The sequence below is a fragment of the Brevundimonas sp. genome (assembly GCF_035561115.1).
Taxonomy (GTDB): domain Bacteria; phylum Pseudomonadota; class Alphaproteobacteria; order Caulobacterales; family Caulobacteraceae; genus Brevundimonas.
On the sequence record NZ_DATMYH010000073.1, the window covers coordinates 1 to 40,420 of the forward strand.

34 protein-coding genes and 1 tRNA gene are annotated in these 40,420 nt (G+C 64.9%); 14 read left to right on the forward strand and 21 right to left on the reverse strand.

Translation table 11 applies throughout. The annotated features are described in order from the left end of the window. Positions 1-277: 277 nt before the first annotated feature. Together VN378_RS09400 and VN378_RS09405 are read right to left on the reverse strand one after the other, a co-directional pair. Positions 278-775, reverse strand: coding sequence for a Mov34/MPN/PAD-1 family protein (locus VN378_RS09400; protein ID WP_325743194.1), 498 nt, complete (start codon positions 773-775; stop codon positions 278-280). Next, positions 772-2,583 carry a ThiF family adenylyltransferase gene (locus tag VN378_RS09405; RefSeq protein WP_325743196.1) on the reverse strand — a complete coding sequence of 604 codons (1,812 nt, stop codon included), beginning with the start codon at positions 2,581-2,583 and terminating at the stop codon, positions 772-774. Before VN378_RS09405 ends, VN378_RS09400 begins: the two co-directional genes overlap by 4 nt. Positions 2,584-2,913: 330 nt before the next feature. Here VN378_RS09405 and VN378_RS09410 point away from each other — a divergent pair, with 330 nt between their 5' ends. The 3 genes from VN378_RS09410 to VN378_RS09420 are packed head-to-tail and all read left to right on the forward strand — an operon-like array spanning position 2,914 to position 5,220. After that, positions 2,914-3,258 (forward strand): helix-turn-helix transcriptional regulator, encoded by a 345-nt coding sequence (locus VN378_RS09410; RefSeq protein ID WP_325743197.1) that lies wholly within the window; start codon positions 2,914-2,916, stop codon positions 3,256-3,258. Next, entirely contained in the window at positions 3,255-3,779 is a 525-nt protein-coding gene (locus VN378_RS09415) for an ImmA/IrrE family metallo-endopeptidase (protein WP_325743199.1), read from the forward strand. Before VN378_RS09410 ends, VN378_RS09415 begins: the two co-directional genes overlap by 4 nt. Before the next feature lie 10 nt (positions 3,780-3,789). Continuing rightward, positions 3,790-5,220 (forward strand): exonuclease domain-containing protein, encoded by a 1,431-nt coding sequence (locus VN378_RS09420; protein WP_325743201.1) that lies wholly within the window; start codon positions 3,790-3,792, stop codon positions 5,218-5,220. 181 nt (positions 5,221-5,401) lie between these two features. Here the strand turns inward: VN378_RS09420 and VN378_RS09425 are convergent, their stop codons facing one another. The 3 genes from VN378_RS09425 to VN378_RS09435 form a co-directional block, all read right to left on the reverse strand. Then, positions 5,402-6,826 (reverse strand): phospholipase effector Tle1 domain-containing protein, encoded by a 1,425-nt coding sequence (locus tag VN378_RS09425; RefSeq protein WP_325743202.1) that lies wholly within the window; start codon positions 6,824-6,826, stop codon positions 5,402-5,404. 285 nt (positions 6,827-7,111) lie between these two features. Continuing rightward, a complete protein-coding gene (locus tag VN378_RS09430; protein ID WP_325743203.1) occupies positions 7,112-7,372 on the reverse strand; it encodes a hypothetical protein in 261 nt (86 codons plus the stop codon). Positions 7,373-7,430: 58 nt separating this feature from the next. Next, complete coding sequence (locus tag VN378_RS09435; RefSeq protein WP_325743205.1) at positions 7,431-7,652, reverse strand: DUF2188 domain-containing protein; 222 nt, start codon at positions 7,650-7,652, stop codon at positions 7,431-7,433. Between the two features lie 129 nt (positions 7,653-7,781). On the opposite strand from VN378_RS09435, the gene VN378_RS09440 reads away from it, so the two are divergent. Continuing rightward, on the forward strand, positions 7,782-8,093 hold the full coding sequence (locus tag VN378_RS09440; protein WP_325743207.1) for a helix-turn-helix domain-containing protein: 312 nt from the start codon (positions 7,782-7,784) through the stop codon (positions 8,091-8,093). After that, positions 8,090-8,959, forward strand: coding sequence for an ImmA/IrrE family metallo-endopeptidase (locus tag VN378_RS09445; protein ID WP_325743209.1), 870 nt, complete (start codon positions 8,090-8,092; stop codon positions 8,957-8,959). Before VN378_RS09440 ends, VN378_RS09445 begins: the two co-directional genes overlap by 4 nt. A 121-nt stretch (positions 8,960-9,080) precedes the next feature. On the opposite strand, the gene VN378_RS09450 is transcribed toward VN378_RS09445, so the two are convergent. The 5 genes from VN378_RS09450 to VN378_RS09470 form a co-directional block, all read right to left on the reverse strand. Beyond that, positions 9,081-12,596: an AAA family ATPase gene (locus VN378_RS09450; protein WP_325743211.1), complete on the reverse strand. Its 3,516-nt coding sequence runs from the start codon at positions 12,594-12,596 to the stop codon at positions 9,081-9,083. Continuing rightward, complete coding sequence (locus tag VN378_RS09455) at positions 12,593-13,837, reverse strand: DNA repair exonuclease (protein WP_325743213.1); 1,245 nt, start codon at positions 13,835-13,837, stop codon at positions 12,593-12,595. The genes VN378_RS09450 and VN378_RS09455 overlap by 4 nt, the downstream gene beginning before the upstream one ends. Positions 13,838-14,135: 298 nt before the next feature. After that, positions 14,136-14,897 (reverse strand): potassium channel family protein, encoded by a 762-nt coding sequence (locus tag VN378_RS09460; RefSeq protein WP_325743215.1) that lies wholly within the window; start codon positions 14,895-14,897, stop codon positions 14,136-14,138. Beyond that, positions 14,890-20,739: a DUF3320 domain-containing protein gene (locus VN378_RS09465; RefSeq protein ID WP_325743217.1), complete on the reverse strand. Its 5,850-nt coding sequence runs from the start codon at positions 20,737-20,739 to the stop codon at positions 14,890-14,892. Before VN378_RS09465 ends, VN378_RS09460 begins: the two co-directional genes overlap by 8 nt. A 453-nt stretch (positions 20,740-21,192) precedes the next feature. Continuing rightward, positions 21,193-22,620, reverse strand: a complete 1,428-nt coding sequence (locus VN378_RS09470) for a recombinase family protein (RefSeq protein ID WP_325743219.1) — start codon at positions 22,618-22,620, stop codon at positions 21,193-21,195. Positions 22,621-22,754: 134 nt separating this feature from the next. Between VN378_RS09470 and VN378_RS09475 the strand changes: the two genes are divergently transcribed. Then, positions 22,755-22,839: transfer RNA gene (locus tag VN378_RS09475), tRNA-Leu, on the forward strand. 30 nt (positions 22,840-22,869) lie between these two features. On the opposite strand, the gene VN378_RS16880 is transcribed toward VN378_RS09475, so the two are convergent. The 5 genes from VN378_RS16880 to VN378_RS09495 form a co-directional block, all read right to left on the reverse strand. Next, positions 22,870-23,076: a sigma factor-like helix-turn-helix DNA-binding protein gene (locus VN378_RS16880; protein WP_414642234.1), complete on the reverse strand. Its 207-nt coding sequence runs from the start codon at positions 23,074-23,076 to the stop codon at positions 22,870-22,872. 254 nt (positions 23,077-23,330) lie between these two features. Beyond that, positions 23,331-23,855, reverse strand: a complete 525-nt coding sequence (locus tag VN378_RS09480) for a hypothetical protein (protein WP_325743221.1) — start codon at positions 23,853-23,855, stop codon at positions 23,331-23,333. Positions 23,856-23,969: 114 nt separating this feature from the next. Continuing rightward, positions 23,970-25,562 (reverse strand): type IV secretory system conjugative DNA transfer family protein, encoded by a 1,593-nt coding sequence (locus VN378_RS09485; protein ID WP_325743223.1) that lies wholly within the window; start codon positions 25,560-25,562, stop codon positions 23,970-23,972. After that, positions 25,562-25,777 (reverse strand): conjugal transfer protein TraD, encoded by a 216-nt coding sequence (locus VN378_RS09490; protein ID WP_292026303.1) that lies wholly within the window; start codon positions 25,775-25,777, stop codon positions 25,562-25,564. The genes VN378_RS09485 and VN378_RS09490 overlap by 1 nt, the downstream gene beginning before the upstream one ends. Before the next feature lie 37 nt (positions 25,778-25,814). Beyond that, a complete protein-coding gene (locus VN378_RS09495; RefSeq protein ID WP_292026302.1) occupies positions 25,815-26,120 on the reverse strand; it encodes a conjugal transfer protein TraD in 306 nt (101 codons plus the stop codon). Positions 26,121-26,287: 167 nt separating this feature from the next. Between VN378_RS09495 and traA the strand changes: the two genes are divergently transcribed. The 3 genes from traA to VN378_RS09510 all read left to right on the forward strand — a co-directional run bounded on the left by traA (position 26,288) and on the right by VN378_RS09510 (position 29,491). Beyond that, a complete protein-coding gene (traA, locus tag VN378_RS09500) occupies positions 26,288-28,636 on the forward strand; it encodes a Ti-type conjugative transfer relaxase TraA (protein ID WP_325743228.1) in 2,349 nt (782 codons plus the stop codon). A 301-nt stretch (positions 28,637-28,937) separates the two neighbouring features. Beyond that, a complete protein-coding gene (locus VN378_RS09505) occupies positions 28,938-29,174 on the forward strand; it encodes a hypothetical protein (protein WP_325743230.1) in 237 nt (78 codons plus the stop codon). Continuing rightward, positions 29,171-29,491, forward strand: a complete 321-nt coding sequence (locus VN378_RS09510; protein WP_325743232.1) for a hypothetical protein — start codon at positions 29,171-29,173, stop codon at positions 29,489-29,491. Before VN378_RS09505 ends, VN378_RS09510 begins: the two co-directional genes overlap by 4 nt. Before the next feature lie 36 nt (positions 29,492-29,527). On the opposite strand, the gene VN378_RS09515 is transcribed toward VN378_RS09510, so the two are convergent. From VN378_RS09515 to VN378_RS09535, 5 genes are all read right to left on the reverse strand, one after another. Next, on the reverse strand, positions 29,528-30,751 hold the full coding sequence (locus VN378_RS09515; RefSeq protein ID WP_325743234.1) for a Fic family protein: 1,224 nt from the start codon (positions 30,749-30,751) through the stop codon (positions 29,528-29,530). Between the two features lie 288 nt (positions 30,752-31,039). After that, positions 31,040-31,591 carry a hypothetical protein gene (locus VN378_RS09520; RefSeq protein ID WP_325743236.1) on the reverse strand — a complete coding sequence of 184 codons (552 nt, stop codon included), beginning with the start codon at positions 31,589-31,591 and terminating at the stop codon, positions 31,040-31,042. 61 nt (positions 31,592-31,652) lie between these two features. Beyond that, positions 31,653-32,066, reverse strand: a complete 414-nt coding sequence (arsC, locus tag VN378_RS09525; protein WP_325743238.1) for an arsenate reductase (glutaredoxin) — start codon at positions 32,064-32,066, stop codon at positions 31,653-31,655. Between the two features lies 1 nt (position 32,067). Then, positions 32,068-33,123: an ACR3 family arsenite efflux transporter gene (arsB, locus tag VN378_RS09530; RefSeq protein WP_325743240.1), complete on the reverse strand. Its 1,056-nt coding sequence runs from the start codon at positions 33,121-33,123 to the stop codon at positions 32,068-32,070. A gap of 2 nt (positions 33,124-33,125) precedes the next feature. Next, the gene (locus VN378_RS09535; RefSeq protein ID WP_325743242.1) at positions 33,126-33,476 is read right to left on the reverse strand and encodes a metalloregulator ArsR/SmtB family transcription factor; all 351 of its coding nucleotides are present in this window, start codon (positions 33,474-33,476) and stop codon (positions 33,126-33,128) included. A gap of 22 nt (positions 33,477-33,498) precedes the next feature. Between VN378_RS09535 and arsH the strand changes: the two genes are divergently transcribed. From arsH to VN378_RS09560, 5 genes are all read left to right on the forward strand, one after another. Continuing rightward, a complete protein-coding gene (arsH, locus tag VN378_RS09540; RefSeq protein ID WP_325743244.1) occupies positions 33,499-34,224 on the forward strand; it encodes an arsenical resistance protein ArsH in 726 nt (241 codons plus the stop codon). 81 nt (positions 34,225-34,305) lie between these two features. After that, positions 34,306-35,562, forward strand: a complete 1,257-nt coding sequence (locus VN378_RS09545) for a multidrug effflux MFS transporter (RefSeq protein ID WP_325743246.1) — start codon at positions 34,306-34,308, stop codon at positions 35,560-35,562. 94 nt (positions 35,563-35,656) lie between these two features. Then, positions 35,657-37,618: a M1 family metallopeptidase gene (locus VN378_RS09550; RefSeq protein WP_325743248.1), complete on the forward strand. Its 1,962-nt coding sequence runs from the start codon at positions 35,657-35,659 to the stop codon at positions 37,616-37,618. Positions 37,619-37,753: 135 nt separating this feature from the next. Further along, on the forward strand, positions 37,754-38,857 hold the full coding sequence (gene hppD, locus VN378_RS09555) for a 4-hydroxyphenylpyruvate dioxygenase (RefSeq protein WP_325743250.1): 1,104 nt from the start codon (positions 37,754-37,756) through the stop codon (positions 38,855-38,857). Beyond that, on the forward strand, positions 38,850-39,035 hold the full coding sequence (locus VN378_RS09560; RefSeq protein WP_325743252.1) for a hypothetical protein: 186 nt from the start codon (positions 38,850-38,852) through the stop codon (positions 39,033-39,035). Before hppD ends, VN378_RS09560 begins: the two co-directional genes overlap by 8 nt. A 76-nt stretch (positions 39,036-39,111) precedes the next feature. Here VN378_RS09560 and VN378_RS09565 read toward each other — a convergent pair. Beyond that, on the reverse strand, positions 39,112-40,420 hold a 1,309-nt coding region (locus VN378_RS09565; protein WP_325743254.1), incomplete at its 5' end, for an OB-fold nucleic acid binding domain-containing protein.

Here is a 40,420-nt window from a genome sequence, read left to right on the forward strand (position 1 = left end):
GCCCTCAGCATCGACGCCGTGCACTTGGAACACCGACTTCGCGATATCCAATCCAATCGTGACTACCTGACCCATGGCTCTCCTCCAGCTCTAACCGGAAGCCGAAGCTGCCGGTGGGGTGGAGAGCCGTCCACAGCATCAAGAGCGGACCCTCAAGCCCATGCCGGAACCGGACGTTCGGTCCCGTAGCTGCTTTGCCGGGACGTGCGCGCCAGCGGCGATCAGTCTTGGACATCAGACAGCGGTTCGCGTTCGGAGCAACGAACCACAGTTCGCCTTAAGCTCGCGGTGTCGAAATCAAGCGTGGCCAGTCGGAAGGAGCGTCGAACACCGCAAGCTCGCACCGTTCCGCCTGTGCGGGTTGAAACAGCCGTCCCCGTGGCTGGATCCAAGCGTTGGCGTGCCAACCCCCCACCGGCGCCGCAATGAGCATCAGGGAGTTCGCTACCTTTCGACCGAGTTTCTGCAGTGTGCGCCGGTCTAGCCCGCTCAGTTCGGCTTCGCTCTCTGGATGGGTGTGCCAGTCCCCGAGATAGTCGAGGTCGCCACCGCTAGCGGCAAAGGTCTCGTTGATGCGGGCGACCTGCCAGGCGTGATCCGGCAGGAATATGTGTCGACCGTGCAGCGCCTTGGGACCCGGCCCGATCGTCCCCATTACGATGCGGTCTCCCCCGCGTCGCCAGCCCATAAGAATACCGCCAGTCTCCAGCGGCGCCAGTGTCCGCGCCTGTTCCAGCAGGTCTTCGAATACATCCCTCCCGATCCAAACTTTCATGCGCCGCCGCAACTCCAGCATCGGTCATGGCACCCGATCGCGGCGGCCGTTTCCCAGCGCGGCAGGATCCGGCGGGGACCGTCCTTCAGCGAGAGGACGGCCAAGGGCCAGTCGCCGACGTCGTAATCGTCCGGAGCCAACGTCCCGATCGCGCTTCGGACAAGTTCAAGAGAAACCTCCTGCAGCTCGAAAGCTCCGCCCGTGAAGGTCGGCGTGTTGCAGCCGACGGGCGTGATCGTGCCGGAGGAATCGACAGGCGGTAGGGGCAGGGTTTTGTCATGCCAGTGTTCGTCCAGGCAGGCCGGGCACCCGCCCCCTGAGGGGGCGAAGCGCGCCACGACGCCGCCCGCCGCGCCTTCCGTCGCGTACCCCATGATGAAGGGCTTGCCCATGTCGCGGCAGACCGAAGCGAGCGACCGCTGGCACTCCGTCGAGGCGGACGCGTCGATCACCACGTCTGATTCCTCCACCCGCGCCCGGATCCATTCCATCTGGTGCTGCTTCGCCTCGGCTGCGGCAGCCGGGTCGGAGAGGGCGACGCCGATCTTGGCCACATGCGGGACGACCTCGGTGGCGGGGTAGTTCCGTGTCAGATGGTGGTAGAGCGCATGCGATTTGGGCAGGCCCCAGAACTCCCGGGCCAGGGGCCACCGGACGCCGTTGCCCGGCTCGACGCTGTCCGAATCGACGATGGCCAGCCGACCGAGACCGGCGCGAACGAGGTCCTGGGCCACGAAACCGCCGATCGCCCCGGCCCCTACCAGCAGCGCGGACCTCGCTCGCAGGGCTTTCGCGACGGGAACGCGGCCGAGGACGTCGTGGGCGAACCGGGCCCCTGTGACCAGCCCGGTTTCACGACCCTTCCCGATCCGGCGGTTGACCAGGAACAGGAAGCCGACACCGGCACGCCCGTATTCGATCTCCTCGTCGAACACGATGACAGTCAACGCCATATCGCCTTGAGCCAGTCTGGCCATCCGGGCGCGCGCTTGGGGCTGCGCGGCAACCACCCGCTCTATGATTCTGTCCGCCGCCGCGAGCATCTCGGTGGGGGTGTCGGTCGGCCGCGGCTTCATCCTGACCCAGCGTCCTTGGACGAGCGGTTCGCGGTCGATGCCGGCCCAGGGCGTGAACCGGGGCGCAAGCCATTGGCCCGTCAGGGGCTCCATCGAGCGCAGCAGACCTTCGAAGCGGTTCGGGCCGAACGCTCGCCCTCTCACATTGAAACCGGCGATCCCGGCCATTGTCCCGGGCACGGGCTGCCCGGCGTCAAAGACGACGATCGAGTCCGGCTCCGTCTGGCGCATGAAGTAGGTGCTGAGCGGATCGGGGGCATTCTCCTCCACGCCGGCGGCCTCGGTGGGCCGCGCCGCGGCGTGGGCCTGCGCGGCCTTGAGCACATTGGGCAGCTGCGCGGCGATCAGATCGGCGACCCGCTCGCAGGGGTCCCACTGGCCCGCGTCCTGCGTCAGCAGGCACAGCGTGCGGCTTGAGGGATCCTGGTGACGCGCGAGGGTCAGTTCGGGCGCGGACACATTGGCGCGGGCGAAGGGGTGGCATGGCGAATAGCCAACGCGAAGGCGGGCTTCGACGCCCTCGCGCCAATGAATGTCGAGGATCAGCTGGCCGGCCTTGTCGTGGATGACGGCGACAGCCGCGCCCCGGCGTTCGAAGGCGCGCAGTTCCGCATGGTACAGCGCGGGCCAGCGCAGCCACCAGTCGATCGGCCCCGACCGGAGCTGCGCTGTCCCGTGCATCTCAGCCGACCGGGCGGTGCGGCGGCGGGTTGCTGGGCGTGGGTGGGCCATCCGGCCGCCCCGGAGTGTGGCTCGGAGGACCGCCGGGCACGTCCGGATGGGTGGGGTGCTCGGGATGCTGCGGACGGTCGGGACCGCCGGGCTCGTCGGGACGGCCGGGCTTGTCCGGATGATCGGGCTTTTCAGGCTTGTTGTTCGACATTTCGACCTCTGTGTGTGGGGAGGGTGAACACCAGAGGGGTTCATCCGGGACTCGGCGGGCCGAGACCCGTCGACCGATGATTCCCGAAAGAGTGTTTGTGGTCAAGGGAAACATTAATGTGTTTGTGAGACTCACAGCCTGTTTGCCGCGTTGACACGACCAGCGGCGCAGATCAAACAATGGAAATGGCCGCCGATCCCCGTTATTCCGCCTTCGGCGAAGCGATCGCCTTGCGCCGCGAGCAACTCAAAATGACTCAAGCCGAGCTGTCGCGCCGCGTCGGACTCTCGCGCGCTTCCATCGCCAACATCGAACGCGGGCGGCAGAATGTTCTCCTGCACCACGCCTGCGACATAGCCACGGCGCTCGGTCTCTCCCAGGTGACGGACCTGCTGCCGGTCCAGGCCAGGCCGACGGTGGAGGAACGGGCGCTGACCGTCTCCGGTCCGGTGAGCGCTAGAGCGCACGCACAGATCCAGGACCTGATCGCGAACGCAATCGCCAATGCCGGGGTCAAATCGTGAGCATCGCCGATACGGCCCATGCCCAGGAAGCGGCGCGTACATTGCTCGGCAAGGCGGGAGTGCGATCGGTGCCGGTGCCGATCGAGCGGATCATCAAGTCCCGGGGCATCATCCTTCAGTATGCGCCGCTCGCCGACGACCTCTCCGGCATGGCCTACATCCGCGACGGCGTGGGCATCATAGGCGTGAACGCCCTCCACCACCCCAATCGTCAGCGGTTCACCGCCGCGCACGAACTCGCCCATCACGAACTTCACCCGGAGCACATCCGCAATGAGGTCCATGTGGACAAGGTGTTCCGCGTCCTGTGGCGAGACACAATGACCAGCCTCGGGATCGATCCGAAAGAGATCGAGGCGAACGCCTTCGCCGCCGAACTCCTGATGCCCCGGTCGTTCCTGGAGGATCTCGTGGACCCCCGCGCCCTGGACGTCGACGACGACGAGAAGATCGAGTCGCTGGCCCGCAAGTTCCGCGTCAGCCCCTCAGCGATGCGCTACCGGCTCGGCTCCTGGGACTAGGGAGGCTCGCTTGAGCTTCGTTTTCTACGATACGGAGACCACAGGCCTTAAACCGGGCTTCGACCAGATCGTGCAGTTCGCGGCGATCCGAACCGACGCGTACCTAGTCGAACTGGACCGGTTCGAAATCCGCTGCCGCCTCCAGCCGCACGTCATCCCCCACCCCTCGGCGCTGCGCGCCAACCGGATTTCGATCGCCCGCCTGACCGAGGCGTCCCAGCCCTCGCATTACGAAATGGTCTGCGCCATTCGCCGGCGGTTGGCGGCGTGGGGGCCGGGGATATTCATTGGTTACAACTCGATCCGCTTCGACGAAGAGATGCTTCGGCACGCCTTCTTCCAGTCGCTCTTTCCCGCCTATCTCACGTCAGCCCCCGGCAACGGCCGCACTGATGCGATGAACCTTCTGCTCGCGGCCTGCGCGGAACCCGAACCGTGCCTGACCTTGCCGATCGACCCGACCGGGCGCACGACCTTCAGGCTGGAGGCAGTCGCCGAGGCGAACGGCCTGACCTTGGGCCCGGCTCACGACGCCTTGGTGGACGCCGCGACGACGCTGGAGTTATGCCGGCGTATCCGCACCAGCGCGCCAGACGTCTGGCACCGCTTCATCCGCTTCTCCAACAAGGCCGTGGTCCGCGACTTCGTCGAGACCGAGGAGATGTTTTTCCTCACTCGCTTCTTCGGCGGGGAGGCTAACCACAGCTTGGTGGCGCGGCTAGGCAGCCCGGCCGGCGACGCCAACGGCCACCTGTGCTGGGATCTGGCCCAGGATCCGGCCTTGCTCGATGACGCGCTCGCGGATGCTCTGACGGAGGCCGTGCTGCGCAAGGGCGGGCCGGTAAAACGGCTCCGAACCAACGCAGCGCCCGCTCTGTGCGCCAGTTGGGAGGCTCCTGACGCCTGGTTCGGGATCGACGCCGCAACCGCCGAGGGGCGCGCGGCGTGGCTGCGGGAGAACCCCGGATTCTGCGGCCGCGCGATGTCGGCCTACTCGGACCCGTGGGCCGACACGCCACCGGCGGTCCACCCCGAGCAACAGCTCTACAACGGCGTTTTTCCCGGCCCTTCTGACGAGGCGCTGATGGTCGACTTCCATGAAGAGGGCAAGCGCCGCCGCCTCGAAATCGTCGAGCGTCTTGAGGACTCGCGCGCCAAGGTGTTCGGCCGCCGACTGATCTATTGTGAACACCGATCCGCGCTGAACGAGACAGAACGGTCTGAGGCTGACATCGCATTGGCTGAGAGCTTGGTCGACGAGCGGGGCGCGGGCCTGACCCTGCCGCAGGCCCTGATTCTGGTGGAAGAGGCGCTGGCGGCTGGTGGGGAAGATCCGGACGGAGTGTTGGCCGAGTATCAGGTCTGGCTCAAAGCCCGGCTGGCCCGCACTGTTGCGTTTCTCGGAAGGCCGCCAGTCACATCAGTCGCTCCGGCCGTCTAGAGCGCCACGCGCGCCGACTGGCGGCATAGCGCCAGAAGCGGACGTCAACGTTCGACCGGTAAGCAGACCTTCGAGAGCATCTGTTGCCGCCGAAGCAACCACATACCTAGGCTACCGCGATCAGCGTGACACAGCACTCTCAGTGACTGATTTGGCGGGCAACCCGGCTTGAGCGATCGGACTAAGTCGCCGGCACATTTAGGACCTGCCCTACGTAGAGGCGGGCCGGATCCAGCAATGTCGTTCTGTTGAGATTGACGATCTCAACTGCCCGCTTCTGATCGCCCAACGCGATTTGGGCCACGTCGGACAAATCCTGCCCTGACTGTACGATGTGCCGGCGGAAACGACGACCGTCAGCCAATTCGATGTCATCGACACTTGCCGAAGGATCGCGATACCCGCCTCTGGTCGTGTATTCCCACTCTTGAAAATCCACCGCCTGATCGATCAGTTTGGCGACATCCTTGAGGGCTTCCGGACGATACCGTTTCCTCTCAGGAAGAAGGTCGGCGGGCGCCGCCCACCGGACGAGTGCCGCGCGAGAAATCTCGTGCAGAAGCGTGGGTCCATCTCGCGTGTCTTTTGGCAGCAGTCGCATCGCGACTTCGGCCGGGCTCCACCCCAATTCTGCAGAGTTTTCGAGCTGAACCAGGACATCAGGCTTGATGCCCCAGATCTTGGAAACCGTGGTCGTATCGAGGGCGAGGCCAGCGTCCTTCGCGCCCTGGAGAATCCATTCCAGACCTTCGTCTGAAAGGCCACGAATGTCGCCGCCGCCGCCGACCGAACCATGACCGCCCGGGAACCACTGCTGTTGATAGGGCCGCCGCGGATCCGCAAGGTCGAAACCGGCTGCGCGGTTCAGTTCATCGACATTGTCCCAAAGGGTCACGTCGAACTTTTTGCGGCGCTCGTCGATGGAAACGGCATGCCGAGCCGCCTTCACCGTTGGGTGAAGATTGTGGTCGTGGAAGGCTGCAGCATCGACTTCGCCGTCCCGATCGCGGTCACCGAACACGGACGACCCAATGGTTTTGACAGTATCCCAAACCCCGATGTAGCGAATGTTCACCAAGGGGGTCGCTGCATCAAACTCAGCGTTTGCAGCACGCCGAATCTCACGATCCTCCTCATTGGCGCAGATGTCGGTAACGAACTCCGAGCGGAAGCGTCGCAGCACGTCGGTCCCGTCATCATCCTTGCGGCCCCGCTGCTCATAGAGTGCGGTCGCGACCTTGATCTTGTCGGCGAAACAGCTGTTCACGACGCCGACATGATGGATAAGGCCGGCGAAAGAGCGCGCCGTATAAGCGCCTCTGGAGAAGCCGAAGATGAATATCTCGTCGTTGGGCTCGTGGTTGAACACGAGGAATTTATAAGCCTCGATCACCTTCTCATAGAGGCCCGCGCCGAACGCGCCGCCCATCAAATTGTCTTTGTCCGTCGAGCCGACGCCCTCGTCGTAATAGACGATCTGCGCCGCGGTCTTGGAAGTGTTGCGCACCGCCGCTGCGGTGATAGCGACGTTGGTCGGGTGGTCACGTTCGAGCGTGTTGCTTGTTCCATCGAAACAAAACACGAGGCGCTTGTTTGGCTTGGTCATGACTGTCTCGATCCGGTTGATGGGCAGCTGCGAGTGTTAGAGGTCCCTGGCGACAGAAACGGTCGTAATGCCAAGCCCCCGATGAAAATGCCGTCGGCCTATTGATCACTTGGACCAGTGACCGATCACCCACTCCCAGGCGCGGTGGTCGTAATCCCAGCGCCAGTGCGCTCGGACCCATTTGGTTTTTCCGAGCGGGCGTAGGGTTCGGAGGTTCTGAAGCCTGTCGATCGGCTTGGGCGGGCGCGGTCCCCGTAGCCTAGGTGCGAAAGCCATGATCATCCCTCACTGCAGAGTGTACTCGCGCCAAGGTATCGCCCCCACCGGTACGCGAGCCAGGAACCGGGTGATGTCGGGCCGACCGTAGTAGGTCGCGCGCCCCCGTGCATCCTGAGCCATCAGCACGACTGGAAGACCCGGGAATGCGGACCCGAAGCTCCTCGCGGTCTGATTGGCTTGGATCGTATTGTCGAGGATGTGCCTCTTCACCACAACGATGGCGAACGACACGCCCTGCTCTCGGACAACGGCCCCTTCAAAACGCATCTCAGTTCTCCTCAAAAACAAGGGGCCGCACCTTTGAAAAAGATGCGGCCCCTTAGGTTCACCCCTTCGGCGGGAAGGGGTCGTTTCCGAAGCTGTCACGCTCGCGGATCTGGCCGTTGCGGCCGTGGATCAGCATTTCGCTTTGCTGGTTCTGAGCGATCTCGCGAGCCCGCGAAATCGCCTCGGCCTGTGTCCCGTGGACTGACGTGGCGCGCTCGTTGTTCGCTCCCCGGACAGCCCATCCGTTTTCATGGGGGACGACGTGTTGGTTCTTACCCATTTCATTCACCTCCTTTCCGTCGGAAATTCCGAACGTGACGTATGATATAGTGAACAACTTTCCGCTGTCAACCGGAGCAGCCGACGCGTATGATCTGTCTTACGCATCGCAAGGCGGAGAGGGTTTGGTATGTCGCTGGCTTCGAAGCTGAAGGATCTCAGAATCAAAAGCGGGGAGTCATTGCAGCAGGTCGCTGACGGGATCGGCGTCTCCAAGGCGCACATCTGGCAGCTCGAACGCGGTGACAGCACGAATCCCAGCTTGGACCTGCTCCGCGGTCTCGCGGACCACTTCAAGGTCACGGTCGCCTTCCTTTCGGATGACACCAAGACCCCGGATGAAGCAGCGGCACTCCAATTCTTCAGGGAGTTTGAAGGCAAGCTTGATGACAAGGCTTGGGAGGCTGTCCGAAACGTCGCCGAGGCGCTGAAGAAGCCATGAGTGAGCTGCTGATGGATTTGGCTGATTGCGGCTCACCGGAGCGGCTTATCCAGGCGATCCTGAGGCACCATCCGCATTGGGAGCCCCCGGTGCCAATCGAAGCGCTCGCGACAGCTGTAAACATTTCCGAGATTCGAGAACTTGAAACTCAGGGATTTGAAGGCGCGTTGGTAACCAACCCTGGAAAGACTGAGGGCGTGATCTTTCATAGGGCCGGCACGCCCGACGGCCGCCGCCGCTTTACCATCGGCCATGAGCTCGGCCACTTTCTAATCCCGACCCACACCGGCAATCAGCAATGCAAGTCCGGAGACATGAGCCAAACCGGCTTCAAAACGCCCGAACAACGCCGCGAATACGAGGCAAACCGCTTCGCAGCCGGCGTTCTGATGCCCAAGCCCTGGTTCGAGCGAGACACGGATCGATTGGGAGACCCGGACGTAACGCACGTCTTGGAGCTGTCGCGCCGTTATCGGACCAGCTTCGAGGCGACGGTGAACCGCTTCGTGGAACTCAGCGGGCCACCCTGCGCGTTCGTTTTCTCGCTCGATGGCAAAATACGTTACGTGCGAAAGAGCCCGAACTTCCCGCAAATGTCTGTCGCTGCGGGGCAAAGGTTGCCCTCCGACAGCGCGACCGTGGTCAAGCCGCCGGCTCTGCTGCGAGCAGCGTCGCCTTGGTACGAGGTGGAGGGCGCGACTTGGCTGTATGCCGAATGGGGGCGGCGCACCCAGAACGTTCTGGAGCAGTCCATGCGACAGGCGAACGGCTACCAGGTGACTTTGCTCACTTTGGCAGACGACGATCTCGCCGCTGACGATGACGATACAGGCGATACGGGCGAATGGCGGGCGCCGAGCTTCTAAGGAGCGCGTGCTTCAACGCGCCAAGTGCGGACGTTTGGGCACCGGCTGAAAGTGGACTCTCGATCGCCAAGCCGCTGAGGTCCACTAACCACGCGCCGTCGTGGCCCAAGGGCGCGGCGCGCTAAGCGGACCTAGTCCCTGCAAGCTTCAATGAGAGTTCTTCACGATCAAGGCCGCAGACCGAGACCTTGGCAGGATGGAGCGCTCTATCCGCGACGTCGGCCAAATGAGCGTGGTGGGTGAAGAACAGCACCTGGGTTTTCCGCGCCAGCTCGGCCAAGACTTTGAACCCGGCAGCGGCCCGCTCGTCATCGAAGTTTATGAACAGGTCGTCGGCCAGGAAAGGCAGCTTGGCACCTTGGGCTAGCGCTTCCTCAACCGCAGCGACCCGAAGCGCGAGGAACAGCTGGTCCACCGTGCCGTCGCTCATCCCCTCTACCGGCACCACCGTGGCTCCATCCGAACGCACGCCGGCGAGCTTCGGCGTGTTGTCGTCGTAGTCGACCATTAGGGCGGAGAAGGCGTCGAGGGTGAGTGTGCGGAACAGGGCCGAGGCTCGGGTGAGAAGGGGTCCCTGCTTTTCCTGGCGATACCGCTCCACCGTTATTTTCAGGAGCCGGGCTTCTGCACGCTTACGGATATAGAGCTCCGCTTGAAAAGCCATTTCGCTGCGGGCTTCCGCCATAGCGAAGGCGGCGATCGCCGCATCGGGTCGGTCGTCCAGCGCCTCAAAGGCGGTCAGCGCCGCCTGGCGAGCCTCGCTCTTGACGTCGATTTGCGGATTGAGTCCGTCGAGCTCCGCAGCCCAGCCCTCGGCCTCGGCGGCGAGTTCGTCGGGCTGAGCGCCGGAGACCTCCTCAATCAGCGCCTCCAGGCTGCGGCCGTCGCCGTATGAGAGGAGCTCGTCCTCAAGCTGGTTGATGCGGTCACGCAAGCCCGTCGCTTCGCGCGCCCGGCCCAATATCTCTCGGACTGTTCCGGGAGCCTCCGGGTCTGCGCCCGCCTCGATCAACGGCTCCAACAGCCCCTTCGCGCGGGCGAGCTCTTCCTCCGCGGTCGCCTTGTTCGAGAGAGCGGCCTGGAGCTGGTCTGCCAGGGCTTCGGCGCGGTCCGCCTGCTTGCGAGCGGCGACGCATGCTTCCTGCAAGGCCGCAAAGGTCTTGGCGTCGTCCTGGAGTTCCGGAAGCCCTGCGCTAAGCGCGGCGGCGGCAACGCGGCTTTTGAAGGTCGATTGGGCGGCCCAGATGCCTGCCGTCTCGGCTTCCAGGTCCAGCTGCTTGTCGACGTCCTGGCGAACGATCTCAATCAAATCGAGCCGCGCGCGGGCCGCCGCCACCGCCGCGTCTGCAGGAAGCCGGGCGCGTTCCAGGGCCGGTCGCCAGGCGGCGGTCCACGCCGAGTCTGCGGCGTTCGCGACGCCGGCCTTCCCTGTCGCCCGTTCGAGCGCCTCCTGCGCAGCCGAGAGCTTGGCCCGCAGTTCGCGTTCCTGGGCTTCGGCTTCCCGAGCCGCCTCAACGCGCTGCTCCGCCTCGTCCCACAGACGCTGCAAGCTCGCCGGTTCTGCGTCGATTTGGGTACGACCCAAGGCGCGGGCCAAGGCGTGGCTTGCGGCCGTTTCGGCCTGCCGGGCGGTTTCCACATCCCTGCTGGCCAGGTCCAGGGCATCCGCATGCTGAAGGGCTTGGTCGCACGCCGCCGTCCATCCCGGGAAGGCTTCTGGCGACACGCTGACGCCGAGCGGTTCCACCAGCTTGCCGAAGGCCGTCAAGGCTGCGTCCCCCGTCGCCAAGGCGAGAAGCCGTCGGCCGTTGGCTTGCGTAAGCTCCAGCTCGGTCTTTTCAATCTCGCGCTCGTGCGCCGAAAGATCGCCGGCGTGCTCAGCCCCGGCGAACCGCTCGTCCGCCACGCGATCACTGGCGACGATGGCTTGTTCGTAGGCCTCGACGGTCGCTAGGGGGTGGTCGATCGCCGTGTCGCCCTGGATGTGACCCTTGAGCGGAGCCCAGCGTGTTTCTCTGACGTCCCGGGCCGCCGCGAGGTCGGACGCGGAAGGGGTCGGGTGGCCGAGCACCTTGTGCTTGCACTCCAGCTGCAACTGTTCGAGGCGGGATTCCGCCCTGGCGCAGGCTTCACCCTCTTGGCGCATCTTCTCGCGGGCTTCGGTCAACTCGGCCATGACCCGCGCCACGTCCGGCTCCGCGGGTTGCGGCAACGCCCGCAGCGCGGCCACGTCGCCGCGCCACGGCGACAAAGCCCGCATTCGGGCCCCGAGCAGCGCCTCGAGTTCACGACACGCGGCCTCGGCTGAGGCCGTAGCCTGGGACAGGCCCGCCATACGGACTTCGCGCAACGCCTCCTGGAGCGGCCGTATGTCATTGCGGGGGGGCAGTCCGGATATCGCCGTCTGCAGCCGATCGGCCTCGTGCGACGCGCCCTCCACCGCTTCCCGGGTGGCCCGAAGTTGCTCGTCAATGGCTCCGCGCTGCTCGATAAGCTCGCGCAACTCCGCGATCGAGGGGCGTCCGGGCAGGCGCGCCTTCAGATCCTTGGCCGGCTCCGGCGGCCATCCGATCTCCGTGACGTTGGCTGAAACTCGCTGGGCGAGGTTTTGCAGGGTCGCGTCCAGCGCCGGCAGCGATGCGGCGCCCTCGTCGACGACCCCCTTCAGATCCCGGAGGGCATCTACCTCTGCGGCGGCGGCTAGGACAGCCGGGTCTGGCCGCACGGTGTCCAGCGCCTCTTGCAGGCGGTCGGCTTGCAACTTCGCTAGGCCCGCCTCGGTCCCGGCTGTCTGCAACGACCCCAGCGCGGTCTCGAGGCGGTCGGCGACCTCCAGGGAGATTTCCGGGATGTCCCCGAGTTCTGACACGCGCGCCAGAGCCCGCGCGCGCTCCGCCAAGGGGCGCAGGACAAGTTGTTTGCGCTGCACCGTGCGCTGGTCGCGCGCGAGGGCGGTCCGCTTCGCCTTGAGCTCGTCGAGCTCCGACTCGATAACCTTGAGATCCTTCTTGGCCCTTGCCCAGGCCGCGGGTCTCACCTCGGCTTCCTTGAGACCAGCCTTCGCCGCCTGGTAGGCGCTGTAGGCGGCCGTGAAATGGCGGTTGTCGCCCGCTCTTTTCGTCCAGATCTCGGCCGCTTCCTGTTCGAGCTGATCACAAAGATGGGCCACGCGCACCATGCCCGAACCGGCGGCGAAGATCGTCGCGCCCACATCGTCCTTGGCCTCAAGGATGAGCTTGCCGCCTTCGCGCAGGCGCGCATGGTCCAGCCCGAACATGCGTTCGTAGCTCTCGCGAGTCTGTCCGGCGAGCCGCGCGCCGAGCAGGGCCGGATCCAGAGGTTGGTCGTCGGGCCCCAGCAGGGTGTCGACATTCCCTTTGCGTCGCCGAACTTCCAGGCGCGAACCATCGCCCTCGATGATGGCGCCCACGCGGAGCAGTTTCTGGTCGAACTTGAAGCCGAAACGCGTGCGGGGTCCGAAGCCGAACAGCAGGTCGCTGATCGAGGCCAGGGTGGTCGACTTGCCCGCTTCGTTGGGGCCGAGGATGATCTGCAGGTCGCAATCGCCGGCTGCGAAGGACAGGCTGCAGTCCTGGAACCGGCCATACCGGATCAGCTGGAGCTCGGCGAACCTCACGCGACCCCCGTCTGTAGACGGGCGCGCAACGCCGCCGCCGCGTCCGGCAGCACGCCGCCAAGCCGCCCGGCCCTCACCTCAGGCAGCAGGTCGAGTTCCCGGTCCAGCTCGGCGGGCGCGCGGGCGAGGAAGTCCGCAAGGTCGTCGACGATCGCCGACGCAGTGGCCGGGTCCGCCGCGAGTTGATCCAGCAGAGCGTCCAGTTCATCTCCGAGCGCTTCCGTCCGGGCCGGCGGCCGCGTGGCCGCCACCACCTTCTCGATCCAGAGCTCGTCAGAGAGGCCCCTGGCGATCGCTCGCACGCCTTCCCGCCAGGCGTTGCGCTCCTCAGCCAGCACGTCGTGGATCAGCGTCTCGCCGGATAGGCGCACCCGCGCCATCATCGGACGACCGTCTGCCTGGCCAGAAAGCGCTGCCTCGAGACTTTGGCGGATCCGCTCGTGGCCGTCGGTCACCGACTCCGCGCCGCAGAGGTCGACTTCCACATCGGCCCACCGAACCACATCCATTGGAATATGGTCTACGGCCCGGACATGGCCGTCAGCCACGGTCACGAGAGCGGCGCCCTTTGGCCCGGTCTCCCGAATGTTGCGACCCTGCAGATTGCCTGGAAACACCACATAGGGGACGGAAGTGACGATCTCGAAGCCGTGCACATGGCCTAGCGCCCAGTAGTCGTATCCCTTCGCAGCCAACTCCTCGGGACGGCAGGGGGCATAGGGCGCGTGGCCCCGATCTCCGGTCAGGGCGGTGTGGAGCACGCCGATGTTGAACGAGCCGTCGATGGCCGGGGGATAGCCTCCGGCCAGGTCGCCCCCGGGGTCGCGAGACTTGTAGCTCTGTCCGTGCAGGACGACGCCCGTTGGCGCGTGCGTCACCGTTTCAGGGCGGTCCGAACGGAAGGCCTTCACGTTCGGCGGCAGGGGCAACTGTTTGGTGAGATGCGATTCCGCGTCGTGGTTGCCGTAGATCAGGTAGACGGCGATCCCGGCTTCGTTCAGGCGACCCATCGCGCTGCAGAAGTACAGACCGGTGGCGAAGGCTTCCCAATCGCCGTCATAGAGGTCGCCCGCGATCACCAGGAAGGCGACTTTCTCTTCGATGGCGTAGCTTACGAGATTGTCGAGCGCGCTGCGCGTGGCAGTCCTGACAAGCTCCGCCGGCACGCCCTCATAGCGGGCAAGGCCGCGCAAGGGGCTGTCGAGATGAATGTCCGCCGCGTGCAGGAATTTGAAGTCCATAGGCCCTCCGCCTGGGACGTTAGACTGACCACGCCCCCGACGCCAATGACGGCTCTAGCCGCGGGGCGACGTAACCGTGAAGGGCGCGGATCGGCGCGCGCGCTCGAGGTAGAGGAGGGCGGCAGGGGAAGGGCGGGGTTCAGCGGCTCGGGACATGGGGTGTTCTCCTATGCCCGTACCTTGCCCGCTCGATACGTCAGAATCGGACGCATGGGCGCCCGCTTGAGCGCTCTTTGGAAATGAGTCCCCAAGCCCGCCCGTGACGGCCAACCCGCCCGATGCTGGCGATTGGGGTGTGCTAGAGCCGACGTGATCCCTGGTTCATGGCGTCGCTGAACGCCGCCGCCAGAATGCCTGCGGGCAGAGCCACCAGTCCGATGCTGGCGATCGCAGCGACTGAGCCGAGGGCGCGCCCGAGAGGCGTCACCGGATAGACGTCGCCATATCCGATGGTCGTGAGCGTGGTCACCGCCCACCAGGCCGCCCGCGGGATGCTGCCGAACGCCTCGGGTTGAACCGCGCCTTCCACGAAATACAGGGCCGTCGCCGTAAGTAGGACGGCAACGAGCGCGAGGCCGAAACTGATCGTCAGAGCCTCACGTCGGTCAATGAGGGCGCGGCTGATCTCCGCCCATGCGCGGGAAAATCGGCCAAGCTTTGCAACCCGGACAAGACGCAGAAGTCGAACGAGCCGCAGCAGGAAACCACCCGAACTCGCTGACCAGAACAGGACGGAGAGAACGGCCGCCAAATCCGCCAGCCCGGCCGGCGAGAGCACAAACGCGAGCCGACCTCGCCAGGGCTCCGTGGGACGGTCTTCCGCAGAGACCCAAAGCCGGGCCGCATATTCAACGGCGAAGACCACCCCCAACACCACTTCGAGGGCCCAGAAGATCTGCGCCCAGCGGTGCAGGCTGGGCTCGGTTTCCAGGACGGCCAGCAGCACCGCGAGCAAGATGGCGGCGCCCAGACCAAGGTTAAGCGCCGAGATGCCTTTCGCTCGAGCGCCGGGCGCCAGCGCTCGCCACACCGCCCTTCGAAAGCCGGCGCGTTCAGCCATGGTCGAGGGAGGCCAAGGCCGTTTCCAGGCGTGATCGAGCCGCCGCCGACAAGCGTCGAATACCCAACCTCCGGGCGATCTCCACAGCGCTGTCAAGTCCAGGGAGTTGGCGTGCGAGCGCCGCCAATTCGGCGTTGGGAACCTCGTCGATGAAGCGGACATTGGCCTCCCCATCCGGGAGGCGGACTCGCGACCAGGTCTCTACGGACGCCCAATCCCGCCAGACGAACAGCAGTCCATCCGGATCAGGCAGAACGAGGTAGAGCGCCTTGGCGACCTGCTCCACCCGTTCGCGGATCAGCCGCCCAGACTGCTTGAACCCGTGAGCACGCGCGATGCGGTTGACGAGCACATCCAACCGCAGGGGCGCCTCGGCATCGACCACCGTGCGAACAAGACGCTGGAGGGTGGCCGTGTAGCTGGCTTCGTAAAATGCGCCGGAGTTCAGATCGGTTTCAGTCGAGAGGTCTGCTTGCCGGTAGAGGTCGAGCCGCGCCTCGGCGCTCTGCGCCGGCGCCCGGGCGAATGCGGCAGAGGGTGCTGGCTCCGCGAGTCCGAGAGGCAGGTCTTCCAGAACCGTCGGGGCCTCTTCCAGAACATGTTCGGATTCCGGGCCGGCCGGCGTGTCGACGCTCTTTTCGCGATCCGCGGCGAGCAGGGCGTTCAGTTCGGCGTCCAGCTGCGCGAGCGCCTGCGCCCGGTTATGCCACCAGGCGGTGGACCAAACCCGCACCAGATCCCATCCCAATCCGGTGAGAATGCCCGCCCGGACCTTGTCGCGATCACGCGCTGTGGCCGCGCTGTGATAGGCCGCGCCGTCGCACTCCACCCCCGCTAGGTAGGCGCCTGACTTGTCAGGATGCACGACGCCCAGATCGATGCGGAATCGTGAGACGCCGATCTGGGGAACGACCGTCCACCCCTTGTCGCGGAGTCCCCGGGCGACCGCCTGCTCGAAGGGCGACTCGAAACCCCCGACCGACCCCTGGATGGCTTCAACAAGGGCTCTCGGGCCGCGTTCCGCGAACTCCAGCAAATGTTTGAGGTCACGCACCGCTTCCGCGGAGGTGCGGTTCAGATCGACCATTTCCGGCCCGAACGAAGAGAAGATGACCATCTCCTCCCGAGCGCGTGTGATCGCCACATTCAGCCTCCGCCATCCGCCGGAGCGGTTCAGAGGCCCGAAATTCATGCTCATCGTCGGGGCGCCGGCCGTCTCCGGACCGTAGCCGATTCCGAGAAGGATCAGATCCCGCTCATCGCCTTGCACGGTCTCCAGGTTCTTCACCACGACCGGCTCCAGGCAGTGATCGCCGAAGAAGCGCTCCAGCGCCGGGTGTTTGGCCCGCTCCTTATCGAGCAAGTCTTCGACGAGCCGTTGTTGCTCGGAGTTGAGGGTGACGATCGCGATCGACCGGCCTCGCCCGCCGAAGGTCGGATCGCGCAATCGCTTGACGGTTTCCTCGACTATCGCCTGCGCCTCGATGGCGTTCGTCCGTGACCTGCCCTTTGCATAGGCGCCGTTCACGCGCCGGAGGCTCACGGTGGTGTCGCGGGTGACCGCGGACGGGAAGGTAACCAGTCGGCTCTCGTAATAGCGGTGGTTGGAGAAGGCGATCAGGCTCTCGTGCCGCGACCGGTAGTGCCATTCGAGCGTGTGACGGGTCAGGCCGGCCGAGAGGCATTCGTCCAGAATGCTCTCCAGATCCTCTTCCATGCTGTCATCGACTTCGTCGTCCGCAGGGGCGCCCGCGCCGCGTTGGAAGAAGTTGGTCGGCGGCATCTGCCGCGGGTCGCCCGCGATCACCACCTGACGCCCTCGGGCCAAACTGCCCACCGCATCCCAGGTCGTGATCTGGCTCGCTTCGTCGAAGATGACGAGGTCGAACAAGGCCGCGTCAGCGGGCAGATATTGGGCGACGGACAAGGGGCTCATGAGCATGCAAGGCGCGAGCGCCGTTACGTCGGAACCCATCTCGGTCAGAAGCGAGCGGATCGGCTTTCGAGGCTTCTGGAGGCTCAACTGGTGGCGCAGAACGCCGTAGCCGGATGACTTGGACACGGAGTTCTTGTCGGGGATCAGGCCGGAAATCTTCGCCCGAATGTATCGGACGGTCAGCTCGGCGACCTTGTCATCGAGCGCCCGGAAGTCCGTGACGCGATCGGCCTCCTGGCGCGGCACAAAGAAACGCAGCCGGTCGTCCGCGTCAATGCGGACGCTCGCCCACCATTTCGCGTAGGCTGTTTCGAACTGGGAGAGCGTCTCGCCGGCCTTGAGCCGCCGACCCTCAAGCGCCTCCACCAAGGCATCGAGCTCCAGCGATAGAGCTTCCCGCCTCGCCTTCCGCCACAGGCTCCAGTCCCGCAACTTCGGTTGGTCGGCCAGGATCGCGGCGCTTATGGTCGCGACCCGGCCGAAGAGGTCGGGATCGTTGAGAGGCGTCTCGCAAAGGGCGGCGGTGCAGAAGCGCTCCAGCGCAGCCTCAAAGGCCGCGTGCGCCGTCCGCCATTGGGCCGTGGCCTGGCGGATGGGCATGGCTTCGGCGAGCAGTTCATTCCCATCCACGACGGCGGCGCGGACTGCGGTGCGCACCGTACCCAGGGTTTCAGGTGTCGTGGTCAACCTGACCGTGGCCTCCCTCAGGCTGCGTGCCACAGCCAGGGTTTGTGTCAGCCGGGCTTCGTCTGTCGCGAGGCCGGCCCAGGCCGAGGCGCGCCCGGCCTGGGCCTTCAGTTCATCGAGACGCTCCAGTTCGCCCTGCAGGGTCTCGACCAACGGCAGGTCATGGCGGGCGTTTGGCTTTGTCGCCAATCCAGCTGCGGCCTTCAGCGCGCCGTTCACGCCGGCCTGGCCGAACAGTTTCAGCGGCCACAGGCTGGCGTCGGCCTTGTCCAGTCTCGTCTTCAGAGCCGCGGTCGGGATTCGGCGGCAGGCCTCCGCCGGGTAGGTCTGCGATAGGTTTCGCTCGGCCTCTTGATAGGCCTGAAGGTGGCGGAGGCTTCGCTCCAGAGCGTCGATGACGGCGGGCGTGTCCGGAACAAAGGCGAAAGACAGGTCCAGACCGTGCGACTCATCGATCGCGTCCGAGAGTTCCGTCAGGGCCTGGAGCCGAGCACGGTCCGCCGGACCGCGCGGCAAGCTCAGCCGCTCTTCAAGCTCGTCGCGCCGAACTCGCGCCGCCTCACCCGCCCGCGCCAGGGCGGTTACGGCGGCGACCATCTCGCTCTGCCAGGCTCCGGTGAAGTCATCGGCCGCGATCGGCCCGAACGCGTTGGGGTCGAGTTCGTCCACCGCGTCAAACAGACGGTCCATTTGACGGCACGTCTCTCGCATCCGCTCCAGGACCGCCTTGTCGTGCCGGGCGCTCGCCGGCCATCCGAGCTCCGGCGTCCGCGCATCTGCATCTCTGACGGTGCGCCCGATCGCTTCGAACAGGCTGAGACCGTTTTCCGCCTTGGCATGTAGCAGGCCAACCAGACCGTTCAGCTCGTCCCGCAGCGCCGAGAGCTTGCCGGTCTCCTGGCTCCACTCCTCGGCCGCGATGACGTCCCGGGTGTCCCAAGCGCGGCCAAGCTGCTGAATGACCTGGAATTTGTTCGCCTTGTTCGAGTGAAGCTCGAGGCAGAACGGCGCCAGTCCGCGAACCTCCAGACGGCGATAGACCACTTCAAGCGCGGCCATCTTCTCGGCGACGAACAGGACCTTACGGCCCAGGGCTAGGTTGTGCGCGATCATGTTCGCGATGGTCTGCGACTTGCCGGTTCCCGGCGGGCCATCCAGCACAAAATCGCAGCCCCTGCCGGATGCGACGACCGCCGCGAGCTGGGAGGAGTCCGCGGGCAAGGGAGCGAACAGTTCCGATGCATCCAGCTCGACGTCCAACCGGGACGCTTCGGGGAAACAGTCCTCCCCAACGAAGGGCTCGCGCGGGGTGTCGATCAGGTGACGAACGACGGCGTTGGACTTCAGCTGATCCACACGATCGGTGAGGTCCTTCCACATCAGATATTTGGCGAAGGAGAAGACGCCGAGCGCCAGGTCTTCGACGACTTCAAAACCCGGCACGTCTCGGACAGCGCGGCGCACCGTTGTCCAAACGGCTCGGACGTCGATCCCCTTGTCGTCAATGGGAAGGTCCCCCTCGAGCTCGGGTATCATCAGCTCGAAATCCTGCCGAAGGAGCTCCAGCAAGGTGAGATTGAAGCGAGGCTCATCTTCATGAGCCGTAAGGACGACACCCGAGCGAGCGCTCTTCCGTTCAAGAGCCACCGGCAGGAGAATGAGGGGAGCCCTGTAGGTGCGCGGATCCGCTTCTGATCGCTTCCAGTTCAAGAAACCCATCGCCAGGAACAGCGTGTTCGCCCCGCCCTCCTGCAGATCGAGCCGGGCTTTTCGGTACAGCTCGACCAACTGAGCATCGAGGGCGTCACCGTCCAAGCCTGAAAGGACTTCGCCCGCGTCGAGCGCCTGCCGGGCGTGGCTCTCCAGCAGCGCCTCGCCGGTCCTCGCCTGATGCAAGTCTGCATCCCGTCCGCCGGCGCCGAACCCCTCCAGCGCGGGCACGGGTTTGATGCGTATCTTCGCGCCGTCGGCCAACAGATCTTCCAGCCGCGCCACGTCGGGGCAGATCAATTTGAGGGCGGTTGAGCTCGGCTTGGTGTGGAGCAGGCGATTGCGAACGGTGAGGTCCAGAAGCTTGCGTCGCCATTGATCTACCCGCCCTTGCGGCGTGACCGCCGGGTCGGCCGCCTCGGCGATGTCGAAGTCCGGCAGCGGCGGAGCTTCCTCGAGGCTTTCCGCCGCAGGCGGCAAGTCCTCGCCGGCCCAGGGCTCCACCGTCTTGATCTGCAGGGCAAGCGGCCTCAGACGCTGCAAGCGGGCGCGGCGGATATCGAGCGCCAGGACAAAATTCTCTTCTTCGGACGGGCCGATTTGCCGCTTCGCCGCCTCGACGGCCTGACTGAAAGAGGCCGCGGGCTTGTTGGTCGCCAGGGTGGTCTCGAACACGACGAGCTCACCGAGGTCGATGCGTTTTCTGACCGCGACGGCGTCGTCAGTGGTCAGACTTCCGAACTCTTGCGGAACGAGCCAGCAACCGACGAACGCATGACCCTTCGTGAGCACGAGAATGGCGTTCAGACCCATTTGCTCCAGTCCGGCGGCGAACAGCAGCGCCGTGTCGAGACAGGTCGCCATTCGGCTTTCGAGGATCACACCGGGCGTGCGCACCTTTTGCCCGTTCGTTTCAAAGCTTGCGGGCGGCAAGGCATAGGTCAGGCGGAGCGATGACACCGCCGACCAGAGGGCGGAAACCATTTCCCATACCCGCCGACTCGACTTGCTTTCATAGCCGTTCAGGGCGTCCGGTTTGCCCGCTCGCAGGAGAACGTCCGCGGCCTGCTTGAGCAGCGTGTCGACGGCCGGGTCGTTCGGCGTGACGAAGGCGGCCAGGAGTTCGGGCATATAGGCCGCACCGCCCCACTCATTCCTCGAAAGCACCTCCACGGGGAAGCGAGCCTCGCCCAGCGTGTGTCCGTCCTTCGTCACCTTGATGATGACATGGCCTGAGAGACTCTCCGCCGTTTCGAACAAAAGGCCGGCGTTCAGGTCGATCTTTCGGTCGAGGACGTGTGATCGTGTTCCCGGTTCCAGGCGGTCCAGGCGCCACGTCTTGGGCGAGAGGAACGCGGGCTCCGACGTCAATTCGATGACGAGATCCTCGAGGGTCAGCGCGCCTGTCTGCTCAAGCTCCAGATCCAGCAACACGGGGGCGCTGTTTTGGTGTGAAGCAAACGTCACCTTCTCCGCGACACTCGCAATGACGCGAACCGTACTGTCCATGGGCCCCTCCTGGAACGGAGCAGCTAGGCTCCATGCAATGGTCTGCGTCAACCGGGAGGTGTGGCGTGCGACCGCCGTCGCCGCTGATCAAGAAGATCGCCATGTACAAACTTTGGGGCACCGGGCGGTGTTTCCTGCTGGTCGCAGAGCGCGCCTGCAGAACGAAGTCGGAGCATCAACGGTCGCTTTCGGCCGTGCCAACATCGAGCTCTTCCGCACCGCTGTGGAGAGGCTGGGCTGCTCGTCTTAGAGCGTGTTGAAGGGCGTTATGAGTTTCAAGGCACGCTGCATTTCCGCCCTAGAGTGCCACAATGACAGTGCACAGAGCGGACCTAACCAACTTCCGCAAAGAGTCAGAGCAGGGCATTGAGCTCGCACCCTGCTGCGGCTGCAATGTGCGCCAACTGTAAGGATCAGGGGAGCTATCGTACGGCCTCACGTGCATCTACGCATTTATGACGGTCGCAGGTCCACTTGAAGGCCCCTGGACGGCGGACGGCGGCACTTGCGGGTCCGATCAGCCATCAAAGTTTGTTGGGCGTTGGGAGTATAGCCAATCGCTATGTAGGCATCAGAAATTGTACCAAACCGGCGGGTGAAAGTTGAAGGGCTTGGCACGCCGGTCGTAGCGTTAATTAGGTCGGTGTTGAGACGCCCATGTTGCTTCAAAACTTTGCGAAGCATGTCCAGCAGCTCAACAGTCTCATAGCGCGATACCGGGATCGCCTTGGGCGCTCGCTCGATGCGATCAGCGTACGCCTTCTGCAGTGGGCTCTGGACGTACCCGGCGGCTTCATACGCCCCCTTCAAACCACCGAAAGCCCGCTTTATCGCGACGTGACCGAATCTACAGTGGTCCCGAACGACGCGGTCGCTCAGCTTACCCCTCTCCGCTGCTACTCGCCGAAGGTCGGCGATAATTTCCTCCTTCGAAGGCCGATACTTGACGCTCTCGATCTTGGCTTGCACCTGCTCGAAAACATCATGACCGACTATCGCAGGGCAAGCGTCGGGTGTAACGACCCAGAAGCGCTGATCCACCGGCTCCCGAATGCCGCCGAGACGATGCCTGGACTTCCCTTGGGTGAGCCTCCCGCAGTACTTACCGTTGGTCAGAACCTGCCGCACGCGGGCAAGTGTCCAGCGGACGCCAAGTTCGGCCAGGATACCCTCCCGGTTCAGGGCTTCCATGACCGACGTATATGTTGCGCTGGGCGCGAGGAAGTCGTTGAAGATGCGGCGCACGATTTCGACCTCCGTTGAAGGCCCGAATACGAGTCGAGTGTGGCAGTGCTCAGCACTGGCACGTTCCCGGTGATCGCAGATCCGAAGCACAAGTCCTTCCGGATTTACGATAGCCCGACGATAGCCATAGCCGGGCAGGCCGCCGGTCCAATAGCTCCGGTTCCGTAGAACCATCTTCGCCCTCGTCAGACGGGCGCTAGACTCCCTGCTGAACTCGGCTGCCATCGTGCGTTTGACGTGCTTGATCAACCCAGACATGGCCGACCCGTCATTGCGGAACGACTCGGCGCAGTATTCCACAGGCACGCCAGCCTCTTGGCACATGAACTCGTAGTGAGCTGCTTGGTCCGGGTTCTGGAAGCGGCCCCATCTGCTGACATCGTAGACGAGGACGGCCTGAAAGGCCGATTGACCGCCGATTACGGTTCGAAGCAGGTCTTTGAGGGCTTGGCGCTTTTCGATGCCCACCCCGCTGATACCCTCATCAGCGTAGGTCTCAACGATCTGGTAGCCGTGGGCTGCAGCCCAAGTTGCGATAGTCTTCGCCTGGTATTCGAGCGACACATCCTGTCGGTCCGTCGACATCCGCAGATACTGTGCTGCGGGACGGCGGTGGTCGGTTTCTCGCTGATTCATACATCAAAGTGAGCATCGGTCCGTTAACCGACGGTCTGCAATTTATAGTTAGTGGCACGAGAAGCAGATTCATCGCAGCGATCCGCCGTTGAAATGGATAGGTGCCCGCGCTACGACGCCCGCCACACGCCTGTGCGGGTGTGGTGGAATTGGTAGACGCGCTGGATTCAAAATCCAGTTCCGAGAGGAGTGCCGGTTCGACCCCGGCCACCCGCACCAACCCTCAAGATCTTCAACTTGCAGGGTTCATCACACGGCCACTTCCGCTGCCTTCGACCTCGAAGGCCGAGAGGCCGAGACAAGATTCAACGTTTGGCCGAGCTCCAAGAGCGCCGCGCTGACGTGAGTTTCGACGGTTTGAGGGTCGAGTGCGAGATGGCTGGCAATCGCCGGGTAGCTCAGTCCGGCTACCCGGTGAAGCAGAAACACGTCTCTCGTCGTCGCAGGCAATCCCATGACTGCATAGGCGCAGACTGACGTTGTGTCGTGAGGATCGAAGCTGCCAAACCGCCAGAGCAGTTGATGCCGCCAACGCCACCATTGGGTTCGATCCAGAAACCATAGTTCACGACGACGGGGATCATCCGACGTTCCCCTTGCCGGTCCCCCTAGCTGCGCGGGCGAGTCGCCCTCAAACTCGATCGCGCTTCTACGAAGGGCGGCAGCTAGATGGCTGTCGGTAGCGCGGCGCCTGCTGGGTACGCGGGGCCTCACGTTCTGACGGCATCTCGCGAAAGGAAGCGAGCCGCCTCATCCACGATTTCAGATTCGAGGCCCCCTTCATCATTCAGCAGTCGAGCTACGATCGCCAGCTTATGTGCGACATCCTCGACCGTTCGCGCCGGGAGGGTTCCGATAGCCGCGATGCAGCGAGTCTTGCGCTGATCGAGGGCCTCGAACTGCCCATCGATCCAACCCAGCCGAGATGTGACGGGGTCATCAGATGGTAGTCGTTGGAGTTTGCCAAACTTCCGAAGCACCGCGGCTTCGGCGATCGATCGTTGAGTTGTCAGATGGTTGACCTCTGCATCGAGCGCCCACCATTCCGAGCACCTTGCGGTAAGTGCCCCTTCGCCGCAGACACGCCAACGCGGCCAGGCTGGCGTGACAGCGGCAGCGCTGAGAACGCCACGGCGAGAAAGTGGCGGTAGTCGAGGACCCGGCTCTTTCAATGTGAGCTCCATCGTGAGCGGAACAACGTGTTCAGCTTTGGCCCGATGGATGCCGGCATCCAAGATATATCTGGAGTATATTTGATAGGGCGCTGAGATGTTGAATTTTACAACGCGCTTGTGAAAACCCGCCAGTGTTGGGTGCGATGGTGGATCAGCCTCTCGGTGCCGAAGCAGCTACGAGACGTACAATCCAGCGAACTCGGTATCTGCGTAGTAGTGGATCTTGTGGGCCCACAACGGTGCGCGCCCTGGCCGAAGCAGGATCATCGAATGATCCGGAAAACGCATAACCTCGTCCGGCGTGAGGAGGTCCCTCTTCGCGTAGTTCAGCGTACTGGAAACTGAGGAACTCGACTGAGTGCTCCCGCCCTGCACGCTCCAGGAGTTCCCTGAGCTAGTTGTCTCGCCGGAGGTGTAGAATGCCTCTGTGCCGACACCCAACGTTCGCGACACCCAGCTAGCTGTCTCGATATCTGCGACGTTGAAAACTTGGATCACTCCAGCGTTGGAAATGAACGTTCCCGAGCCTGCGCCGTAGTTCGCCCTGAGTTGATTGAGGTCTTGGAGGAAGGCCCAAAACTGCACCCCGTAGCCAGCCATGAGCCCATAGGCGCGTTCGACTTGGTCAAGTCTCCCCAGCGCGGCGAACTCGTCCAGCAGGAACAGGACGCGTCCTCTCGCCTCGTTGTAAGCGCTTCCCGAACGCGCCAAGTCGCTTAAGGCCTGGGTCACCAGTAGTCGTAGCCAGCGCGAGTATGATGCCAGCCGTTCCGGCGGCAGCACGAGGAAAACGCTAGAGACGTTTTTCTGCAATTCGGCGAATTCAAAATCAGACTGCGCAAGCGCCGCGACCATGCGCGGGCTGTCTAGGAAGTGGGTGTGGCGTTGCGCCGAGGACAGAACCCCGGTCCCTTCTCGGTCGCTTTTCCCCAAGTGCCGGTTCGCAGCCCGGGCCACGAGTCCGCCGGCCGCCATATTGCCTTGCATGCTTCTCAACAGAGCTTCAAAGCGGTCGGGCGCAGCCGTCAGGAGATCCCGCACCGCGCCCAAGGTTCGGCCAGTCGGTGGAGCCACGGTTACCACGTGCAGGATGACGCCTGCGATTAGCGCCTTGGCCTCTTCATTCCAGTGCGCTTCACCCGCTTGACCAGGCGGGTCATAGACCAACGCGTCGGCAATCAACGCGGCATCCTCGGCGATATCGAGGCTGTCGGGATCGAGGCAAGCCAAGGGGTTGAATGCGGAGGTTGGTTCGCCGGACACACCGAACGGATCCAATACATGCACGGGGCCGAAGCGCCTTCTGACGCTTGCTGTGATCCGTGCATTCTCGCCTTTCGGATCGATGCATACGACCGATCGAGAAAGTGTCAGCAGGTTGGGGATGATCGCGCCCACTCCCTTTCCAGAACGGGTCGGCGCCAAGGTTAGGAGATGAGCGGGTCCATCGTATCTCATCAACCAACGCTCTGGTGCGCGACCAATAATCAGGCCCTCCGCATTATCCAAATCCCGGCGAGCCTGCCGACTCTCCCCGAACGCGGCGCTCCCGTGAATGGTTGGGGGCGGACCGGAGTCCCCACCCCCCAACCAGGCAAAGTACCCGAACGCACCTCCTCCCACCGTCGCGACGACCAAGGCTATGTGACCCCAAAGCGCGGGAACTGCTTCCGAGCGGAAGCCCAGAGCCCACATGCAGAGCGCAACCACGAAGTTGCCGATCAGCGCCCAGACGATGATCGGCCTGATCGCGGCTAGCCTCCACATCAGTCTGAGACCTTGTTCGCCGTAAAGCTCTGAGTGCCGCGCCGCCGCCAGAGAGCGATGTGAGCCTCGCGATTCTCGCCGGTCATTTGATCGGCCAAGCTAAGGAAGGCCCCCAGCAGAACGGCACGGTCATCCTTCATCAATTCGACCAAATTGGCTTTCTGAACCAAGCCGCCAAGTTCGATGAGATGGCGAGTACGCTCGCGACGTTTCACGACCCAAGTCCTCGTATCCTGCCGAGCCCGAATAGCCTCAGCCCGGCGCATCGCTCCCGACGCTCGACGCAACATGGAGGCGGCCACTCGAAGGCGCTTTCTGAGTGCGGCCCTGGCGAAAAAAGAAGGCAGCCCCACGCTGACGCCAACTGTCCGTCGCGTCGTTGTCACCGCTCGTTTCGACGGCCGCTATAAGCGCACCCGCCAACACTTCGACTTCAAGACTGTCCGCTCCAGTCGCCGCGACCAGCTCCCCGAGTTGGCTGATCTTGCGCGCCTTGAGGCCTTTTGCCTTGTCGGCCAGCGCTCGAAGTTCGGCGTCGATATCCCGGGGTTTGCGCACGCTATTACTCCATCAAAGAGCGTCGCGGTCGAGCAGGAACATACCCTATGAGGGCGCTTTTCGCTACCGACTTCAACCTAGGCGAAGGAACTACCTCACGACCAAATAGTTTTGGGAGTGCGCGCTTATACGTCGTGCCGACGTGCTGCTGGGGATGAGGAACGCCGATGGCGATCTATCACTTCTCTGCGAAAGTGATCTCTCGGGCCAACGGTTCGAGCGCCGTGGCGGCTGCCGCCTATCGATCCGCGTCTCGCCTTCATGACGAACGCCTGGATCGATCGCATGACTTCAGCAACAAGGCGGGCGTCATTCATTCCGAGATTCTCGCACCAAAGCAAACTCCTGAGCGCTGGCAAGATCGAACCACGCTTTGGAATGAAGTCGAGGCTGGCGAGAAGCGAAAGGACGCGCAGCTCGCGAGGGAGGTGGAGTTTTCCATTCCACGTGAGATGAGCCGCAAAGACGGGATCGAACTGGCCAGATCCTTCGTGCAGAAGGAGTTCGTCGACCGGGGTATGGTGGCCGACCTCAACGTTCACTGGGATACCGCCAAGGACGGTTCGCCCAAACCCCACGCTCACGTGATGCTCACGATGCGCGAGGCGCGAGACCGAGGGTTCGGGGCAAAGGTCCGAGACTGGAACGGCGTGGAGCTTCTTACGCATTGGCGCGAAGCCTGGGCGGAGCACGCGAACGAACACCTTGCTCGACTGGATATCGACGCCCGGATCGATCACCGCTCGTTCGTGGAGCGAGGCATAGAACTGGAGCCCCAAGACAAGATCGGGCCAGCAGGTGCGCGGAGAGAGGACCGAGGCGAGGCGGCCGAACGCGCGGCAGATCACCGCGGGATCGCTCGCCGGAATGGCGAGCTCATCGCCGGCAACCCCCACATCGCGTTGGATGCCATCACCCATCAGCAATCGACTTTTACCCGCCATGACCTGGCTCGGTTTGCTCACCGACATTCAGACGGAAAGGAGCAGTTCGACAAGGTGATGAGCGCGATCTCGCTGTCGGCGGATTTGGTCGCCCTCGGCAAAGACGGACACGGGCGTGACCGGTTCACCAGCCGAGACATGTTGGCTGTCGAGCAGAAGCTGGAGCGGTCCGCCTCTCGAATGAGCGAGACCTTTAGCCACGAGCTCTCTGGTCAGCGCGTCGAGCAGGCGATCGAACAAGCGAAGGCGCGCGGTCTGAACATTTCAGGCGAACAGCGGGACGCGTTGGAAAGTGTTACTCGTGGCGGGGATCTTGCCTTGGTCGTGGGCTACGCCGGTAGCGGTAAGAGCGCCATGCTCGGTGCCGCCAAGCAAGCGTGGGAAGCCGAAGGCCTCCACGTTAGGGGTGCCGCCCTGTCTGGCATCGCCGCCGAAAATCTAGAGGGTGGTTCAGGCATTAATTCCCGGACGTTGGCGAGCCTGGAGCATGCTTGGGTTCAGGGCCGAGAACACCTTACCTCCAATGATGTCTTGGTGATCGATGAAGCTGGTCTCGTCGGCTCGCGACAGATGCAGAGGATCGTAAGCCAAGCGGAGTCCGCCGGAGCCAAAGTCGTCATGGTTGGTGATCCGGAGCAGCTTCAGGCGATCGAAGCGGGTTCTGCGTTTCGGGCGCTCTCTGCGCGCCACGGCGCGGTCGAGATCACGGAGGTTCGCCGTCAGCACGCGGAGTGGCAGCGCCAGGCGACACGAGAGTTGGCGACCGGCCGCACCGAACAAGCAATCGATCGTTACAGCGCTGCCGGCTTCGTTCGTGATCATGCAACTCACGCTGATGCTCGGGTCGCTGTCGTGTCGGAATGGTCTCGGATCCGCGACAGGCATCCAGAAGCCAGCCAGATCATGCTGGCTTACACTCGACGTGATGTCGCGGAGTTGAACACCCTTGCGAGGGAAAGTCTGCGCAGGGCAGGGGCGCTCGGTAAGGACCGGCAGATCGTGACCACCCGAGGCGTAAAGCAGTTCGCCACGGGCGACCGCATCATGTTCCTGCGGAACGATCGATCGATTGGAGTGAAGAACGGTTCTTTGGGCGAGGTCGAAGCGGCTGGCCCGAACAGTATGACCGTTCGACTGGACCGTGGAGCGAAAGTCTCCTTCGATCCGAAGTTCTATCCGGACGTTGACCACGGATACGCAGCCACGATCCACAAATCCCAAGGCGTCACAGTCGATAGCGCTCACGTCCTGGCGACCTCTCATATGGACAGGCAAGCCGCCAACGTGGCGATGACACGTCACCGGAGCGGTGTGTTCTTACACTACGGCCGCGACGCCTTCTCGACTCGCGCGCTGCTCACAGCATCCCTCGGACGAGACGGGGCAAAGGACGTCACGTTGGATTACCTGACGGACTTTGCTGAACGACACGGGGGCGTTGTCGATCGATCATTTGACGACAGGCAAGGCCGCTTCCTTAGCCGGGAGCCCAATGGCCTCAGTCCTAAACGGTCGCCCAAAACGGGCGAGCGAGCGCGCGACCTCGGCGATGATGGAGAACGAAGCCGCTGAAAGCATGGCTTCCTCGCGCCTGCGGAAATCTGGCCCGTCGATCGTTTCCCGATGACGACTGAGTGCGGAAATCTGCCCTGCACAACAGCCACGAAGACCAAGCGTAAGGTCACAGCACCTCAAGCTTTCGCAAGACCGTTACGGCTTCGGGGATGTACGTCTGGCACAGGCCAGCCCGCATTCAACCCAACTCGCTTCCTTCGCCTGCGGCTCCGTGCAGCTCCGTTCCCTGACGGGCGCTTCGCGGGGTTTGATCGCGGGCTTCACGGCCCGCGCCGGCCTCTCCCCATGAAGCCGCGGAATGGTCCGCGGCATCCAGAAGGAGATCGCCATGACCACCCAATCTCTTCCTCTCGGCCGCAAGCCGACCCACCGCCTCTTCCGTGTCGTCGGCGACGGCGAAAACTCGATCTGGACCCCCATCGGCGCAGCTTGGCCGAACAAGGATGGCCAAGGCTTTAGCATCAACTGCGAAGCCATGCCGCTTTCGGGTCGCATCGTGATGCGCGCCATCACCGAACGGTCGGTGGCGGGATGACCGCCGAGCGCAGCATCGAGGTTCACGCCCTGCATTGGCGGGGCGTGGACTTCGAGATCACCTTTGAGCGCGACTGGCTCAGCATCGTGCGGGAGCACGATCTGGCGGCGTCGCATCTTACCGTCACCACCCTCCAGCCGAAGCGCGCGCCTCTGCCGATCACTGAAACCGGCTACCGCTCGCAGTTCCTCCACGCCATCGATGTTGATGCGGCAGGCGGCCCTGTTGCCTATGTGGAGGCTTGGCTCCGCGCCATGGGGCAGTCCCTCGAATGGCTGGCCTACGAACAAAACAGGCGACAACTGTCGTTGTTCTAGCTTGACCTTCTCAGACTTCCGCTGATCGAAGCAGGGCTAGGCCTGCTCCGGAAATAGGCCGGGCATCCAGCGCCCGGCCAGGGCGGCGGGAAAGCCGAGGCGAAGCGGGGCGCGGCTGCTTTCGGCCAGCAGGACGCCGGACTTGGTCAGGGGCTCCAACAGACGCCGGCTGTGCCGGTCGGTCATGCCGCCCAGGATGCCCGACACCTCGCCGCGCGGGAGTTCACCGCGATAGAGGATGGCGCTGACGATGGCACCCACCTTGGGATTAAGGTTGCCCAATTTGGCTTCCTCCTCGATCCAGATCTCGATCCGTTTGCGAAGACGCTCGGGTTCGATGAGCCCTTCCATGAAGTCGACCTGGTCGATGCAAGTCTTCAGGAAGAACACGGTGAAGGATGCGAGGGCTGCGTGGCTGAGCGCGCCGCGCCCGTCGAGGTCGCCCCGGCGCGGCTGATCACAGCTGGCTAGGTGGGCCTTGTAGGCCTCGACGTTTCGCGCGAGCCCCCGGGAGACCGACCACACGGCGCCGGAGTCGACGGACTCAAGCAACAGGGCGTGCGACATGAGCCGCCCGACGCGCCCGTTGCCGTCCATGAAGGGGTGAATCCACGCGAGCCGATGGTGAGCGGCGGCTGTGGCCACCGTCGTCTCGTTCGCGCCGAGGCGGGCATAGACGGCCTGGAACCGATCCATGAAGCGCGGCACCGCGCCCGGGCTTATGGCTCGGTGCCGGCCGACCTGAACGTCCAGTTCCCGATATTCACCCGGAACCACCGGCACGCGACGTCCGTCGGGATATTCCGCCCAGCGCAACTCTTCCGGCATGGCGGTATAGAAGCGGTCGTGGGTCTCCCGGATGCCTTCGATGGCGGCGGCACGGCCCCGCAGACCGCCTTCGTCGATCCAGCGCTGGACCTCGATGTGGGCCTTGGCTTCAAGCTGGAGGTCACGCTTTTCGGCGTCGGCGCTGTAGTCGTCGTTGAGCGCACGTTCGATATCGACCGGGTGGGTGTTATGGCCCTCGATCAGGTTGCTGTAATAGCAGTTCATCGCCCTGACGAGGGTCGCTAGGGACACGAAGATCGGGGCGGGAAGGCTGCGCTTGAAACCCGCTGACCGTTTTGCGAGTTCAAAAGCGAGTTCCGTCGCCTCCTCGCGCCCCTTGAACCCTTCCCCAAGTTGGGTAGGTTCCATGACGCTCACGGTCTCGCCATCGTCGCGAATCGCCTTTTTGTCCGGCTGAATGTCCGTTTCCATGTCCGGTTTCCTTAAGGCTAGAAATCCAGTCGTATCACCGATTTTCTGGATTATGAAGCCTAGGCAGGAGCCGCTTCGATGTCCGGATAAATGTCCGCTTGATGTCCGGTTTGCCGACCATATGGAGGTTGACCATCTCCCTAGCGCATTGGTTAGCACATAATTCTTTATGGTCCGATAAAAGCCTTCTGTTACTGATACTTAGTATAACCTGGATCTGACTCAAAATCCGGTTCCGAGAGGAGTGTCGGTTCGAGCCCGACCGCCCGCACCACACGTCCCCGGCCTTCAGCCCGACGGCGGCAGATAGTCCGCCGGAATGGGCGCCGCCGCAGTCTCGGCCTGCCAATAGACGCTGATCACCCACCAGCGCGCGCCGTCGTTGAACAGCTGGATGCTGTTTATGCCCCGCGCGAAAGGCTGCGGGTCTGACAGGCGGTGCAGGCTTTCATAGGTGGACCAGACGTGGACGATGCGCCCGAACCGTTCCGTCCGGCGGGCGATCTCGCGTTCGTGGAAACCCTCGGCCAGCAACAGGGGCTCGCTGCGGGTGATGTATTCGTCGGGCGTGATCGAACGCACGACGCCCTGACCTTCGCGATTCACGCCCGAGGGCGCCAGGCGCGCCGTCGGATGGAACAGCGAGCGGAAGCGATTCCAGTCGCGGGCCGCCCCGGCGTCGCCGGAGATGACGTCATAGAGGGCTGCGACAATGGCCTCGGGCGTTGCGACGTCGGCGGGGACGGCGGCCGAAGCGGGAACCGGCGCGGCCGGCGCCTGCGCCGCGGCCGGGGCTGCGCAACCGAGGGCCAGGGCGGTCGCGAGTATCGAAAGACGCATCGGATATCCTCTCTCTGATGCGGAAATATGCCGGGGCGACAGGCCGCGCGCCAGTACGGGCCTATCGAAGATCGACCACTTCCCCGTCTTCCTTGACGAAGCGGTCGGGACGGCGGTCCAGCAGCTCGAAGACCTTTTCGGACGGCCGGCACATCGCGGCGCCCAGAGGCGTGCGGACAATGGGGCGGTTGACCAGGATCGGATGCGCCAGCATCGCGGCCAGGATCGCGTCGTCACGGGTCGAGGCGTCGAGCAGACCCGGATCGATCCCGGCCGCCTCCTTCTCGCGTAACGCCTCGCGGGGGGTCAGGCCGGCCTCGGCGAACAGGGCGCGCAACTGGTCGGCGGTCCAGCCCGCCTGTAGATACTCGACCACTTCGGGCCGGTAGCCCGCGGCCTCGACCATGGCCAGGACATTGCGCGAGGTGCCGCAGGCGGGGTTGTGGAAGACAGTGACGGGGAAGGCGCGGGACATGTCAGCGTTCCTTTTCGGCGTTGCGGCGCACTGCGGGCCCAGCCTCGTACCAGCCCTTCGAGCGGTTGACGATCCAGACCACCGACAGCATCACCGGCACCTCGATCAGCACCCCGACCACAGTCGCCAGGGCGGCGCCTGAGTTGAGGCCGAACAGGCTGATCGCCGCGGCAACAGCCAGTTCAAAGAAATTGGAGGCCCCGATCAGGGCCGACGGCCCGGCCACGCAATGCGCCTCGCCCGTCGCCCGGTTGAGCCCATAGGCGAGGGCCGAGTTGAAATAGACCTGGATCAGGATCGGGACGGCGAGGATGCCGATCACCAGCGGCTGGGCGAGGATCTGCTCGCCCTGGAAGCCGAACAGCAGGACGAGAGTCACCAGCAGGGCCGAGATCGAGACCGGGCCGAGCCGGCTCAGGAGCCGCTCAAGTCCCGCCTCGCCCCGCCGCGCCAGCACCATCCGCCGCACGGCCTGGGCCACAAGGACGGGCAGGATGATGTAGAGGCCGACCGAAATCAGCAGCGTCGCCCACGGCACGGTGATCGCCGCCAGCCCCAGCAGCAGGCCGACGATCGGAGCGAAGGCGACGATCATGACGGCGTCGTTGAGCGCCACCTGGCTGAGGGTGAAATTGGGCTCGCCATTGGTCAGGCGGCTCCAGACGAAGACCATGGCGGTGCAGGGAGCCGCCGCCAGGATGATCAGGCCGGCGACATAGCTGTCGATCTGGTCGGCCGGCAGCCATGGCCTGAACAGGACGGCGACGAACAGCCACGCCAGCAGGGCCATCGAGAACGGCTTGACCGCCCAGTTGACGAACAGGGTCACGCCGATGCCGCGCCAGTGGCGCCCGACCTGACCCAGGGCGGCGAAATCGACGCGCAGCAGCATGGGGGTGATCATCAGCCAGATCAGGCCTGCGACCGGCAGATTGACGCGCGCGGCCTCGATCCGGGCGATCACGGCGAAGACGTCCGGCGCCAGCCAGCCCAGGCCAATTCCGATGACGATGCACAGAAAGACCCAAAGGCTCAGCCAGCGTTCGAAGACCGACATGATCAGGCCTTCGCGGACGCGCAGGCCGCGCGCCGGGCCGCCGCGGCGACCGGGGCGCAGACCTCCGCCGCGCCGCCGCAGCAGTCCTCGGCCAGCCAGGCCATCAGTTCGCCCATCCGGTCGAACCGCGCCGAATAGATGACCGACCGGCCGTCGCGCCTCGACTGCACCAGATCCGCGTGGCCCAGGACCGCCAGATGGGTCGAAAGGGTGTTGGCCGGCATTCCGAGACGCCGGGCCACCTCGCCGGCGGCCAGTCCCTTCGGTCCCGCCTGCACCAGCAGCCGATAGGCGTCCAGCCGACCCTCATGGGCGAGGGCGGACAGACTCGTGACGGCCGTTGTCATTTCCATAATTCCCGAATATCAGAAATGAATGTCGGATCAAGCTCTGTTCGAATCCCGCTTCCTGCCCGCACCGGACCCTCTCCGGCTGGAGCCGTCCTCCCGCACGGATCATCCGCCGCGGATCCTGCTGCTCTACGGGTCCCTGCGCGAGCGGTCGTACAGCCGTTTCGCGACCGAGGAGGCCGCCCGAATTCTGGACAGCCTCGGCTGCGAAACCCGAATCTTCGACCCGCGCGGTCTGCCTCTGCCCGACTCGACCGACGCCGATCATCCGAAGGTGCAGGAGCTCCGCGCGCTGTCGCTGTGGTCCGAAGGCCAGGTCTGGTGCAGCCCCGAGCGCCACGGCGCGGTCACCGGCGTGATGAAGAGCCAGATCGACTGGTTGCCGCTGAACAGCGGCGGCGTCCGCCCGACCCAGGGCCGCACCCTGGCCGTCATGCAGGTGTCCGGCGGCTCGCAATCGTTCAACGCCGTCAATGGTCTGCGCCTGCTCGGGCGATGGATGCGGATGATCACCATCCCCAACCAGTCCTCGGTCGCCAAGGCCTGGCAGGAGTTCGACGAGGCCGGCCGCATGAAGCCCTCGGCCTGGTACGATCGCATCGTCGACGTCATGGAGGAGCTTGTGAAATTCACCCTTCTGACCCGCGACCGGTCGGACTATCTGGTCGACCGCTACAGCGAGCGGCGCGCCGCCGGCCATATTCGCGAGGGGGAGCGCATCGTCGCGGCCGCTCTGAAAACCGCCCGCTAAGGCGCTCACTTCGCGTTTCGTCCCCGCTATTTCGCCCGGCGTCGGTTGCGCAGAACGCGTGCGATCCGCATCTGCCCCCCGATGACCGCCCCGACCCTTGCGCCTGCCGCCGCCGTCAAGGGGCCCGGGTTTCCCGAATTCGTCGCCCTGATCGCCATGATGATGGCGCTGAACGCGCTGGCCATCGACTCCATGCTGCCCGCCCTGCCCGCCATCGGCGAGGCGCTGGGCGTGGCGTCCGACAACAGCCGCCAGTGGGTCGTCACCGCCTATCTGCTGGGTTTCGGCGTGACCCAGATCGTCTACGGATCGCTGGCCGACCGGTTCGGACGCAAGCCGATCCTGATGCTCGGCCTCGGCCTCTATGTCGTGTTCAGCGTGCTGGCCGCCTTCTCGCCGACGTTCGAACTGCTGATCGCCGCGCGCGTCGGCACGGGAGTCGGAGCCGCGGCCCTGCGCGTGCTGGCCGTCTCGATCGTGCGTGACCGCTATTCAGGGCGGACCATGGCGCGGGTGATGTCGCTGAGCTTCCTCGTCTTCCTCGGCGTGCCGATCCTGGCCCCGACGCTGGGACAGGCCATTCTGACCGTCGCGCCCTGGCCCTGGGTGTTCGGCGTCCTGGCGCTGGGCGGATCCGCCTTTGCGATCTGGGCCGCCATCCGGCTGCCCGAGACCCTGCATTCCGAGGACCGGATGCCGATCGAGGTCGGGCGTATCGCCTCGGCCTTCCGGCAGGCGCTGACCAACCGCCAGTCGATCGGCTACACCCTGGCCATCACCGCCATCTCGGGGGCCCTGTTCGGCTTCATCAACTCCAGCCAGCAGATCTTTTTCGACGTCTTCCATGAACCGCAGCTGTTCACGGTCGTCTTCGGCCTGGTCGCAGGCGGCATCGCCGTGGCCTCCCTGCTCAACGCGCGGCTGGTCGAGCGGCTGGGCTCGCGGCTGATCTCGCACACCGCCCTGCTGGGGTTCATCGCCATGTCGGCGATCCATGCCGCGGTGGCGCTGACCGGCCACGAGACGATCTGGACCTTCGCCGTCCTGCAGGCCCTGACCATGTTCTGCTTCGGCTTCATCGCCGGCAATTTCGGCGCCATGGCCATGGAGCCGATGGGCCATATCGCCGGCACGGCGTCTTCGGCGCAGGGATTCATCTCCACCACCTTCGGTGCATCGCTGGGCTTCCTGATCGGCCAGCAGTTCAACGGCTCGGCCGCGCCCATGACCGTGGGCTTCGTGGCGCTGGGGCTCACCGCCCTTGTCTTCGTCCTGATCGCCGAGCGCGGACGGCTGTTCAAGGCGCGAAATCCTGCCCCGTTTCTGGCTGCCTCTTGATCTTTTCGGTCCGCCGGGGCGTTGTCCCGGCAGGAAACGAACCCGTCCCGACCGTCCGAGCAGCGACGGCGGGCCTTCTGGTCAAGGACATCCGATGATCCGCACGCTTGGACTGGTCTCCGCCCTCGCCCTCGCGACGGCTCTGGGGGGATGCGCCTCCATGCCGGGCTTCGGCCCCTCGTCCCGCTCGGACATGCCGCCCCTGCCGGCCTCGGCCGCAGCGCCTTCGGAATATGCGCGGGACACGCACACATACGCCCGACCGGAGATCGCCCACGTCCGCCACGTCGCCCTCGACCTGACCGCCGACTTCCGGGCCCGCACCCTGTCCGGCACGGCGTCGCTCGACATCCAGGGCGTCCCCGGCGCGACCGAGGTGGTGCTGGACGTCAGGAATCTGGACATCCGCAACGTCACCGACGCCGCCGGAGGGCCGCTGCAGTACGAGACCGGGGCCAACGACGCCATCAAGGGCCAGCCCCTGACCGTCCGCTTCCCCGCCCTGGAGGCGGGCGAGATACGCCGCGTCGTCGTCGCCTATTCGACCCGCCCGGACGCCGCCGCCCTGCAATGGCTGACCCCGTCCCAGACGGCGGGCGGCCAGAAACCCTATCTGTTCAGCCAGGGTCAGGCGATCCTGACCCGCACCTGGGTTCCGACCCAGGACAGCCCGGGCATCCGCCAGACCTATGACGCCCGCATCGTCGCCCCCGCCGACCTGCGCGTGGTGATGAGCGCCCAGCAGCTGACGCCCGAGGGCGAGGCCGCCGGTCCCGGCATGAAGGCCTGGCGCTTCCGCATGACCAATCCGGTCCCGCCCTATCTGATCGCCATCGGCGTGGGCGACCTGGCCTTCGCCGCCATCGACGAGCGCACCGGCGTCTTCACCGAGCCTTCGCGGCTGGCCGCCGCCCGCGCGGAGCTGGCCCCCACCGCCGACATGGTCGACGCGGCCGAGCGGCTGTACGGCCCCTATCGCTGGGGCCGGTACGACCTGCTGGTCCTGCCGCCTTCCTTCCCGTTCGGCGGGATGGAGAACCCGCGCCTGACCTTCGCCACCCCGACCATCATCGCCGGCGACCAGTCGCTGGTCTCGCTGGTGGCGCATGAGCTGGCCCACAGCTGGTCGGGCAACCTGGTCACCAACGCCACCTGGAACGACATGTGGCTGAACGAGGGGTTCACCGTCTATTTCGAGAACCGGATCATGGAGGCCCTGTACGGCAGGGACCGCGCCCTGATGCTGGCCTCGCTGGGCTGGGGCGACCTGCAGGACGAGATGGCCGGCCTGCCGCCGGCCGACACCCGCCTTCACCTCGACCTCGAGGGCCGCGATCCCGACGAGGGCCTGACCGACGTCGCCTATGAGAAGGGCGCCGCCTTCCTGTTCACCATCGAACGCATCGTCGGGCGCGAGCGGTTCGACACATGGCTGAAGGGCTATTTCGAGCGCAACGCCTTCCGCCCCATGACCACCGAACTGTTCCTGCAAGACATCCGCACCCATCTGGTCGCCGGCGACGCCGGACTGGAGCGCCAGCTGATGATGGACGCCTGGATCTATCAGCCCGGCATGCCGTCGAACTGGCGGCCGCCGGTGTCCAACGCCTTCGTTCCGGTCGACGCCGCGGCCCGCGCCTTCTTCGCCGACAGGGGTCCGGCCTCGGCCATTCCGTGGGCGGGCTGGTCGACGCAGGAACGGCAGCGCTTCCTGGCCTGGCGTCCCCAGGGCGCGCGCGACGGCGCGGACTGGCTGACCGCCGCCCAGCTGGCCGATCTGGAATCGACCCTGAACCTGCGCGACGAAGGCAACGCCGAGGTGCTGTATTCCTGGCTGCAGATCGCGGTCCAGCACCGCTATCAGGCTGCTGTCCCGACGCTGGAGAAGTTCCTGACCACCATGGGCCGGCGCAAATTCGTTCTGCCGCTGTTCACCAGCCTGTGGGCCGAGGGCGACTGGGGCCGTCCCATCGCCACCCGGATCTACGCCCAGGCCCGGCCGGGCTATCACCCGGTGACCACCAATTCGGTCGACGCTGTGGTCGGACGCCCCTGACGCCGGCGCGCGCTCGCCCCTTCGGGGCGGCGTCAACGCGCATGTGACCGGCCCCGCCTTGGCTTCACGGTCGCCCGACACTAGGTTCCGCCCGAAAGCGGCGATCAACGCCGCACGCTCTCAAGGAGACGCCCCATGCATGACGCGCCCCAATCCGACGCGGCCGCCCGGCTGGACAAGGAAAACCCGCTCGGCGTCGACGGCTTCGAGTTCGTCGAGTTCACCGGCCCCGATCCGGCCGCCATGGTCGCCCGCCTGGAGCTGATGGGCTTCACCCAGACCCATGTGAACCCGGCCAATGACGTGGTGCGGATGAAGCAGGGCGACATCACCCTGCTGGTCAACCGTTCGCCCAAGGGTCAGGCCGCCGAATTCGCCGGCGAGCACGGCCCCTCGGCCAACGGCATGGCCTTCCGCGTCCGCGACGCGAAGGCTGCTTTCGAGGGCGCGGTCTCGCGCGGCGCCAAACCGGCCGAAGGCCACGACGGCGGCGCCCTCGCCGGCGGCTATCCCTATGTGCTGCAGGGCATCGGCGGTTCGCTGCTCTACATCGTCGACGCCTATGGCGAGGCCGGCTCCCTCTACGACGGCTGGGACGAGATCGAGGGCTGGGAGGAGGCCGAGCGCAAGAACAGCGTCGGCCTGTTCAGCCTCGACCACCTGACCCACAATGTGCGCCGCGGCCAGATGCGCACCTGGTCGGGCTTCTATGGCGATGTCTTCGCCTTCGAGGAGCAGAAATATTTCAATATCAAGGGCAAGGCGACCGGCCTGCTGTCTCAGGCGATGATCGCCCCCGACCGCGCGATCCGCATCCCCCTGAACGAGAGCCAGGACGACAACTCCCAGATCGAGGAGTTCCTCAAGCGCTACAACGGCGAGGGCATCCAGCACATCGCCCTGGCCACCGACAACATCTTCGAGACCGTCGAGGAGATGAAGCGTCGCGGCATCCCCTTCCAGGACACCATCGAGACCTATTTCGACCTGATCGACAAACGCCTGCCGGGCCACGGCGAGGACGTCGCCCGCATGCGGCTGAACCGCATCCTGATCGACGGCTCGGACGAGGACGGCCTGCTGCTGCAGATCTTCACCCAGGACACCTTCGGTCCGATCTTCTTCGAGATCATACAGCGCAAGGGCAACCAGGCTTTCGGCGAGGGCAATTTCCAGGCCCTGTTCGACTCCATCGAGCTGGACCAGATCCGGCGCGGCGTCATCAAGGTGGATGCCTAGGCCGCCATCGTGGCTGCCCTGGCTCGGTCCGGTTCTCGCGGCCGGAGTCGGGGCGGCGGTCGGTGAATACGGGCTGGGCGGCGGATTCTGGACAGTGCTGATCGCCGCCCTCGTCTGCGGTTTCGCGCCGATCGTCGTCTACCGGGTGTGGGTCTGGCGGCGCCATCGCAAGGGCTAGTATCGGGAGTCTCTCCTGTCTCGCTTTTGTCTTCCCTTTCCCGCCTGAAACGTCCTCCAATTCCTGGACGTCCCGGTCAGTGAAAATCGCGAGATCCCGGCAGCACCCGCACGTTCCGCGGGTGCCGTCCGCGCGCCGGCTCCTGGGCTGAACCCGGGGCGGAGTCGGGCGTCAGATGACCCAGCATCGGGGTCCAGTCCTCCAGATGATCGACGACCAGATGGGTGACGCCCTCCGCTGTCTGGACCTTGCCCCGCGCCAGCACCATGCGCGCGCCCATCGCAACGGGTCTCAGGCGTTCGAACACGTCGGGCCACAGAACCAGGTTGGCCACGCCGATCTCGTCCTCGATGGTCATGAAGCAGACCCCCTTGGCGGTGCCCGGACGCTGGCGCACCAGCACCACGCCGGCGACCATGAGCCGGCGCCCGTTCGGCTGCTTCGCATAGCCGGCCGTCGTCAGGGCGCCGGCCTTGTCCAACCGGTCGCGCAGGAAGGCGATAGGATGTCCCTTCAGCGACAGCCGGATCGTCTGATAGTCGCTGACCACCTCTTCCGACGGCGCCAGCGTCGGCAGGGCGTCCGGCGGACGGCCATCCGTCTCGTTCAGCCCCATCGCCTCGAACAGCGGAGCCGAGGCCGCCGGCGGCGCGCCCCGCGCGGCCCAAAGCCCCTGTCGACGCGTCAGGTCCAGCGAGCCGAAGGCGTCCGCTTCGGCCAGCCGGTCCAGAGCCTGGGTCGGCAGCCGGGCCCTGACCCGCAGATCCTCGACGTCGGCGAACGGCCGCTCGCCCCGCACCTGCTCGATCCGCTCGGCCCACTCCTTGCGGAAGCCGTCGATGGCCCGCAGCCCAAGCCTCAGCGCGTGGTGCGCCTGGTCCGCGCGCGGCTCCAGCGACGCGTCCCAGCCGCTGGCGTTCACGTCCGGATGCCGCGCCTCCACTCCATGCTCACGGGCGTCGCGGACCAGTTGGGCCGGCGCATAGAAGCCCATCGGCTGGCTGTTCAGCAGGGCGGCGGTGAACACCTCCGGATAGTGGTGCTTCATCCAGGACGAGATGTAGACCAGAAGCGCGAACGAGCAGGCGTGGCTTTCCGGGAAGCCGTATTCCCCGAACCCCTTGATCTGATCGAAGCAGCTGCGGGCGAAGCCGGGATCGTAGCCGCGCGCGATCATCCGGCCGACGAACTTCTCCTCGTGCTCGTGGATCGTGCCCATGTGCCGGAAGGTGGCCATGGCCCGCCTCAGGCTGTTGGCCTCCGCAGGCGCATATTTCGCCGCCTCCATGGCGATCCGCATCGCCTGTTCCTGGAACAGGGGCACGCCCAGCGTCTTGTGCAGCACCCGTCTCAGCTCGTCCTTGTCGCCGTGGTCGGGGTGGGGA

What these genes read in the sequence shown, in the direction of transcription:
- VN378_RS09400 (WP_325743194.1), bottom strand. Translation starts at nt 775, where the DNA reads ATGAAAGTTTGGATCGGGAGGGATGTATTCGAAGACCTGCTGGAACAG.
- VN378_RS09405 (WP_325743196.1), bottom strand. Translation starts at nt 2,583, where the DNA reads ATGGCCCACCCACGCCCAGCAACCCGCCGCCGCACCGCCCGGTCGGCT.
- VN378_RS09410 (WP_325743197.1), top strand. Translation starts at nt 2,914, where the DNA reads ATGGAAATGGCCGCCGATCCCCGTTATTCCGCCTTCGGCGAAGCGATC.
- VN378_RS09425 (WP_325743202.1), bottom strand. Translation starts at nt 6,826, where the DNA reads ATGACCAAGCCAAACAAGCGCCTCGTGTTTTGTTTCGATGGAACAAGC.
- VN378_RS09430 (WP_325743203.1), bottom strand. Translation starts at nt 7,372, where the DNA reads ATGCGTTTTGAAGGGGCCGTTGTCCGAGAGCAGGGCGTGTCGTTCGCC.
- VN378_RS09435 (WP_325743205.1), bottom strand. Translation starts at nt 7,652, where the DNA reads ATGGGTAAGAACCAACACGTCGTCCCCCATGAAAACGGATGGGCTGTC.
- VN378_RS09440 (WP_325743207.1), top strand. Translation starts at nt 7,782, where the DNA reads ATGTCGCTGGCTTCGAAGCTGAAGGATCTCAGAATCAAAAGCGGGGAG.
- VN378_RS09445 (WP_325743209.1), top strand. Translation starts at nt 8,090, where the DNA reads ATGAGTGAGCTGCTGATGGATTTGGCTGATTGCGGCTCACCGGAGCGG.
- VN378_RS09455 (WP_325743213.1), bottom strand. Translation starts at nt 13,837, where the DNA reads ATGGACTTCAAATTCCTGCACGCGGCGGACATTCATCTCGACAGCCCC.
- VN378_RS09460 (WP_325743215.1), bottom strand. Translation starts at nt 14,897, where the DNA reads ATGGCTGAACGCGCCGGCTTTCGAAGGGCGGTGTGGCGAGCGCTGGCG.
- VN378_RS09465 (WP_325743217.1), bottom strand. Translation starts at nt 20,739, where the DNA reads ATGGACAGTACGGTTCGCGTCATTGCGAGTGTCGCGGAGAAGGTGACG.
- VN378_RS09470 (WP_325743219.1), bottom strand. Translation starts at nt 22,620, where the DNA reads ATGAATCAGCGAGAAACCGACCACCGCCGTCCCGCAGCACAGTATCTG.
- VN378_RS16880 (WP_414642234.1), bottom strand. Translation starts at nt 23,076, where the DNA reads ATGGGATTGCCTGCGACGACGAGAGACGTGTTTCTGCTTCACCGGGTA.
- VN378_RS09485 (WP_325743223.1), bottom strand. Translation starts at nt 25,562, where the DNA reads ATGTGGAGGCTAGCCGCGATCAGGCCGATCATCGTCTGGGCGCTGATC.
- traA (WP_325743228.1), top strand. Translation starts at nt 26,288, where the DNA reads ATGGCGATCTATCACTTCTCTGCGAAAGTGATCTCTCGGGCCAACGGT.
- VN378_RS09505 (WP_325743230.1), top strand. Translation starts at nt 28,938, where the DNA reads ATGGTCCGCGGCATCCAGAAGGAGATCGCCATGACCACCCAATCTCTT.
- VN378_RS09510 (WP_325743232.1), top strand. Translation starts at nt 29,171, where the DNA reads ATGACCGCCGAGCGCAGCATCGAGGTTCACGCCCTGCATTGGCGGGGC.
- VN378_RS09515 (WP_325743234.1), bottom strand. Translation starts at nt 30,751, where the DNA reads ATGGAAACGGACATTCAGCCGGACAAAAAGGCGATTCGCGACGATGGC.
- VN378_RS09520 (WP_325743236.1), bottom strand. Translation starts at nt 31,591, where the DNA reads ATGCGTCTTTCGATACTCGCGACCGCCCTGGCCCTCGGTTGCGCAGCC.
- arsC (WP_325743238.1), bottom strand. Translation starts at nt 32,066, where the DNA reads ATGTCCCGCGCCTTCCCCGTCACTGTCTTCCACAACCCCGCCTGCGGC.
- arsB (WP_325743240.1), bottom strand. Translation starts at nt 33,123, where the DNA reads ATGTCGGTCTTCGAACGCTGGCTGAGCCTTTGGGTCTTTCTGTGCATC.
- VN378_RS09535 (WP_325743242.1), bottom strand. Translation starts at nt 33,476, where the DNA reads ATGGAAATGACAACGGCCGTCACGAGTCTGTCCGCCCTCGCCCATGAG.
- arsH (WP_325743244.1), top strand. Translation starts at nt 33,499, where the DNA reads ATGTCGGATCAAGCTCTGTTCGAATCCCGCTTCCTGCCCGCACCGGAC.
- VN378_RS09545 (WP_325743246.1), top strand. Translation starts at nt 34,306, where the DNA reads ATGACCGCCCCGACCCTTGCGCCTGCCGCCGCCGTCAAGGGGCCCGGG.
- VN378_RS09550 (WP_325743248.1), top strand. Translation starts at nt 35,657, where the DNA reads ATGATCCGCACGCTTGGACTGGTCTCCGCCCTCGCCCTCGCGACGGCT.
- hppD (WP_325743250.1), top strand. Translation starts at nt 37,754, where the DNA reads ATGCATGACGCGCCCCAATCCGACGCGGCCGCCCGGCTGGACAAGGAA.
- VN378_RS09560 (WP_325743252.1), top strand. Translation starts at nt 38,850, where the DNA reads ATGCCTAGGCCGCCATCGTGGCTGCCCTGGCTCGGTCCGGTTCTCGCG.